Annotated in this window: 49 protein-coding genes and 2 tRNA genes (2 of these 51 only partly in view); 27 read left to right on the top strand and 24 right to left on the bottom strand. The window is 73.4% G+C overall.

Annotated features, from left to right (window positions below):
• From NFS20_RS10775 to NFS20_RS10765, 3 genes are all read left to right on the top strand, one after another.
• Positions 1–1081, top strand: the 3' end of a protein-coding gene (locus NFS20_RS10775; RefSeq protein ID WP_251151760.1) for a GH92 family glycosyl hydrolase. The gene continues 2555 nt to the left of window position 1, outside the view; 1081 of the gene's 3636 nt are visible here — the last part of the coding sequence; its start codon lies beyond the left edge, outside the window; its stop codon occupies positions 1079–1081.
• Between the two features lie 123 nt (positions 1082–1204).
• Positions 1205–6346 (top strand): glycoside hydrolase domain-containing protein, encoded by a 5142-nt coding sequence (locus tag NFS20_RS10770; RefSeq protein WP_251151759.1) that lies wholly within the window; start codon positions 1205–1207, stop codon positions 6344–6346.
• A 118-nt stretch (positions 6347–6464) separates the two neighbouring features.
• Positions 6465–7055, top strand: coding sequence for a YdeI/OmpD-associated family protein (locus NFS20_RS10765; RefSeq protein WP_251151758.1), 591 nt, complete (start codon positions 6465–6467; stop codon positions 7053–7055).
• On the opposite strand, the gene NFS20_RS10760 is transcribed toward NFS20_RS10765, so the two are convergent.
• On the bottom strand, positions 7052–7870 hold the full coding sequence (locus NFS20_RS10760; protein WP_251151757.1) for a helix-turn-helix domain-containing protein: 819 nt from the start codon (positions 7868–7870) through the stop codon (positions 7052–7054). The two genes, NFS20_RS10765 and NFS20_RS10760, sit on opposite strands and share 4 nt — an antisense overlap.
• Positions 7871–8008: 138 nt before the next feature.
• Between NFS20_RS10760 and NFS20_RS10755 the strand changes: the two genes are divergently transcribed.
• Positions 8009–8419 carry a nuclear transport factor 2 family protein gene (locus NFS20_RS10755; protein WP_251151756.1) on the top strand — a complete coding sequence of 137 codons (411 nt, stop codon included), beginning with the start codon at positions 8009–8011 and terminating at the stop codon, positions 8417–8419.
• A gap of 46 nt (positions 8420–8465) precedes the next feature.
• Here NFS20_RS10755 and NFS20_RS10750 read toward each other — a convergent pair whose 3' ends face one another.
• The gene (locus NFS20_RS10750) at positions 8466–9284 is read right to left on the bottom strand and encodes an aminoglycoside 3'-phosphotransferase (RefSeq protein WP_251151755.1); all 819 of its coding nucleotides are present in this window, start codon (positions 9282–9284) and stop codon (positions 8466–8468) included.
• Between the two features lie 128 nt (positions 9285–9412).
• Here NFS20_RS10750 and NFS20_RS10745 point away from each other — a divergent pair, with 128 nt between their 5' ends.
• Positions 9413–9883, top strand: coding sequence for a peptidoglycan-binding domain-containing protein (locus NFS20_RS10745; protein WP_251151754.1), 471 nt, complete (start codon positions 9413–9415; stop codon positions 9881–9883).
• Here NFS20_RS10745 and NFS20_RS10740 read toward each other — a convergent pair.
• Positions 9861–10847, bottom strand: a complete 987-nt coding sequence (locus tag NFS20_RS10740; RefSeq protein ID WP_502800806.1) for a 3-methyladenine DNA glycosylase — start codon at positions 10845–10847, stop codon at positions 9861–9863. The genes NFS20_RS10745 and NFS20_RS10740 overlap by 23 nt on opposite strands.
• A 141-nt stretch (positions 10848–10988) precedes the next feature.
• Between NFS20_RS10740 and NFS20_RS10735 the strand changes: the two genes are divergently transcribed.
• Entirely contained in the window at positions 10989–12026 is a 1038-nt protein-coding gene (locus NFS20_RS10735) for a DUF4190 domain-containing protein (protein ID WP_251151895.1), read from the top strand.
• Between the two features lie 87 nt (positions 12027–12113).
• On the opposite strand, the gene NFS20_RS10730 is transcribed toward NFS20_RS10735, so the two are convergent.
• From NFS20_RS10730 to NFS20_RS10720, 3 genes are all read right to left on the bottom strand, one after another.
• Positions 12114–12494, bottom strand: coding sequence for an MmcQ/YjbR family DNA-binding protein (locus tag NFS20_RS10730; RefSeq protein WP_251151753.1), 381 nt, complete (start codon positions 12492–12494; stop codon positions 12114–12116).
• A 63-nt stretch (positions 12495–12557) separates the two neighbouring features.
• Positions 12558–13610 (bottom strand): aldo/keto reductase, encoded by a 1053-nt coding sequence (locus NFS20_RS10725; protein WP_251151752.1) that lies wholly within the window; start codon positions 13608–13610, stop codon positions 12558–12560.
• Positions 13611–13619: 9 nt separating this feature from the next.
• A complete protein-coding gene (locus tag NFS20_RS10720; protein WP_251151751.1) occupies positions 13620–14813 on the bottom strand; it encodes a heparan-alpha-glucosaminide N-acetyltransferase domain-containing protein in 1194 nt (397 codons plus the stop codon).
• Positions 14814–14935: 122 nt separating this feature from the next.
• Here NFS20_RS10720 and NFS20_RS10715 point away from each other — a divergent pair, with 122 nt between their 5' ends.
• From NFS20_RS10715 to NFS20_RS10700, 4 genes are all read left to right on the top strand, one after another.
• A complete protein-coding gene (locus NFS20_RS10715; protein WP_251151750.1) occupies positions 14936–15829 on the top strand; it encodes a methyltransferase domain-containing protein in 894 nt (297 codons plus the stop codon).
• A gap of 44 nt (positions 15830–15873) precedes the next feature.
• Positions 15874–16656, top strand: a complete 783-nt coding sequence (locus tag NFS20_RS10710) for a fumarylacetoacetate hydrolase family protein (RefSeq protein ID WP_251151749.1) — start codon at positions 15874–15876, stop codon at positions 16654–16656.
• Positions 16657–16733: 77 nt separating this feature from the next.
• On the top strand, positions 16734–18230 hold the full coding sequence (gltX, locus tag NFS20_RS10705; protein WP_251151748.1) for a glutamate--tRNA ligase: 1497 nt from the start codon (positions 16734–16736) through the stop codon (positions 18228–18230).
• Between the two features lie 17 nt (positions 18231–18247).
• Entirely contained in the window at positions 18248–19021 is a 774-nt protein-coding gene (locus NFS20_RS10700) for an HAD family hydrolase (protein ID WP_251151747.1), read from the top strand.
• Here NFS20_RS10700 and NFS20_RS10695 read toward each other — a convergent pair.
• Both NFS20_RS10695 and NFS20_RS10690 read right to left on the bottom strand, forming a co-directional pair.
• Positions 19011–22034: a glycoside hydrolase family 9 protein gene (locus NFS20_RS10695; RefSeq protein ID WP_251151746.1), complete on the bottom strand. Its 3024-nt coding sequence runs from the start codon at positions 22032–22034 to the stop codon at positions 19011–19013. The two genes, NFS20_RS10700 and NFS20_RS10695, sit on opposite strands and share 11 nt — an antisense overlap.
• A gap of 174 nt (positions 22035–22208) precedes the next feature.
• Entirely contained in the window at positions 22209–23312 is a 1104-nt protein-coding gene (locus tag NFS20_RS10690) for a YeiH family protein (RefSeq protein ID WP_251151745.1), read from the bottom strand.
• 69 nt (positions 23313–23381) lie between these two features.
• Here NFS20_RS10690 and NFS20_RS10685 point away from each other — a divergent pair, with 69 nt between their 5' ends.
• Both NFS20_RS10685 and NFS20_RS10680 read left to right on the top strand, forming a co-directional pair.
• Positions 23382–24317 carry a LysR family transcriptional regulator gene (locus NFS20_RS10685; protein WP_251151744.1) on the top strand — a complete coding sequence of 312 codons (936 nt, stop codon included), beginning with the start codon at positions 23382–23384 and terminating at the stop codon, positions 24315–24317.
• Positions 24318–24384: 67 nt separating this feature from the next.
• A complete protein-coding gene (locus NFS20_RS10680; RefSeq protein ID WP_251151743.1) occupies positions 24385–25362 on the top strand; it encodes an aldo/keto reductase in 978 nt (325 codons plus the stop codon).
• 40 nt (positions 25363–25402) lie between these two features.
• Here NFS20_RS10680 and NFS20_RS10675 read toward each other — a convergent pair whose 3' ends face one another.
• The gene (locus NFS20_RS10675) at positions 25403–26065 is read right to left on the bottom strand and encodes a hypothetical protein (RefSeq protein WP_251151742.1); all 663 of its coding nucleotides are present in this window, start codon (positions 26063–26065) and stop codon (positions 25403–25405) included.
• Positions 26062–26853 (bottom strand): class I SAM-dependent methyltransferase, encoded by a 792-nt coding sequence (locus NFS20_RS10670; protein WP_251151741.1) that lies wholly within the window; start codon positions 26851–26853, stop codon positions 26062–26064. The genes NFS20_RS10675 and NFS20_RS10670 overlap by 4 nt, the downstream gene beginning before the upstream one ends.
• A gap of 225 nt (positions 26854–27078) precedes the next feature.
• Between NFS20_RS10670 and NFS20_RS10665 the strand changes: the two genes are divergently transcribed.
• From NFS20_RS10665 to NFS20_RS10655, 3 genes are all read left to right on the top strand, one after another.
• A tRNA-Gln gene (locus tag NFS20_RS10665) sits at positions 27079–27150 on the top strand.
• A 99-nt stretch (positions 27151–27249) separates the two neighbouring features.
• Positions 27250–27322 (top strand) — tRNA-Glu (locus NFS20_RS10660).
• Between the two features lie 125 nt (positions 27323–27447).
• Entirely contained in the window at positions 27448–27876 is a 429-nt protein-coding gene (locus tag NFS20_RS10655) for a phage holin family protein (protein WP_251151740.1), read from the top strand.
• Between the two features lie 72 nt (positions 27877–27948).
• Here NFS20_RS10655 and NFS20_RS10650 read toward each other — a convergent pair whose 3' ends face one another.
• From NFS20_RS10650 to NFS20_RS10640, 3 genes are all read right to left on the bottom strand, one after another.
• On the bottom strand, positions 27949–28923 hold the full coding sequence (locus tag NFS20_RS10650) for a PH domain-containing protein (RefSeq protein WP_251151739.1): 975 nt from the start codon (positions 28921–28923) through the stop codon (positions 27949–27951).
• A gap of 3 nt (positions 28924–28926) precedes the next feature.
• Complete coding sequence (locus NFS20_RS10645; RefSeq protein ID WP_251151738.1) at positions 28927–29094, bottom strand: hypothetical protein; 168 nt, start codon at positions 29092–29094, stop codon at positions 28927–28929.
• A 219-nt stretch (positions 29095–29313) separates the two neighbouring features.
• Entirely contained in the window at positions 29314–30033 is a 720-nt protein-coding gene (locus tag NFS20_RS10640) for an IclR family transcriptional regulator (RefSeq protein ID WP_251151737.1), read from the bottom strand.
• A gap of 162 nt (positions 30034–30195) precedes the next feature.
• On the opposite strand from NFS20_RS10640, the gene leuC reads away from it, so the two are divergent.
• The 3 genes from leuC (at position 30196) to NFS20_RS10625 (ending at position 34294) form a co-directional block, all read left to right on the top strand.
• Complete coding sequence (leuC, locus tag NFS20_RS10635) at positions 30196–31677, top strand: 3-isopropylmalate dehydratase large subunit (RefSeq protein WP_251151889.1); 1482 nt, start codon at positions 30196–30198, stop codon at positions 31675–31677.
• A 75-nt stretch (positions 31678–31752) separates the two neighbouring features.
• Positions 31753–32391 (top strand): 3-isopropylmalate dehydratase small subunit, encoded by a 639-nt coding sequence (leuD, locus tag NFS20_RS10630; RefSeq protein ID WP_251151736.1) that lies wholly within the window; start codon positions 31753–31755, stop codon positions 32389–32391.
• A gap of 532 nt (positions 32392–32923) precedes the next feature.
• On the top strand, positions 32924–34294 hold the full coding sequence (locus NFS20_RS10625; RefSeq protein WP_251151735.1) for an MFS transporter: 1371 nt from the start codon (positions 32924–32926) through the stop codon (positions 34292–34294).
• 381 nt (positions 34295–34675) lie between these two features.
• On the opposite strand, the gene NFS20_RS10620 is transcribed toward NFS20_RS10625, so the two are convergent.
• The 4 genes from NFS20_RS10620 to NFS20_RS10605 form a co-directional block, all read right to left on the bottom strand.
• Positions 34676–35563, bottom strand: coding sequence for an LLM class flavin-dependent oxidoreductase (locus NFS20_RS10620; protein ID WP_251151734.1), 888 nt, complete (start codon positions 35561–35563; stop codon positions 34676–34678).
• 37 nt (positions 35564–35600) lie between these two features.
• Positions 35601–36908, bottom strand: coding sequence for a hemolysin family protein (locus NFS20_RS10615; RefSeq protein WP_251151733.1), 1308 nt, complete (start codon positions 36906–36908; stop codon positions 35601–35603).
• Between the two features lie 38 nt (positions 36909–36946).
• Positions 36947–37939 (bottom strand): DUF808 domain-containing protein, encoded by a 993-nt coding sequence (locus NFS20_RS10610; protein ID WP_251151732.1) that lies wholly within the window; start codon positions 37937–37939, stop codon positions 36947–36949.
• A gap of 106 nt (positions 37940–38045) precedes the next feature.
• A complete protein-coding gene (locus NFS20_RS10605) occupies positions 38046–40673 on the bottom strand; it encodes a leucine--tRNA ligase (RefSeq protein WP_251151731.1) in 2628 nt (875 codons plus the stop codon).
• A 281-nt stretch (positions 40674–40954) separates the two neighbouring features.
• Here NFS20_RS10605 and lpdA point away from each other — a divergent pair, with 281 nt between their 5' ends.
• On the top strand, positions 40955–42361 hold the full coding sequence (gene lpdA / locus NFS20_RS10600) for a dihydrolipoyl dehydrogenase (RefSeq protein WP_251151730.1): 1407 nt from the start codon (positions 40955–40957) through the stop codon (positions 42359–42361).
• A gap of 144 nt (positions 42362–42505) precedes the next feature.
• Here the strand turns inward: lpdA and NFS20_RS10595 are convergent, their stop codons facing one another.
• The 3 genes from NFS20_RS10595 to NFS20_RS10585 form a co-directional block, all read right to left on the bottom strand.
• Entirely contained in the window at positions 42506–43546 is a 1041-nt protein-coding gene (locus NFS20_RS10595) for an NAD(P)-dependent alcohol dehydrogenase (protein WP_251151729.1), read from the bottom strand.
• A 100-nt stretch (positions 43547–43646) separates the two neighbouring features.
• Complete coding sequence (locus NFS20_RS10590) at positions 43647–44297, bottom strand: NUDIX domain-containing protein (RefSeq protein ID WP_251151728.1); 651 nt, start codon at positions 44295–44297, stop codon at positions 43647–43649.
• Positions 44294–44671: a DUF4406 domain-containing protein gene (locus NFS20_RS10585; protein WP_251151727.1), complete on the bottom strand. Its 378-nt coding sequence runs from the start codon at positions 44669–44671 to the stop codon at positions 44294–44296. Before NFS20_RS10585 ends, NFS20_RS10590 begins: the two co-directional genes overlap by 4 nt.
• A 51-nt stretch (positions 44672–44722) precedes the next feature.
• On the opposite strand from NFS20_RS10585, the gene NFS20_RS10580 reads away from it, so the two are divergent.
• Positions 44723–45481, top strand: a complete 759-nt coding sequence (locus NFS20_RS10580) for a DeoR/GlpR family DNA-binding transcription regulator (protein ID WP_251151726.1) — start codon at positions 44723–44725, stop codon at positions 45479–45481.
• A 119-nt stretch (positions 45482–45600) separates the two neighbouring features.
• Here the strand turns inward: NFS20_RS10580 and NFS20_RS10575 are convergent, their stop codons facing one another.
• The gene (locus NFS20_RS10575; protein ID WP_251151725.1) at positions 45601–46962 is read right to left on the bottom strand and encodes a lytic polysaccharide monooxygenase; all 1362 of its coding nucleotides are present in this window, start codon (positions 46960–46962) and stop codon (positions 45601–45603) included.
• Between the two features lie 233 nt (positions 46963–47195).
• On the opposite strand from NFS20_RS10575, the gene NFS20_RS10570 reads away from it, so the two are divergent.
• Positions 47196–48236 carry an adenosine deaminase gene (locus tag NFS20_RS10570; protein ID WP_251151724.1) on the top strand — a complete coding sequence of 347 codons (1041 nt, stop codon included), beginning with the start codon at positions 47196–47198 and terminating at the stop codon, positions 48234–48236.
• A gap of 112 nt (positions 48237–48348) precedes the next feature.
• Here NFS20_RS10570 and NFS20_RS10565 read toward each other — a convergent pair whose 3' ends face one another.
• Positions 48349–49698 carry an MFS transporter gene (locus NFS20_RS10565; protein ID WP_251151723.1) on the bottom strand — a complete coding sequence of 450 codons (1350 nt, stop codon included), beginning with the start codon at positions 49696–49698 and terminating at the stop codon, positions 48349–48351.
• Between the two features lie 346 nt (positions 49699–50044).
• Between NFS20_RS10565 and murA the strand changes: the two genes are divergently transcribed.
• From murA to NFS20_RS10540, 5 genes are all read left to right on the top strand, one after another.
• Positions 50045–51361 carry a UDP-N-acetylglucosamine 1-carboxyvinyltransferase gene (murA, locus tag NFS20_RS10560; protein ID WP_251151722.1) on the top strand — a complete coding sequence of 439 codons (1317 nt, stop codon included), beginning with the start codon at positions 50045–50047 and terminating at the stop codon, positions 51359–51361.
• Positions 51362–51466: 105 nt separating this feature from the next.
• The gene (locus NFS20_RS10555; protein WP_251151721.1) at positions 51467–52762 is read left to right on the top strand and encodes a sensor histidine kinase; all 1296 of its coding nucleotides are present in this window, start codon (positions 51467–51469) and stop codon (positions 52760–52762) included.
• Positions 52759–53364, top strand: coding sequence for a response regulator transcription factor (locus NFS20_RS10550; RefSeq protein WP_251151720.1), 606 nt, complete (start codon positions 52759–52761; stop codon positions 53362–53364). Before NFS20_RS10555 ends, NFS20_RS10550 begins: the two co-directional genes overlap by 4 nt.
• An 89-nt stretch (positions 53365–53453) precedes the next feature.
• Positions 53454–54179 (top strand): lysophospholipid acyltransferase family protein, encoded by a 726-nt coding sequence (locus NFS20_RS10545; protein ID WP_251151719.1) that lies wholly within the window; start codon positions 53454–53456, stop codon positions 54177–54179.
• Positions 54176–55225 carry an NAD(P)H-dependent glycerol-3-phosphate dehydrogenase gene (locus tag NFS20_RS10540; protein ID WP_251151718.1) on the top strand — a complete coding sequence of 350 codons (1050 nt, stop codon included), beginning with the start codon at positions 54176–54178 and terminating at the stop codon, positions 55223–55225. The genes NFS20_RS10545 and NFS20_RS10540 overlap by 4 nt, the downstream gene beginning before the upstream one ends.
• Before the next feature lie 11 nt (positions 55226–55236).
• Here NFS20_RS10540 and NFS20_RS10535 read toward each other — a convergent pair whose 3' ends face one another.
• Positions 55237–55926 carry an AMIN-like domain-containing (lipo)protein gene (locus NFS20_RS10535; protein ID WP_251151717.1) on the bottom strand — a complete coding sequence of 230 codons (690 nt, stop codon included), beginning with the start codon at positions 55924–55926 and terminating at the stop codon, positions 55237–55239.
• A 96-nt stretch (positions 55927–56022) separates the two neighbouring features.
• Here NFS20_RS10535 and NFS20_RS10530 point away from each other — a divergent pair, with 96 nt between their 5' ends.
• Positions 56023–56388: a DUF6191 domain-containing protein gene (locus tag NFS20_RS10530; RefSeq protein WP_251151716.1), complete on the top strand. Its 366-nt coding sequence runs from the start codon at positions 56023–56025 to the stop codon at positions 56386–56388.
• Here the strand turns inward: NFS20_RS10530 and NFS20_RS10525 are convergent.
• Positions 56374–57201 carry the 3' portion of a trans-sulfuration enzyme family protein gene (locus tag NFS20_RS10525; RefSeq protein ID WP_251151715.1) on the bottom strand. Its footprint extends 351 nt past the window's final position, so the window shows 828 of its 1179 coding nt (coding positions 352–1179); its start codon lies off the right edge, out of view; the stop codon is at positions 56374–56376. The genes NFS20_RS10530 and NFS20_RS10525 overlap by 15 nt on opposite strands.

Here is a 57201-nt window from a genome sequence, read left to right as displayed (position 1 = left end):
CACGTCGAGCGGCACGCTCGAGGTGACCTCCGACGGCGCGGTCACGGCGACGACGGACCTCGCCGAGTGGTCGGCGATGTCCGACGGGCTCCCGGCGACGGTCGAGGGGACGGTCACGCTGTCGGCCCCCGCCGACGCCGAGCCGGGCAGCCACGTCGTGCGGCTCGTCGTGCGCGACGCGGCGGGCACCGAGGCCGTGCGCGAGATCCAGGTCGTCGTGTCCGGCGAGTCGTGGATCGCCGGGGCGTTCGACAACGTCGGCATCGGTGACGCCGGTGCCGCGAACGCCGACCTCGACGGGACGGGCGCCTACCTGCTGCGCGACCTGCTCGCCGACCTCGGCGTGGTGCAGGGGCTCGACCTGACCGTGCCGGGCACGGACCTGACGTACCTGCTGGGCGCACCGCCCGCCGGTGAGCCGGACAACGTCGCGGCGAACGGCCAGGTGCTCGAGGTGCCCGAGGCGCAGCGGGGGACGAGCACGCTCTCGCTCGTCGGGACCGCGACCCACGGCACGCAGCGCGGCGACCTCGTCCTCGGGTTCGCCGACGGCACGAGCGAGACCGTCCAGGTCGCGCTGAGCGACTGGTGCACCGGCTCGCCCGAGCCGGACAACATCCTCGTCGCGAAGCCGGGCGCGCGCGGCAACGGGACGGGCACGGACCGCTTCGGCTGCGGCCTGTACGCCACGGCACCGGTCTCCGTCCCGGACGGCAAGGTGCTCACGAGCCTCACGCTGCCCGTCAACACGCGCCTCCACGTCTTCGCGGTGGCGACTGACGCGACCGGTGTCGCGCCCGCGCCGCAGGTCGAGGTGACCGCACAGGCTCGCTGCCTGGGCGGGCGGGCGTTCGTGGCGGTCCGTGCGGTCAACACGGGCGAGCAGCCCGCGGCGATCGAGCTCGCGACGGACTTCGGGGCGAAGGCGTTCCCGCAGGTCGCCCCCGGCGCGAGCGCGTACCAGTCGTTCGCCGTCCGGGCGGCGCAGGTGGAGGAGGGCGAGGTGACCGTGACGGTGACCACGCCGGACGGCGAGCCGCAGCAGGTCACGGCCGTCCACCCGGCGATCACCTGCTCGTAACCCCTCCCTGACAGGGTGGCGCGGGCCGCGCTCCGGCGGCCCGCGCCACCGCTGTCATCCCGCATCGCCCCGGCGGCCGTCCGGACCGCCGACCCTCACGACGACCCCGACCACGAGGACCCCATGAGCTCCAGGCCTTCGCGCCACCGAGGCGCCGCACCCTCCGTGCCCGCCGCCGCACCGCCGTCCCTCCCCGGACCGAGGAGGCACGCCGTCCGCCGACGCAGCTCCGGACTTCTCGCCGGGGCCGTCGCCGCCGCCCTCGTCGTGGTGGGTCTCGCCCCTGTGGCGTCCGCGACGGAGGCCCCCTCGGCGGCCGCCGACGACCGTGACGTCGCGTCCCTCGTCGACGTCTTCGTCGGCACCGAGGGCGACTACGGCAACGACATGCCGGCCGCCCAGGCGCCGAACGGGCTCGCGAAGGTCAACCCGCGCACGACGCCGGGCCGCAACAACACGGGCTACGACTACGCGCAGTCGCAGATCTCCGGCTTCACGCACACGAACCTCGACGGCGTGGGCGGCTCGGGCGGCGGCGGCGACATCCTCGTGGTGCCGACGTCGGGCAGCTACACCGCGCGCCCCGGGACGGGCACCTACGCCCACCCGTTCTCGAAGGACACCGAGACGGGCAGCCCCGGCTACTACGGGGTGACGCTCGGCAACGTCGCCGGGACGGACGGGGGGATCGGAGCCGCCGAGGGCAGCATCGAGGCCGAGGTGACGGCGACGACACGATCGGGCGTGCACCGGTACGCGTTCCCCGACGGCGCGACGCCGACCCTCGTCGTCGACCTCGAGACGAACAACACGAGCCGGACGTCGTCGTCGGTCGACGTGGAGACGCTCGCCGACGGGCGCGCGGCGCTCCGCGGCCAGGTCACCGGCTACTTCTACAACGCGGCGTACACGCTCTACTACTACGCGCAGACGACGCAGCCGGTCGCGAAGGTCACCACGTGGGGCGACGACGACGAGCTCGTCGACGCGACGTCGCAGGACGGCCGTGACACCGGGGCGGTCCTCACGTTCGACCCGGCGCACGCGGACGAGGTCGGCCTGCAGGTCACGCTGTCGCCGGTGAGCGTCGAGCAGGCGCGACTCGACCAGCAGGTCGAGCTCGGCGACCTCACGTTCGACGAGGTCCGCGACCGCACGCGCGCCGAGTGGAACGCGACGCTCGGGCGGGTCGACGTCGAGGCGTCGACCGCGACCGACCCCACGGGCGACCTGCAGAAGCTCTTCTACACGCACCTCTACCGCATGTTCGCCATGCCGATGAACGCGACGAGCACCTCGGGCACGTACCGCGGGGTCGACGGTGCGGTTCACAGCGCCCAGGGCTTCACCTACTACGACTCGTGGGCGACCTGGGACGACTTCCGGAAGTTCTCCGTCATCGCCTACATCGACCCCGCGCTGTACCGCGACATGGTGCAGTCGCTCGTCTACCTGTTCGCCGACGCGGAGTCGACGGGCACGGGCGGCGGGCTCGGCGGGTTCGTGCACTCCGTCCCGACGGTGCGCTGGGAGCGGTCGTCCGTCGTCGTGGCCGACGCGCTCGCCAAGGGCTTCGAGGGCTTCGACCGGCTCGACGAGGCGTACCCGGCGCTGAAGCGCCTCGTCGGTGAGTACAGCGCCGCGGAGCTCGAGCGCGGCTACGTGGCGGGCAACCCCGGTGCGTCCGTGCAGCGCGGGTACGACCAGTACGGCCTGTCCGTGATCGCCGACGCGATCGGCCTCACCGACGAGGCGCAGACCCTGCGCGAGCAGGCGGCGTGGCCGATCGACAAGCTCACCAAGCCGGGCGCGTGGACCGCTGCCGACGGTACGCCGGTCGGGCTGCTCACCCCGCGGGCCGCCGACAGCTCCTGGCAGAGCGCCGACCACGAGCGGTTCGAGGCGGCGAGCCTCTACCAGGGCACGCTCTGGCAGTACCACTGGTACGACGCGTACGACATGGACGCGCTGATCGAGGCGATGGGCGGCACCGAGGCCGCACGGCTCGCGCTGCGCCACATGTTCGGCGAGCACGCACCCGACGACGGCACGGCGATGCTCCACTCGAACGCCAACGAGATCGACCTCCAGGCGCCCTACCTCTTCAACTACACGGGGGAGCCGAGCCTCACCCAGAAGTGGACGCGCGCGATCTACACGAAGGAGACCTGGAACCGGTACATCGCGACCGGGTCCTCCAGCGCGGTGCCGAGCGGCGGCGGCGAGTTCACCCCGCCGGTGAGGACGAAGGTCTACCAGCTCGACCCGCGCGGCATGCTCCCGACGATGGACAACGACGCCGGCACCATGTCGACGATGTTCGTCGCCGCGGCCGTCGGGCTGTTCCCCGTGACGGCCGGGTCGTCCCAGTTCCAGATCGGGTCGCCGTTCTTCGACTCCACGACCATCACCTACGACGACGGCGCCACGTTCGCGGTGACGGCCGAGGGCGTGTCCGAGGACGCGTTCTACGTGCAGTCCGCGACGCTCGACGGCGCGGACCTCGCCAACACGTGGCTCGACTACCCGACGGTCGTCGGGGGCGCGGACCTCGCGTTCCGGATGGGCGAGGAGCCGAGCGACTGGGGCACGGACACCGAGCCGGCGTTCTCGATGAGCACCAGCACCGACGAACCCGTCGAGGGCCCGCGCGCGAGCGCCGACCCGACGACGGTGCAGACCGGTGACGGCGGCGCGGTCGACGCCACCGTGACGCTGACGCTCGACGGCGCGCGGTTCGCCGCGACGCCCGGCACGGACCTCGTCGCGAGCGGGGACGCGAGCGTCGTGGGCCTGCCGGACGGCGTCACGTCCACCGTGACGGTGGCCTCGGAGACCGCAGCGACCCTGACCCTCGCGGGGACGGCGTCCGCCGACGCGCGGTTCTACGTCCACCTGCGCGACGCGGCCCTCGCCGACGGCGTCGCCGCGTCGGCGCTGCAGGGACAGGGCGTCTCGGTGCGCTCCCCGCTGCGGCTGTCCGTCGCGTCCGCGGAGCGCGAGGTGCTCCGGCAGCTGGTCGACGACGCCGTCATCGTGCGGCACGGCAACTACTCCTCGGCCACGTTCGACCGCTTCACCGCGGCGCTCGGCCGGGCCCAGGAGGTGCTCGCCGACGAGTCGGCGACGAGCGTCGCCCTGCGGTTCGCCGCGGACGGGCTCGGTGCCGCGGCCGACGCCCTCGACCTCACCGGCGGTGGCTACCGCACGCTCGAGGCCGAGCGGTCCGAGGCGTGGTCCGGCGGTGAGCTGAAGAACGAGGCGAACAGCTCCGCCGGGAACCTCGGCGGCGTGCGCTCCGGGTCGTGGGTCCAGTACCGCGACATGACGTTCGACGGCCCTGCCGGTCCCGTCGCGCCGCGCTACCTCACCGTCCGCTACGACACCAGCTTCGCCCCGTCGGAGGCGCCGAGCACGGTCGTCGTGCACGCCGGAGACGTCACGGGGCCGACGGTCGCGACCGTCCCGCTCACCGGGACGAGCGGCTGGGGCAAGTACACCGAGGTGACGGCGGAGCTCGGCGACGTGCAGGCGCTCGTCGACGCGGAGGTCGTGACGTTCGAGCTCCTCGCGCCGTCTGGCCGCAGCTGGGTCGGCAACTTCGACTGGTTCCGTTTCGACGCCGAGGACCCCGCGGGCCCGGGCCAGCCGGGCGACTTCCCGACGGTGACGGTCGAGGCCGAGGACTGGACCGAGAGCTCGGGCCGGGGGCTCAAGAAGGAGTCCTCGACCTGGACGAGCGGGCCGGTGACGAACGTCGGGGGCACCGCGGACGGCGACTGGCTGGCGTACGGCGAGGTCGACCTCGGCGACCTGCCGCTCGGCGAGCTGTCCGTCCACTACGTGCACAACGCGAACCGCTCCGGGAAGAGCTCGGCGCTGTCGGTGTACCTCGACGAGTTCGACCCGGCGAACCCGGGTGAGCCCTTCGTCACCGTGCCGCTGCCCACCACCGGGTCGAGCTGGACCACGGACGGTACGGCGACGGTCGTGCTCCCCGAGACGGTCCAGGGGACGCACGAGGTGTTCGTGCGCCTGACGACCGAGGCGTACGCCGACCACCCGTACGTCGCGAACCTCGACAGCCTCACGTTCGCCCCGGGCGGCCCGACGGAGGTCGTCGTCGAGTCCGAGGCCTGGACGCAGAACTCCGGTCGCGGGCTGAAGAACGAGAGCTCGACGTGGGCGAGCGGGCCGGTGACGAACGTCGGGGGCACCGCGGACGGCGACTGGCTCGCCTACGGCGAGGTCGACCTCGGGTCGGGCGCGCTCGACCAGCTCGCGGTCCACTACGTGCACAACGCGAACCGCTCCGGGAAGAACTCGGCGCTGTCGGTGTACCTCGACGCGTTCGACCCGGCGAACCCGGGGGAGCCCTTCGTCACCGTGCCGCTGCCCACCACCGGGTCGAGCTGGACCGTGGACGGCACGGCGACGGTCGACCTGCCGCGCGCCGTGCGCGGCACGCACGAGGTGTTCGTGCGACTGACGACCGAGGCGTACGCCGACCACCCGTACGTCGCGAACCTCGACAGCATGACGTTCTTCACCGACGTCGACGACGTCGAGATCCCGCCGACCGACACGGCGGCTCTCGCCGCGTCGGTCGAGGACGCCGAGGCGTTCGAGGCGGAGATCGACCGGTACGGGCGGATCGACGCGGGCGTCTTCTCGCGCGAGCTCGACGCCGCGCGACAGCTCCTCGGCACGGCGGGCGCCACCCAGGCGCAGGTCGACGAGCGGGCGCGGCGCCTCGGCCTGGCGAGCGACCAGCTCGTGCCGGCCGAGCGCCGTCGGCTGGAGAACCTCGTGACGAGCGCGGAGGCCGTGACGGACGAGGGGTACGGCCCCGAGTCGTGGGCGGCGTTCCGCGCGGCACTCGCCTCCGCCTCCGGGGTCCTGGAGGACGCCTCGGCGACCGACGCAGCGCTGCGCGACGCGCGGACCGCGCTCCAGGCGGCCATCGACGCGCTCGAGGAGCCCGGCGACGTCGAGCTCGTCACCGTCGAGGTCAGCCCGCGCTGCCTCGCCGGCAAGCCGTACGTCGCGGTCCGAGCGACGAGCACGGCCGACCGTCCGGTCGACGTCGTGCTCGCCAGCGCGCTGGGGTCGAAGACGTTCGCCGCGGTCGCACCGGGTGCGAGTGCCTACCAGTCGTTCGCCGCGCGGTCCGCGACGGGCGACCTGGACGTCACGGTGACCGCCACCGGGGAGGAGGGCGAGCAGACGGTCGAGCAGACCGTCACGATCCCGTCCTGCTCCTGACCGACGGACCGACCCGGGAGGCGCCGAGGGAACGCCTCCCGGGTCTGGTCGTCCGTCCCCTTGGCGCCCGCTGCGCGGAGCGGGCACGCTGGTGCCCCACCGACGAGAGGCACCACGGATGGACGAGTACCAGGGGCGCCCCGCGTTCCACGCCGGCACGCCCCAGGAGTGGCGCGCGTGGCTCGCCGAGCACCACGACGAGCCCGAACCTGGCGTGTGGCTCGTGACGTGGCGCCGGGGGAGCGGGCACCCCGTGCCCGGGTACGAGCCGTGGATCGAGGAGGCACTGTCGTTCGGCTGGATCGACGGGCAGGCCGCGACCGTCGACGACGAGCGGCACGCGCTGTGGTTCACGCGCCGGCGTCCGGGCAGCCGCTGGACGCGCCTCAGCAAGGAACGGGTCGCGCGCATCGAGGCCGACGGCCGCCTGACCGCCGCCGGGCGCGCCGTCGTCGACGCGGCGAAGGCCGACGGGTCCTGGACCCGGCACGACGACGCCGAGGCGCTCGTCGTCCCGGACGACCTCGCGTCGGCGCTCGCGGCCCGGCCCGGGGCTCGCGAGCGGTTCGACGCCTTCACGCCGGGCGTGCGGCGGTCGATCCTCGGGTGGGTCGTCGAGGCGCGCCGCCCGGAGACGCGCGAGCGCCGCATCGCCGAGACTGCCGACCAGGCCGCACGAGGCGTCCCGGCGCACCAACCACGCCGCTAGCGACCGGCGGTGCCCGGGCGACGGGTCACCCCGAGGGCGGCCGCGGTCGCGTCGTCGGCGGGGAAGAACGACTCGACGGCGAGCTCGTCGAGCGTCACGTCCTGCGGTGAGCCGAAGACGGTCGTCGTGTAGCAGAACGCGAGGTCGCCGTGCTCGCCGGCGAGCCGCAGCGGCACGACGGCGTCGCGAACCGGTGTGCCGAGGTCGCCCGCGGCGGCGCGTGGGTCCGTGGCGTGGACGTAGCCGGCGAGCTCCGTCAGCAGCTCGCCGAGCACCGGGTCGCCGGTGCGATCGAGGGTGCGACGCACGCGGCGCAGGGTGTGCCGGCCCCACTCCGGGAGGTTGCGGATCCGGCCGGCCATGCCGTCGGGATGGAGGGTGAGCCGCAGCACGTTCACCGGGGGTTCGAGCAGCGCCGGCGCGGCCCCGTCGAGGAAGCCCTGCGCCGCCGAGTTCGCCGCGACGAGGTCCCAGCGGCCGTCGACGGCGAGCGCGGGGAACGGCTCGTGGCCGGCGAGCACGAGGTCGACCGCCCGGGACGCCGCCGCGAGGTCCTGCGACACGAGCGACGACTCGCGGTGGACCGGCGCGAACCCTGCGGCGAGGTAGAGGTCGTTGCGGGCGCGCAGCGGGACGTCGAGCTCGTCGCAGAGCCGCTCGAGCATCGCCCTGCTCGGTCGTGCACGTCCCGTCTCGAGGAAGCTGATGTGCCGCGCGGAGACCTCGGCGCCGACGGCCAGGTCGAGCTGGGACCGCCGGCGACGGACGCGCCACTCGCGCAGGAGGGCGCCGGCGGGAGCGTCGGTGACGGTCATGGCACCACCCTGCCCCGGGCACGGGACGCGTGCCAACTACCTCCGACGTCATCGACGTCACGACGTCGGGCGCCGACGGTGGAGGTCCGGCACGGTGCCGGGACGGCCGCCCTGCGGCCGCGGACCCGAGGAGGGCGCATGACCACCACGACCACCACGACCACGACGAGCGCCGCTGCGGCGGTCGAGCGCTACCTGGACTTCTGGAACACGCCGGACGCGACGGGGCGCGACCGGCGCGCGTCCGTCACGTTCGCGCGCGACGTCGAGTACGACGCCCCGCTCCGGCGGCTGAAGGGGTACGACGCGGTGCTCGGCTTCGCGACGGAGCTGCTCACGCACGTGGCGAGGCACCGGTTCGAGCCCCGGGTCGAGCCGGACCTCCGTGAGGACCGTGCTCGGCTGCGCTGGCGAGCGCTCGCGCCGGACGGGTCGGAGTTCGCCACCGGGACGGACGTGCTCCTCGTCCGGCCCGACGGGCTCGTCTCGTCGGTGACGACGTTCCTCGACCGGCCGCCGGCCGGGTTCGCCGCGCACGACCAGGGCTGAGCCGATCGGTGGAGGGAGCGCCTGGCGGTGCCGGGCACGTGACGGCTCAGCTCAGGTCCCACAGGAGCCGGTAGAAGGCGATGCGCTCCGGGTCGGGCTCGACGCCGTAGCCCGCGTAGACCTCGCCGTCGTACCCGGGGCCGTAGTTCCACTCGGTGCTCCAGGCCGCGACGGCGAGGTCCGCCCACCGGTCGGCGACCCCGAGCGAGCCGAGGTCGACGTGCGCGGCGAACGTGCCGTCGTCGTGCAGGAGCGTGTTGGGCGCGCACGCGTCGCCGTGGCACACCACGAGGCGGTCGACGACGGGCGGGTCGTCCAGCCGGGACCGTGCCTCGACGGCACTGAGGCCCCGGTGCTCGGGGAACCACTCATGCGGGCCCCCGCCGCCGGCGAGCCGGGCGTCGGCCTGCGCGACCCGCACCGGGACCCCCCAGTCGAACGGGCACTCGTCGACGGGCAGCGCGTCGTGCAGGACGCGCAGCCCGCGACCGATCGCGCGGGCCGCGGTCGCAGGCTCGGCGACCCAGCGGGCGTCGACCGCCGACGTGCCCGCGAGCGCCTCGGTGACGAGCCAGCCGCCGTCCGCGCCCGAGCCGCGGTCGACGACGCGGGGGACCGCAGCACGACCGCCCGCCCAGGCGAGGCGGGTGGCTTCGGCGGCGAGGTCGAGCTCGGGCGTCCCGGCGGCGACCCACTTGGCGAAGCGCGTCGGTCCGGTCGCGCCAGCGGGGTCGAGGCGGAACGTCAGCCCGCCGAGCTGGTTGCGCCACACGGGGGTCACGACGTCGTCGCCCGCGAGCGCGCGCACCGCGTCCGGGACGACGACGGCATCGGTCGGCACGGCGGCAGCCGGGAGGTGGTTCACGCGAGCGATCCTCGCACGGGCGTCGCAGAGCGCATCATGCCGACGGGCGACCCCTCTCTCCGGACGGGGGCGCGGACGCCTCACGGCGGGATCGACCGCCGCGTCCGCGACCGCGGAAGGGAAGGATCATGACCACCGTCATCACGGCACTGCCGCCGTGGCCGCGCGTGCGGCGCGGAGCGAACGGGCACCCCGTCCAGTCGGTCCAGCACCTCCTGCGGCACCGGGGGCACGACCTCGTCGTCGACGGCGTGCTCGGGCCGCTGACCGAACGAGCGGTCCGTGCGTTCCAGGAGTCCAGGGGCCTCGACGTCGACGGGGTCGTGGGTCCCGCGACCTGGGCGGCGCTCGTCGTGGTCGTGCGCCGGGGGAGCGTCGGCGAGGCGGTGCGCGCGGTCCAGCGCGAGGCCGTCGCGCGCGACCTGTCGGGCCGGCCGGATCCGGTACTCGTCGTCGACGGGCAGCTCGGTCCCCGCACCGAGGCGTGGGTGCGCGCGTTCCAGGACGCGCTGCACGCGGGATTCCCCGAGGTGCTCGTCGACGGCGTCGTCGGGCCCGTCACGTGGCGCTGCCTCGTCAGCGGGATGCTGTCCCACTGACGCCCGGCCGCTGAGAGGGCACGCTCGTCGGGCCCGGATCGGCGTCGGACCCCACGAGCGGTGTGCACACCGCGAGCAGACGTTCCCGCAGCGCTCCACCGCGCTCCGCGAACGCGCGCTGGTGGCGCACGTACTCGGCCTTGCCCTCGGGCGTCTCGATCGCGACCGGGGCGAGCCCGTAGGACGACACGTCGTACGGCGACGCCTGCATGTCGACGGCCCGCACGTCGCGCGCGAGCTCGAACGTGTCGAGCAGGAGGTCGCCCGGCACGGCCGGGCCGAGCTTCAGGGCCCACTTGTACAGGTCCATCGTCGCGTGCAGGCAGGCCGGCTGCTCGAGCGCGGTCTGGGTCTCGCGCGTCGGGGTCTGCCGGTTGAGCGGCACGGCGTCGGGCGTGAAGAAGCGGAACGCGTCGAAGTGCGAGCACTGCACGGGGTGCGAGGCGACGACAGCGTCCGTGCCCTCGTGGCCGAGCCGCAGGGGCAGCGCGTGGCGGTGGTCCCGACCGGACGCCTGGTCGCGGTAGACCATGGCCCACTCGTGCAGGCCGAAGCAGCCGAAGCGTCCGGGGCGCGACGCCGTCGCCTCGAGCAGCTCGACGACGTACCGGACGGTGTCGCCGCGCTCGGCGAGGTAGGCCGGGACGTCGAGGGTCACGCCGTCCGACGTCGGGCGGTACCAGCGCCAGGTCGCGCGCTCGCCCGGGTCCGCGAGGACGAGGCCGGCGCCCGGGTGCCAGCGGCGGAGCTGGGCCGGTCGCGTCGGGTAGTACGTGAAGAGGAAGTCCTCGATCGCGTGCTTCTCGCCGAGCGGCTTGCGGCGGCGCCAGCCCGCGGTGAAGTCGTCGGCGCGCTCGGCGTGCCGGCGCTCGGCCTCCTGCCACTCCTCCGCGGGCACCACGACCTCGTGCCCGACGGCGCGGCGAGGCGCGGTCGGTCCCGGGGCGAGGTCGGTGGTGGGCACCACCCCAGGGTACGAGAACGGCCAAGATCACCCGGTGGACAATTGGGTCGCGCGGCACCGATGACGACAGAATGGGTGTGAACGTGCTGTGAAGTCCCGGCACGCCACCCGACGACGCGGTACAGACCGCGAAGGAGCATCATGACGCAGCCGCCCGCCGGCTCCCCCGACCCGTACCAGCACGACCCGTACCAGCCCGGCGGCTCGCCCTCACCGGACGCGTACGCGCCGCCCTCACCGGACGCGTACGCCCCGCCCGCGCCGTCGGGCGCGCCCGAGCAGTCCGCGGCCTGGGGTGCGCCCGCCGGTCAGCCCGAGCAGGCGCCGTACGGTGCCGCACCGGGCTACGGTGCACAGCCCTACGGCACCGACGCCCCGGCCCAGCAGCCCTACGCCGCGCCGTACGGTGGCGCGCCGGACCCGGCGCAGCAGGGCTACGGCGCGCAGCCCTACGGTGCGCCGGACCCGACGCAGCAGCCGCCCTACGGCGCCCCCTACGGCGGGTACCCGGGCTACGGGCCGCCCGCGCCGTCATCGACGAACACGCTCGCGATCACGGGCTTCGTCCTCGCGATCGTCGGCCTGCTCGGCTGCTGGATCCCGGGCCTGAACATCTTCGCCGCGATCCTGGGGCTCGCCGGCCTCGTGCTCGGCATCGTCGGTCTGCTCCAGGTGAAGAACGGCAAGACCGGCAAGGGCTTCGCGCTCTCCGCGATCGTCGTCGGCGCGCTCGCGATCGTCGGGACGGTCCTCACCTACGTGCTCCTCGTCGCGTGGGCCGACTCCGTCTCGACGGAGTACGAGCAGACGCTCTCGGAGCTCGAGACGGAGACGCAGCAGGACCTCGACCGCATGTCGGGCGACGCGACGGACGACATCCTCGCGAACGACCTCGGGGTGGAGTTCGGCACGTTCGAGGGCACGGCCGACGAGTACGGCTGGGTCGACTCGTCGCTCACCGTCACGCTCACGAACAACGCCGACGAGGCGATGATGTACGACCTCGACGTCGACGCGGTCGCGGCCGACGGCACGGTCATCGAGTCGGACTTCGCCTTCACCGAGACGCTCGAGCCGGGCGCGACCGAGACCGTCGAGATCTTCGACTTCATCGACGCGGAGAACCTCGAGGCGATGAAGACCGCGACGTTCGAGGTGACGTCGGTCAGCCAGTACTGACCCGCTGCACGTCACGACGGCCTGCCCGGCTCCTCCGGGCGGGCCGTCGTCCGCGTCGCCCGGCGGAGGGCCACCCCGACCGGACGGTCACTCCGACTCGGCGAGGTACTCCGCCGCGAGTCGCTTCGGGGCGCGCGCGAGCCACGCGTCCTGCACGACCTCCTCGAGCTCCGGGACGGGGATCCGGTCGAGCCGCGCGAGCACGATGGCGTAGCCGTCGAAGTGCGAGGTCGTGAGGAACGTCGCCGGGTCGTCGCCGAGCAGCGCCTGCTTCTCGCCCTCGTCGCCCACCCAGAACGCCAGCGGAGCGGCCTCGGGTGCGGCGTCGCCCAGCTCGGTGCGGTCCTTCGGTCGTAGGGGTCGCTCCCAGACGAACGCCTTGCCGTGGACGCGCCACTGGTGCGGGTCACCCTGCGCGGTGTCGGGCAGGACCGCGGCGATGCGGTCGAGGTCGTCCCACGTGGCCATGCGTCCACGGTAGGCCCGCACCGGTCCGGGCGGTACCCGGAGCGCCCGGTGAGCGCGGTGGCGTCAGAACGGGGCGATCGTCGCGGCCGGCGGGAAGATGTCGTCGATCTCCGCCAGGTCCTCGGCCGTCGGCGCCCACGCGCCGGCGGCGGCGTTCTGCCGCACCTGCTCGGGCCGCGTCGCGCCGGCGATGACGCTCGACACCTGCGGGCGCGACAGCAGCCAGCCGAACGCCACCTGGACCTCGGTGAGGTCGCGGACCTCGCAGAACGCGCGCAGGCCTGCCAGCGCCTCCCACGGCGCGGACTCGAGCAGGTGCGGCTTCGAGCGCACGAGCCGGCCGTCGTCGGGCCGGGCGCCGTGCGCGTACTTGCCCGTGAGCAGCCCGTTGGCGAGCGGAAAGTAGGGCAGGACGCCCAGCCCGTACGCCTGCGCGGCGGGCAGCACCTCGAGCTCCGCGGCGCGGTCGACGAGGTTGTACTGGTTCTGCGCGGAGACGAAGCGCACGCTCCCGGCGGCGCGCGCCGTGAGCTCGGCCTCCGCGATCTGCCAGCCGGCCCGGTTGGAGTGGCCGACGTACAGCACCTTCCCCGCGCGCACGAGGTCGTCGAGCGCCGAGAGCGTCTCGTCGACCGGCGTGAGCGGGTCGGGCGTGTGGAACTGGTAGAGGTCGATGCGGTCGGTGCGGAGACGGCGCAGCGATCCCTCGACGGCGCGCACGACGTAGCGTCGCGACCCGCGCGCGCCGAAGTCCTCGCCGGCCGCACCGCGCATCGACATGCCGAACTTCGTCGCGACGACGACGTCGTCGCGACGCCCGTCGAGCGTCTGGCCGAGGAGCTCCTCGCTCAGGCCCGGGCGAGCGCCGTAGGTGTCCGCGGTGTCGAAGAACGTCACGCCCGACTCGAGGGCCGCGTCGACGACGGCGCGCGTCCCGTCGAGCGTCTCCGTCGCCGTCTGCGCACGGCCGAAGTTGTTGCAGCCGAGCCCGACGGCCGACACGGCGAGGCCGGACCGGCCGAGCCGGCGCAGCGCGGGACCGCCCGGCGCGGGCACGGTCGGACCGGTGGAGCCCGGGGTCGAGACGGGCTGGTCGGTGGGTCCCTGGGTCGTCATGCGCGGACCCTACGACGCGTCGTCCGGCCTCGCGGGAGGGGTGACGGCCGACGTGCGGGCGGCCACCGACGCGAACAGGCGCTCCAGCGGCCCGCGCCCGAACGCCCAGCGCCACGCCGTCGCCGCGGCCAGCGTCACGAGCACGAGGACGAGCAGCGGCCCGTTCGTGGTCTGCTCGTAGGCGGCGTCGCCCCAGATCCACAGGACGACGATCTGGGCCGAGTACACGCTGAGGGCCATCGCCCCGACGGCGGCGACGGGCGCGAGGACCCACCGCCCGACGCGCCCCACGAACAGGCACAGGCCGAGCACCGCGACGGCGAACCCGCCGGACCCGACGACCTCGGGCAGGGTGTCGGTGTGCGGGCCGGCCAGCCACAGGTAGGCCGACGTGGGCCACGGGTCGGACCAGGTGAGGGGTTCGGGCCGCAGGCCGCTCGACCAGGCCGCCGCGGCGTCCTCCACCGCCTGCGGGCCCCCGAGCGGGCCGACGACCGCCGAGGACACCCCGTACCCGATCGCCGTCGCGAGCAGGCCGCCCGTCACGAGCAGCAGCCGCACGAGGGTCGAGGTGAGGTCGAGCCGGCCGATCGCCACGCCGGCGAGCACGTACGCCATCCACACGATCGCGGGGTAGTGGCCGGAGAGGAGGAAGTCGGTGAAGGCGCCCGACCCGTCGTCGGGCAGGTGCAGCCCGGCCCGCGCGAGGGCCTCCGGGCCGTAGTACGCGAGCACCGGCCCGACGAGCGCGATCGTGCCCGCGAGCACCGCGAGCCGCCCGGGCGGCCAGCGCAGGAACGGCAGCGCGAGGACGAAGTACGCGGCGTAGAAGCCGAGGATCAGCAGCACCCGCGTGCCGAGCAGGTCCAGCAGTCCCACGAGCGCGAGGAGCAGGACCGCCCGCACGAGGATGCGCGTGCGCGCCTGGAGCATGGGCAGGCCGGTGAGCGGCGTCCGCCCGCCCGAGACGATCGCGAGGGAGACCCCCGCGACGAGCGCGAAGAGGATCGACGACCGGCCGTGCGAGATCTCGAGGAACGCGGCGACGCCACCGGCGTCGGTGGACGTGAACCCGACGTGCGCCGTGAACATCCCCAGCACGGCGAGCCCGCGCGCCACGTCGACACCGGTGACCCGACCCGGGCCGCCGAGGAGCAGGTCGGCGTGCCGGCGGGCGAGGCCGGGGGCGGCGACGGCAGTCATGGGGGTGATTGTCCGACGCCGGGGCCTCGCGCGCGACGCCCGCCGCGCCCTTCTCGCGAAGTCGGCGCCCAGAGTGTGAGAACGGGGTCGAGAAGGCCCGACGTCCGGCCTACCGTGCGGGTATGACGGAAACCCCTCTCAGCGGAGCCGACGCCGCCGACCCCCGCGGCGACGCCCCCACCGGGGCTGCCGGCTCCAACCCCTCCAAGGAGTCCGAGTCCTACACGCACGGCCACCACGAGTCCGTGCTGCGCTCCCACCGTTGGCGCACCGCGGAGAACTCCGCAGGCTTCCTCCTGCCGCACCTGCGCGAGGGCATGAGCGTCCTCGACGTCGGCTGCGGCCCGGCGACGGTCACCGTGGACCTCGCCGAGCGCGTCGCCGGCGGTCGCGTCGTCGGCGTGGACGCCTCGGCCGCCGTGCTCGACAGCGCGCGCGACCTCGCCGCCCAGCGCGGCACCGCGAACATCACGTTCCAGCAAGCGAACGCCTACGAGCTGCCCTTCGCCGACGGCACGTTCGACGTCGTCTACGCCCACCAGCTCCTGCAGCACCTGTCCGACCCGATCGGCGCCCTGCGCGAGATGAAGCGGGTCGCGAAGCCCGGCGGCCTCGTCGCGGTGCGCGACGCCGACTACGCCGCCATGACCTGGTACCCCGAGTCCCCGGGGCTCACGGAGTGGAACACGCTCTACCACGAGGTCACGCACGCCTACGGGTTCGAGGCCGACGCCGGGCGCCGCCTCTTCGCGTGGGTCCAGGACGCCGGGTTCGACCTCGCGGGGATCGTCCCGTCGGCGAGCACGTGGTGCTACGCGACGCCCGAGGACCGCACGTGGTGGGGCGGCCTGTGGGCCGAGCGCTGCGTCGCGTCCAACTTCGCCGTGCAGGCGCAGGAGTCGGCGCTCGCGGACGACGTCGCGCTCGAGCTGCTCGCGCAGGACTGGCTGCGGTGGGCCGAGGAGCCGGCGGGCTGGTTCGCGGTGCTCAACGGCGAGGTCCTCGCCCGGGTGTGAGCGCCGACGCGGTGGCGCCGGCGCCCGGCCGATAGCCTGGGCCCGTGCGCATCGCGAGATTCACCACCGGAGACGATCCCCGCTACGCCCTCGTCCAGCAGGAGGGGGACCGCACGTACCTCGCGGTCCTCACGGGCGACCCGCTCTACATGCCCGTCACGCCGACGGGGGAGCGGGTCGAGCTGGGCGACGGCGTGCGCCTCCTCGCGCCGGTGATCCCGCGCTCGAAGATCGTCGCGGTGGGCCGCAACTACGCGGACCACGCGAAGGAGATGGGCAACGACGTCCCGTCGAGCCCGCTGCTGTTCCTCAAGCCGAACACGTCGGTCGTCGGCCCGGACGACCCGATCGTCCTGCCCGACTTCTCGCAGGAGGTCTCGTACGAGGCCGAGCTCGCCGTCGTCATCGGCCGGCTCGCCAAGGACGTCACGCCGGAGGCCGCCTCGGCCTACGTGCTCGGCTACACCGTCGCCAACGACGTCACCGCGCGCGACGCCCAGCGCACCGACGGCCAGTGGGCCCGCGCCAAGGGCTTCGACTCCTCGTGCCCGCTCGGCCCGTGGATCGACACCGACCTCGACCCCGAGGACGTCGGCGTCCGCAGCCGCGTGAACGGCGAGACGAAGCAGGACGGCCGCACGAGCGACATGGTGTTCGACATCCCGTTCCTCGTGTCGTACGTCTCCGAGGCCATGACGCTCCTGCCGGGCGACGTCATCCTCACGGGCACGCCCGCGGGCGTCGGGCTCGTCGACGTCGGGGACCGTGTCGAGTGCGAGGTCGAGGGCATCGGCGTGCTGAGCAACCCCGTGGTCCGCCGGGCCTGAGCGCCCGCCGCCCGGGTCCGGTCGTCCGGGCCGGGCGCCCGAGGTGGGCGTCCGGCCCGGACACTAGGCTGGGGCCCGTGATCCCCGCACCTGGTTCCTCGCCCGTCCGTGTCCGCTTCTGCCCGTCCCCGACCGGGACGCCGCACGTCGGGCTCATCCGCACCGCGCTGTTCAACTGGGCGTACGCGCGGCACGTGGGCGGCACGTTCGTGTTCCGCATCGAGGACACCGACGCCGCGCGCGACAGCGAGGAGAGCTACCAGCAGCTCCTCGACGCGCTGCGCTGGCTCGGCCTCGACTGGGACGAGGGCGTCGAGGTCGGTGGCCCGCACACGCCGTACCGGCAGTCGCAGCGTGCGGACCTCTACCAGGACGTCATCCGGCGGCTCGTCGAGGGCGGGTACGTCTACGAGTCGTTCTCGACCCCGGAGGAGTCCGACGCGCGCAACGCGGCCGCGGGGATCAAGACCAAGGGGTACGACAACTTCGACCGCGACCTCACGGACGAGCAGAAGGCGGCGTTCCGCGCCGAGGGCCGCGAGCCCGTCCTGCGCCTGCGGATGCCCGACGAGGACATCACGTTCACCGACCTCGTCCGCGGCGAGATCACCTTCAAGGCCGGCTCGGTGCCGGACTACGCGCTCGTGCGCGCCAACGGCCAGCCGCTCTACACGCTCGTGAACCCCGTCGACGACGCGCTCATGGGCATCACCCACGTGCTGCGCGGCGAGGACCTGCTGTCCTCGACCCCGCGCCAGATCGCCCTGTACCGGGCGCTGCTCGAGATCGGCGTCGCGGGCGTGATGCCGGAGTTCGGCCACCTGCCGTACGTCATGGGCGAGGGCAACAAGAAGCTCTCCAAGCGCGACCCGGAGTCGAACCTCTTCCTGCACCGCGAGCGCGGCTTCACGCCCGAGGGCCTGCTCAACTACCTCGCGCTGCTCGGCTGGTCCATCTCGCCGGACAACGACATCTTCTCGGTCGACGAGATGGTCGCCGCGTTCGACGTGCAGGACGTGCTGCCCAACCCGGCGCGCTTCGACCTCAAGAAGGCCGAGGCGATCAACGCCACGCACGTGCGGATGCTCGCGCCGGAGGACTTCCGCGACCGCCTCGTGCCGTACCTGCACGCCGGTGGCCTCGTCCCCGCCGACTCGTTCGCCGACCTCGAGCAGCGCCACCAGGACCTCCTCACCGCGTCGGCGCCCCTCGTCCAGGAGCGCATGGTGCTCCTCGGCGAGTCCGTCGGGATGCTCGGGTTCCTCTTCACCGCCGACGACGCGCTCGTCATCGAGGACGACGCCCGGTCCGCCCTCAAGGACACCGCGGCCCCGGTGCTCGACGCCGCCGTCGCCGCGCTCGGGGACGTCGACGACTTCACGGCCGAGCCGATCCAGGCCGCGCTGAACGCCGCGATCGTCGAGGGTCTCGGCATCAAGCCGCGCCTCGCGTTCACGCCGCTGCGCGTCGCCGTCAGCGGCCGTCGCGTCTCCCCGCCGCTGTTCGAGTCGATGGAGCTGCTCGGCAAGGAGTCGACGCTCGCGCGCCTCGTGAGCCTGCGGGCCGCGCTGTGAGCGGTCTCCCTGCACCGGTGGGTGGCGGCACTGCCGTGGAGTCGCCGGGCCGGGCGCTGGACGGCGTGCTGTTCGACGTCGACGACACGCTCGTCGACACGATGGCCGCGTTCGCGGCGGCGATCACCGCGGCGTCCCGGGTCTGGCTGCCGCACCTGCCCGAGGACCGCTACGACGAGGTCCTCGCGCTGTGGCGCGCCGACCCGAACCAGCACTACCGGGCCTACACGCGCGGTGAGATCGACTTCGACGCGCAGCGCATGGCGCGCGCCAACGAGCTGCAGGCGACCTTCGGCGGCCGCCTGCTCGACGACGCGGCGTACGTGGACTGGAAGGACCTCTTCTGGGGCACGTTCGAGGCCTCGTGGACCGGTTTCGACGACGCGCGCCCGGTCGTCGACGCGCTGACCGCCGCCGGGATCCGCGTCGGCTCGCTGTCGAACGCGCGCGTCGAGCTCCAGACCCGCAAGCTCGCCGCCGCGGGCCTGCCCGACGTCCCCCTGCTCGTCGGCGTCGACACCCTCGGCTTCGGCAAGCCCGACCCGGGCGTGTTCGCCGAGGCGTGCCGCCGCCTCGGCACCGACCCGGCGCGCACGGCGTACGTGGGCGACGAGCTCGATGTCGACGCGCGCGCGGCGCTCGCGGCCGGGCTCCTCGGCGTCTGGCTCGACCGGCCCGGGACCCGCCGCGGCGGGCCGCACCCGGAGGACCCGGAGGCGGCCCGCGCGTCGGGCGTCCTTGTGGTGCACGGGCTCGACGAGCTGCCCGCGGTGCTCGCTCCTACCGGCTGACCGTCCGGCCGACCGTCCGGCACGGCGCGCCGTCCAGCCAGAACTGCTCGGGCTGGGGCGACGCGAACGAGCCCGGGTCGCCGATGAACCCGACCGTCACCTTCTTCGCGGCGCGGGCGTTCCAGGGCAGCGAGGTCGCGGTGACCGTCTCGCCGTCCTGCGACCACCCGGCGCTCCACGCCTGGCGCGTGACGCGCTGGTCACCGACCCACGACCACGTGAGCTCCGACCAGTCGAGCGGACCGCTGGTCGAGCGCAGCCAGAGCTGGGCGTTGAACCCGCCGGGCCACGACCCGTGCTCGGTGTACGACACCTCGCACGTCGGCGCGACGACCTCGCCCTGGCCCTGGTCGGCGAGGAACGAGGCGACCCACGTGAGCGCGGAGTTCCAGTTGATCGTGATCTCGTTGCTGGCCCACGACGTGATGTCGTCCACGTAGCAGGTCTGCGGCGCGCAGCCGTCGGGGAAGAGCCCCTGCATCGTGGGGTCCCACGTGGGCGCGTCGGAGTTCGGCCCGCCCGCCACCGACCCGGCGGGCGGGTGCGGGAGCTCCGGGTTGAGCTGCGCTGCGAACCAGCGCGAGTGCTGGTTCTCCGCGAAGACCTCGCCGTACCCCGTCACGTACGACAGGTTGAGCGCGTTCCGCCCGAGCAGGTAGTCCGTGGACTCGATCACGGCGTCGCGGTACGCGACGTCGCCCGTGAGGTCGAACGCCGTGCCGAGCACCACCTGCGCGTTGAGCACCGAGCTGTTCGACCCCCAGACGTACGTGCCGTCCTCCTCGCCGGCGTAGGCGGCGCCCCACGGCCCGTCCTGCTGGACCGCGAGGATCGCGTCCGCGCCGTCGAGCACGACGTCCCGCGCGGCGTCCCGGTCGGGGTGCCCGTTCGGCACCGTCGCGAGGTCGATGAGCCCGAGCGGGCCCACCTGTCCCCAGCTGAACCCGCCGCGCCCGATCGTGTCGGTGACGTCGTCCAGATGGGCGTGGACGTAGTCGGCGAACGTCCGCTCGCCGGTCGTGAGGTACAGCTCGACGGCCGCCCAGAAGAACTCGTCGGAGACGTCCGCGTCGTCGTACGGACCGCCGCCGTCGGCACCGTCGGCCGCGGGCGCGTAGAGGTCCGGGGTGGCGAGCGCCGCGGCCCACGCCGTGCGCGCGTCGGCGAGCAGCGCCTCCGCGTAGTCCGCGTCGTGGGCCGCGAAGAGGCGGGCGCCCTGGGCGGCGGTCGCGGCGAGGTTGAGCGTCGCCGCGGTGGACGGGCGGTGCAGGTATCGCGTCTGCGGGTCCTCGTGCGGCAGCAGGGGCAGTCCGGTCCAGCCCTTGTCGTGCACCTTGTGGTGGACCATGCCGGCCAGCGGCTCGCCGGCGGGCACCGTCATCGACCGCAGGAACTCGAGCTCCCACCGCGCCTCGTCGAGCACGTCGGGGACCCCGTTCGCGGCCTCGGGGATCGCGAGCGTCCCGTCGGCGAGCGCGCCGGCGTCGCGGGTGGCGGCGTGCAGGGACCGCTCGTAGGTCGCGAGGAGCTGCGCGGTCGCGATGCCGCCGTTGACGACGTACTTGCCGTGGTCGCCGGCGTCGTACCAGCCGCCGACGACGTCGAGCGTGTAGTCGCACGTCCACGGTTCCTCGTACGGCTGCACCGGGTCGTCCGCGGGCTGGCACGGGACGTCGAGGTCGCCCTGGTTGGTCGCGCCGTCGGCGGGGGAGGAGACGTGCCCGGCGGGCCGCGCGTACTCCTCGCCGACGAGGTCGGCGTCGATCTCGGTGCCCGAGCGGGCGAGGTAGAAGTAGTCGAGCGCGTCGTACCGCAGCGCGTCGTAGGCGGTGGTCCCGACGTCGAACGGGTGGGACGTCTCGCCGTCGGCGACGAGCGTGTACGTGCCCGCGGGCAGCGTCCCGAGGTCGATCGTGTGCACGGTCTCGCCCGACGACGGGTCGGCGCCCGACGGCGTCGTCTCGCCCGAGGCGACGACCTCCTCGCCGGCCCGGACCTCCCAGGCGACGGCGTCGACGGCGTCGGTCACGAGCGTCGCGCGCTGCGGCCCGTCGGCGAGGTAGCCGACCTGGTTGACGCGTACGCGCGGGCCGGTGTCCGGCTCGTAGGGCGGCAGCGTGGCTCCCGAGACCAGCGACACCGTCTCGAGGCAGAACGTCCACGCCTCGCTCGCGCCGCCGAGCTGGAACGCCATCTGCGTCTGCGGGTAGGTCTCCGCGCCTCCGTCGTCGGGACCGGGGAGGGTGAAGGCGAGCTCGCCGGTCGTCCCCGACGCCTCGCCGTACGCGGTGTACGGGTCGACCTGGAGCCCGACGACGGCCCGCACCGGCCCGTCGCCCGTACCCGTGTACCGCGCGACGTAGTCGCCCGCGGGCAGCTCGAGGTCGTTGACGCCGAGGATCGCGTCGTAGGTGCCGACGCCGCCGGGGACGTCCACGCACGCCGCGCCCGAGGAGGTGTCGATCCCCGTCGGGCGCGAGTACCACCACGGGTCGCTGCCGTCCGCGAAGTCGGTCCGGGGCAGGTGCTCCGTCCCGGCCGGGACCAGCGAGACGTCGTCGAGGCAGAACGTCCAGGCCGTGTCGTGGCCACCGAGCTGGAACGCGACCTGGGCCTGCGACTCGTCCTGCGCGACGTCGAACGTCAGGGTGTGCGTGCCGGTCGCGGCACCCGGAGCGAGCGCGAGCGTCCCATACGCGTCATACGGGGCGTAGTCCCGCGCGACGTTCGCGCGGACCGGGCCGTCGCCGGTGGTGGTGAACGTCAGCGACCACTTGCCGGCGGGCAGGTCGACACCGCCCTGGCCGACGATGTGGGCCCACGGGTCGCCGCCTGCCGGCACGTCGGCGCACAGCGCGCCGTCGGTGACGGCGGTGGTGACGTCCGGTGTGGACCACCAGGCGCCGCCGCCGTCGTCGAAGTCACCGTCGACGACGTCGGCCGCGGCCGGCGCGGCGAGCGGGAGCAGCAGCGCGGCAGCCGCGGCGAGAGCGAGGGATCGGGTGCGGTGCACGAGGGAGTCCTTTCGTCGACACTGACGAGACTCGCGGGGGTGAGAGGCGCCATGGAAGCGCTCCCACCGCATCGCGTTCCTCGAACCTAGCACGCCCCGCATCCGCCGAGAAGTGATCCTCCGCCCCCTATCCGCACGGGACCGGACGGGATCTCACGTCTCGGCGGGCTCCGGTCAGGTGAGGAGCAGGACGGCGGCGAGGGACGTCGTCGTGACGACGGCCGCCGAGAGGGCCCCGAGGACGAGCGCGCGCCGGCCGGTGCGCACGAGGCGCGGCACGTCGACGCCGAGGCCGAGCGCGAACATCGCCGCGACGAACGCCACCGTCATGAGCGCAGAGCCCGCGTCGAGCACCGGCTGCGGCACGACGCCCGCGCTGCGCAACCCCACCGCCACGAGGAACCCGACGACGAACCACGGCACGGGCGCGACGCGCGTCCGTCCGCCCGGCGCCCCGGTGCGGGCCGCGACGAGCCCGGCGCCGGTCACGATCGGCGCGAGGAGCGCGACGCGCGCGAGCTTCGCGACGGTCGCGGTCGCGAGCGCGGCGGCCGATACCGTGCCCGCCGCGGTGACGACCTGTGCGACCTCCTGCACGCTCGCGCCGATCCACAGCCCGGCCTGCGCGTCGTCGAGGTGCAGGAGTCGGGCGAGCCAGGGCAGCGCGACGATCGCGAGGGTGCCGTAGACGGTGACGAGCGCGAGCGCGGTGGCGACGGCGTCGTCGTCCTCGCGGACCTGGGCGGGGGTGCGCCCCGGCCGCGCGACGACCCCCTGCATCGCCGAGATCGCCGCCGCGCCGCAGATCGAGAACCCCGTGGCGACGAGCAGCGACGTGGCGCGGGGGACGCGCAGCAGCCGACCGAGCGCGAGCGTGCCCGCGAACGTCACGACGAGCGTCGTCGTCACGACGAGGAGCCCGCGCCAGCCGAGGGCCAGGACCTCCGGGACCGACAGCTGCAGCCCGAGCAGGACCACGCCCGTCCGCAGGACCGTCGTCGTCGTCCACGCGATCCCCGGACGCAGCCCGGCGAGCCGGGCCGCGGTCCGCGGACGGCGGGCCCGCCCGACCACGACGGAGCCCACCACGGCGCCCAGCACCAGGGCCACGACGAGCGGCGAGACCGTCGGGACGATCCGGGAGCCGGCCAGCACGACCACGGTGGCGACGGCCACGACGGCGAGTCCGGGCGCGAGGCGCGTGGCGCGACCCGAGCCGGTCGGCGCCGGGCGCGCGTCGTGCCGGGTGGGCTCGGTCGACGGCCGGGTGGTGGTCATGCTCCCAGGCTGCCGCTCGCCGGCCTGCGCCGGAAGGCCGAGCTGGCTCGGCACCCATAGGGTGGACCTATGGCCTCGACGTCGCGCGACCACCGCACACCGCTCGGCGCGCTCGAGCTGCTCGTCGCGACGGACTCGCACGGGTCGATCAGTGCCGCCGCCCGTGCGCTGGGCGTCGCGCAGCCGACGGCGTCGGCCGGGCTGCGGGCGCTCGAGCGGAGGCTCGGGCTGGAGCTCCTCGAGCGCACGACGCGCGGTGCCCGTCTCACCGAGACCGGCCGCGCCACCGCGGCGTGGGCGCGCGAGGTGATCGACGCCTCCGACCGGTTCGAGACCTCCGTCGCGTCGCTGCGCGAGCAGCCCGCCGAACGGGTGCGGGTCGCGGCGAGCCTCACGGTCGCGGAGTACCTCGCGCCGCGGTGGCTCGCGCGTCTCGCCCTGACGGACGCGTCGGCGCGGTCGCCGCGGGACGCCCCGGACGTCGAGCTCGTCGTGCGCAACTCGACGGAGGTCACGAGCCTCGTGCTCGCGGGCGACGTCGAGCTCGGGTTCGTCGAGAGCGCGACCCTGCGCCGCGGTCTCCGCAGCCGCACCGTCGCGCACGACGAGCTCGTGGTCGTCGTCGGTCCCGGGCACCGCTGGGCGCGCCGGAGCGCGCTGCGCGTCGACGAGCTGCTCTCCGGCGGGCTCGTGGTGCGCGAGGGCGGTTCCGGGACCCGCGAGACCCTCGAGCGGGGTCTCGCCACCCTCGGCGAGCGCCTGCCCGACCACCTGCCGTACCTCGGGTCGACCGCAGCCCTCAAGACCGCGGTGCAGCACGGCGGCGCGGTCGCCGTGCTCTCGAGCCTCGCCGTGGCCGACGACGTCGCCCGGGGTGCGCTCGTCCGCCTCGCCGTCCCGGGGCTCGAGCTGGGACGGCGCCTGCGGATGGTCTGGAAGGACGGCACGGCGCTGTCGTCCGGCGCCCGGCGCATCGCCGCCGCGGCGAACGCCACGGCCGGCTGACGTCCCGGGCCGTGCACGGGTGACCCGTCCGCTTGCCGCGGGGACGGCGTCGTCGGAGAGTGTCCCGATGCGCACCCTGGACCTCGGTACCCACGTCCCCGCCTCCGTGATCGGCCTCGGCACGTGGCAGTTCGGCTCGCGCGAGTGGGGCTACGGCGACGACTTCGCCGACCGGCAGGCCGGGGAGATCGTCCGGCGTGCGCTCGACCTCGGCGTGACGTTCTTCGACAGTGCGGAGCTCTACGGGTTCGGGCGCAGCGAGCGGATACTCGGCGAGGCGCTCGGCGACCGTCGGGACGAGGTCGTCGTGGCCACCAAGATCTTCCCGCTGCTGCCGCTCGCGCCGGTCGTCGAGCAGCGTGCCGTCGCGTCCGCGGACCGGTTGGGCGTCCGCCGGATCGACCTGTACCAGGTGCACCAGGCGAACCCGGTGGTGCGCGACGGGACCACGATGCGCGGGATGGGCGCGCTGCAGCGCACGGGGCTCGTCGACCAGGTGGGTGTCTCGAACTACTCCCTCGACCGGTGGCAGGCCGCGGAGCGCGCCCTCGGGGGCGCGGTCGTCAGTAACCAGGTCGAGTACTCGCTCGTCCACCGGGCACCCGAGGAGGACCTCCTGCCGTGGGCGCGGGCCGAGGGTCGTGTCGTCGTGGCCTACAGCCCGCTCGGCCAGGGCGTGCTCTCGGGCCGGTACACCTCCGGCCACCGTCCGCAGGACGCCGTGCGTCGTGCCAACCCGGTGTTCGCGCCGGAGAACCTCGAACGCCTCGCGCCCTTGCTCGACACGCTGCGGCAGGTCGGCGAGGCGCACGACCTGTCCGCCTCGCAGGCCGCGCTGGCCTGGGTCGTGGCGCGGCCGAACGTGCTCGCGATCCCGGGTGCGTCGAGCGTCGAGCAGCTCGAGAAGAACGTCGAGGCCGCGTCGGTCCACCTCGCGGACGACGAGGTCGCGGCACTCGACGAGCGGTCCGCGACGTTCCGGCGGGTGTCGACCCTGGAGCGGGCGCGCGGTGCCGTGCGGCGTCGCGTCCGGCGCACCGCCTGAGCGCGACGGCCCGCCACCGCTCGTCGTTCCCCGGGGGTCGTCACCGCACCGTCGAGTCCCAGCGCCACCGCGTGCGTCGCGCACGCCCGGCCAGCTCGCCGCGACCCGTGGCCCACAGCAGGACCAGGTCCGGGTCCTCGCCGGCCTGCACGGTCACGTCCGGGAAGAGGCGCGCCAGGACGCGGGGCGCCACGCCCGCAGGAAAGGGGACGTCCTCGCCCGTGAGGCCGAGGAGGAGGTCGTGCCCGTGCACGAGGACCTCGACGACGCCCATCGCGGCGAAGCCCTCCGGGTCCGAGAGGCCGTACGGGTGGTAGGCGCGCGCGTCGCCGGGCCGGGTCTCGACGAGCGTCGCGAGCAGCTCGGCGCCACCGAGCAGCGCCTCGACGAGGCCAGCGGTGCCCGTCTCCCGGTCGACGTGCACGATCTCGTCCTCGCCGCGGGGCCCGACGAGGGGCACGTACGCCAGGCGGGGGAGCGCGGCGAGCTGCAGCGCGTACGCCACCAGGTCGTCGACCACGTGCTCCGCCGTCGTCCAGCACGACCAGCGCACCGGTCCGGCCTGCGCGTCGAACGCGGCGCCCTCGTGGCGCTCGAGTCGTCCCGTGAGCCAGGTCGCCGCCGTGCGGACGTCGTCGCCCGTGACCCGGGTGCCGGCCGGTCGGGGCGCCGCCTCGCCCGAACCGAAGGGTGCCGGCGTCACGCCGACCCCGGCAGCACGTCGGCGCGCCAGCACTCCGCGCGGTACGGGAGGTCGACCTCGGGTCGGCCGGCCAGGTCGGGGTGCGTCGCCACGAGGTCGTCGATCTCGGCGAGCAGCTCCTCACGGCGCGCGGTGGGCAGCGTGAGCAGGTAGCTGCGGGACGCCGCGAGGGCGCGGAGCGTCGTCGGGCGGATCGGGTCCGCCCACGCGAACGTCCGGTGCTCAGGAGGGGTGAACCGGGGACCGGGGACCGGCTCGGCGTAGCTGGGCTCGAGCGCGTCTCCGCGGTGGATGATCTCGGTGAAGCGCGCGACCCAGTCCGTGCCGCTGTCGCGCACGTTCCACACGATGCCCAGCCTGCCCCCGGGTCGCAGCACGCGGGCGATCTCGGGAGGGGCCGCGGGGGAGAACCAGTGCCAGGCCTGGGCCACGAGCACCGCGTCGACGCTCGCGTCGGGGAGCGGGATCGACTCGGCGGTCCCGCCGAGAGCACGGGCGCCCGGCGTGGTCCGGGCGAGCTCGGCCCGCATCGCCTCCGACGGCTCGACCGCGACGACGTCCAGTCCTCGCGCCACGAGCCTCTGCGTGAGCTTGCCGGTCCCGGCGGCCAGATCGAGGACCGTGCGGGCGCCGTCGGGCAGGAGCCAGTCGACGGCGGCGTCGGGGTAGGACGGTCGCGTCGACGCGTACTGCGCCGCGCCCTGCTCGAACGACGCGGCACGGTCGTGGCGCGAGGCGGGGTCCGGTGGCACGTCCCGCGCGCTCGTCCGGTGCGGTGGTCCGGTCATCCTCCGACGGTGCCAGACCTGCGGCGTCGGGGCGACCTGCGGGGGGCCCGCGCGGCGCCGGAGGTGCGCGGGTCTGGCGCGGGAACGCGCCGCGGGTGTCGCATTTGGTCCCCGTCCCCGAGTCCGGTAATGTTCTCGGCCGGTGAGACCTCCACGTGAGGGGCCGAGGGGACAGGTGTCAACCCGTCCGATCGGCCCGCTGATCACGCGGGGTGGATACCACCATGGGGTATGGTGTAATTGGCAGCACGAGTGGTTCTGGTCCACTTAGTCTAGGTTCGAGTCCTGGTACCCCAGCGATGAGCTCCGGCTCCTGGATCGGCGGTCAGAACCGCCCGAGACATGAGGTAGAGTTCTCTCCGGTGAAACGGTCCGGCAACGGATCGGGAACCACAGGCCCCCATCGTCTAGCGGCCTAGGACGTCGCCCTCTCACGGCGGTAACACGGGTTCAAATCCCGTTGGGGGTACATCGCGAAGGCCCGGTCACCACACGGTGACCGGGCCTTCGGCGTCTCCAGGAACGTCGGTCCGGCAGGCCGTCGGTCGCGCTGTCCGGCGCGCCGAGTGTGACGTGCGTCGCTATGCTCGCCGCATGGTCCGATTCCTCATCCGCGTGCTGATCCTCCTGGCCTCCGTCGCCCTCGGTCTGCTCGTGGCGAGCTGGGTCATCGACGGCGTCGTGCTCACCGCGACCGGGTTCATCGTGGCCGTGGCCGTGTTCACGATCGCCCAGGCCGTCCTCTCCCCGTTCATCGCCAAGATGACCGCGCGGTACGCGCCGGCCTTCCTCGGGGGGATCGGCCTCGTGTCGACCTTCGTCGCGCTGCTCATCGCCTCGGTCATCGGTGACGGGCTGCGCATCGAGGGAGGCGCGGTCCCGTGGATCCTGGCGACCCTCGTCGTGTGGCTCGTCACGGCGCTCGCCACGTTCCTCCTCCCGATGTTCTTCCTCAAGGAGAAGCTCGGCGACAAGGACCGCGGCGACGGCGCGGGCCCCGCAGCGCGCGCGGTCACCGGCTGACCGCCACCGGCGCCGCCCGACCCCTCGGCAGGACGTCCCGCCGCAGGCGGCCGTGGCGCACCGCAGGTGTGGTTACGGCGCCTCGGCGCGGCCCGGGCCCGGCTCGTAGGGCTTCGGCACGGGGGGCGACGTCGGCCGCGGGTGGATCACCGGGACGTACGTCGCCCGGTGCTCGCCCGACACGGCCCAGCCCGGCTCGTCCTCGTGGTCGTCACGGGGCCCGACGACGGGCAGCGGCTGGGTCGGTCCGCTCGACTTCCCGTGGATCTCGGTGACAGGGCGGGCGCTGCGGCCCGGCACGACCACGGCGTCGCCGACGTGAGGCGCCGGGGGCGTCGGCTGCGCCGGGGGCGGTGGGACAGGGCTCCGGCCGTCCCAGGCCGGTGCGGGGGGCACCGGGGGCGGCTCGGCGCCGCCCGGACGTGCCGTCCGCGAGGGATGGGCCGGGGGGACGGCGCCGCCGTCGACGGTGCGGGACGCCGAGGACCTGGGGGCCACGGTGACCGGCGCGGGGGCGCCCCCACCCGGCCGTCCGGCCATGCCGCCCGGGCCGAAGAGGGTGTCGCAGATCCGGCGGTACGTCGCCTCCGGCCGGGCGACCCAGTCGATCTGGCGCAACGCCTGGTCCTGACCGGCGGACTCCAGGAGGAACTGCCCGTACCCGAGCACCCGGCCGGTGAGCGAGCGGCCGTAGTTGAGGTCGGTCACCTTCGTGAGGGGCATCATCGCGACCTTGTGCGTGATCAGGCCGTAGAGGAGCAGGAGGCGCTTGTCGGTGGCGACGAACCACTCGTTGCGCCACTCGAGGAGCTTCCACGCGAGCCGCGCCACCAGCACGAGCCAGAGCAGCCAGAGGACCATCAGCCCGTCGCCCGCGGACGGTCCCGCCTGGACGAGGAGCCAGACGACCACGAGCAGGCCCGCCGCCGTCGTGGCGACGGGCTCGAGGAGCATGGCCCAGTGGTGACGTGTCGCGACCACGACCCGCTCGCCGGTCAGGACGTAGCGGTCGAGGATCCGGTTGCGAGGTCCGCCACGCCCGGCCACGGCTCAGTCCAGGAGCGAGCTGAAGAACTGGCCGATGCTGCGGAACGCGCCGACGATGACGTCCCAGATCCCCTCGAGGATGTCGGCGGCTCGTTCCGGGCTCGTGACGATCGCGTACAGCGCGAAGATCACCAGCGCCCAGATCAGGATCGCCTTCACCTTCGGATGCATCGGGGCTCCTCCGTGTCGAGGTCGGTCGGACTGCCAGACGGTGCGCCCCTGGTCGGGCCGCGTCGGACGGCCCGCACAGCATGACAGCAGACGGTGCCATTTTGACAGGGGGCGTCCCGTTTGCGTCCCGCGGCGCGCCGAGGCCCGTGCACTCCGGGTGCGGCTCGCCCGGGCCGTCGGGCGATCGGCATCCCGGGTGCACGGGCCTCCGGTGTGCGACTATTCGCCCGCGCGGCGGAGCACCTCGGTGAGCCGGTTGGCCGCCGCCGCGACCGAGCCCGAGTGGAGCCGGCCTGGCTGGCGGGTGAGCCGCTCGACCGGCCCGGAGATCGACACGGCCGCGACGACGCGGCCCGACGGCCCGCGCACGGGCGCCGAGACCGAGGCGACCCCGAGCTCGCGCTCGGAGACGGACTGGGCCCAGCCGCGGCGTCGGACACCGGAGAGGATCGTGGCGGTGAAGACGGCCTCGCGCAGACCGCGGTGGAGCCGGTCGGGCTCCTCCCACGCGAGGAGGATCTGGGCGGCGGAACCGGCGTTCATCGTGAGCGTCGCGCCCACGGGGATCGAGTCGCGCAGGCCGACCGGCCGCTCCGCGGCGGCGACGCAGATGCGGTGGTCGCCCTGGCGGCGGTAGAGCTGCGCGCTCTCGCCGGTGTGGTCGCGCAGGGCCGTGAGCACGGGGTTCGCAGCGGCGAGGAGGCGGTCCTCGCCGGCGGCCGTCGCGAGCTCGTTGAGTCGCGGCCCGAGGACGAACCGCCCCTGCATGTCGCGCGCGACCATGCGGTGGTGCTCGAGCGCGACGGCGAGGCGGTGCGCCGTTGGGCGGGCCAGGCCCGTGGCCGTGACGAGCTGCGCGAGGGTGGCCGGCCCGGACTCCAGGGCGCCCAGGACGGAGGCCGCCTTGTCCAGCACGCCGACTCCGCTAGTATTGTCCATAGGTCGATATTGACGTCTCATGGACTGAGATGCAAGTCCGCCGAGGATGTTCCAGCCGCTGGACGTTCTCCCCGGCCTGTCGCCGGACGACGGACCATCGACCCAGACGGTCCTCCGTGCCCCCGCGGAGACGCCGTGACAGACGACGAGGAGATGAGCAACATGGCCGGCACGCTGGCAGAGAAGGTCTGGGACGCGCACCTGGTGCGCCGCGGCACCGACGGGTCGCCCGACCTCCTCTACATCGACCTCCACCTCGTGCACGAGGTCACGAGCCCGCAGGCGTTCGAGGGTCTCCGTCTCGCCGGCCGCCCCGTCCGGCGCCCGGACCTCACCATCGCGACCGAGGACCACAACACCCCGACGCTCGACATCGACCTGCCGATCGCCGACCTCACGAGCCGCACGCAGATCGACACCCTGCGCGACAACGCGCGCGAGTTCGGCGTCCGCATCCACTCGCTCGGCGACGCGGACCAGGGCATCGTCCACCAGGTCGGGCCGCAGCTCGGCCTGACGATGCCGGGCCTGACGGTCGTGTGCGGCGACTCCCACACGTCCACGCACGGCGCGTTCGGCGCGCTCGCGTTCGGCATCGGCACGTCCGAGGTCGAGCACGTGCTCGCGACGCAGACGCTGCCGCTCGCACCGTTCAAGACGATGGCGATCAACGTCGACGGTGAGCTGCCGCCCGGCGCGACGAGCAAGGACATCATCCTCGCGATCATCGCGAAGATCGGGACCGGCGGCGGGCAGGGCTACGTGCTCGAGTACCGCGGCGAGGCCATCCGCACGCTCTCGATGGAGGCGCGGATGACGATCTGCAACATGTCCATCGAAGCCGGCGCCCGCGCCGGCATGATCGCACCCGACGACACGACGTTCGAGTACCTCAAGGGCCGTCCCCATGCGCCCGAGGGCGCCGACTGGGACGCGGCCGTCGAGTACTGGCGCACGCTGCGCTCCGACGACGACGCCGAGTTCGACACCGAGGTCTACCTCGAGGCCGCCGACCTCGAGCCGTTCGTCACGTGGGGGACTAACCCCGGCCAGGGCCTGCCGATCTCCGCGACGGTGCCCGTCCCCGAGCAGATCGCCGACGAGAACGAGCGCGTCGCCGCCGAGCGCGCCATCGAGTACATGGGCCTGACGCCCGGGCAGCCGCTGCGCGAGATCCCCGTCGACACCGTTTTCATCGGGTCGTGCACCAACGGCCGCATCGAGGACCTGCGCTCCGTCGCCAAGGTCGTGCAGGGCAAGCAGAAGGCCGACAGCGTGCGCGTGCTCGTCGTCCCGGCGTCTGCGCGGGTGCGCCTCCAGGCGGAGGCCGAGGGGCTCGACAAGATCTTCCTCGACTTCGGCGCCGAGTGGCGCAACGCCGGCTGCTCGATGTGCCTCGGCATGAACCCCGACCAGCTCACGCCGGGGGAGCGCGCCGCGTCCACGTCCAACCGCAACTTCGAGGGCCGTCAGGGCAAGGGCGGGCGCACGCACCTCGTCTCGCCGCTCGTCGCCGCCGCGACCGCGCTGCGCGGCACGCTGTCGTCGCTGTCCGACCTCGACCTCCCGGCCGACGTCGACATCACGTCCTTCGACGGCACGCCGCTCGCGCCGCTCGACCCGCGCGTCCTCGTGCAGGTCTGACGCCAGGTCCGAGTCGCCGACCCCGTCGGCCTCCGCCGCTCGCCGTTCCCCCGAAGCCCCGAAGAAGGTCCCGTCATGGAGAAGTTCACGACCCACACCGGCGTCGGCGTCCCGCTGCGCCGCAGCAACGTCGACACCGACCAGATCATCCCCGCCGTCTACCTCAAGCGCGTCACCCGCACGGGCTTCGAGGACGCGCTGTTCGCGGCGTGGCGCGGCGACCCCGCGTTCATCCTCAACCAGGACGCCTACAGGACCGGCTCGGTGCTCGTCGCCGGCCCCGACTTCGGCACCGGCTCGTCCCGTGAGCACGCCGTGTGGGCGCTCAAGGACTACGGCTTCCGCGTCGTCCTCGCGTCCCGCTTCGCCGACATCTTCCGCGGCAACTCCGGCAAGCAGGGCCTCGTCGCCGGGATCGTCGCGCAGGAGGACATCGAGCTCCTCTGGAAGATCCTCGAGACCAACCCCGGCACCGAGGTGACCGTCGACCTCGTCGCACGCACCGCGTCCGCGCAGGACGTCACCGTGCGGTTCCAGATCGACGACTACACGCGCTGGCGCCTCATGGAGGGTCTCGACGACATCGGTCTGACGCTCCAGCACGAGGGGGAGATCTCCGCGTTCGAGGCGACGCGTGCGTCGTGGCGGCCGAAGACGCTGCCGGCGAAGACGCTGCCGAAGGTCGAGATCGAGGCGGCTCGGCCCGTCGGCTGAGGTTCTCACGCACTGGGGGCGGGTCCTGCGGAGGTGACGACGGGGTCGACCATCCGCGGGGCTCGTCCCTCGCCCCGCTCCCGCTAGGCCCACCACGACCCGTCCTCACCTCCGCAGGACCCGCGCGTCGGGCGTCGCCGACACCGTGCTCGCCGCGGCGTCGGGTCCGACGGCGTTCCGGAGGGCGGTCGTCCGTCTGGCCGAGGGCTCTGCCCGGTGCGGCAGGGGACGACGACCGCGTTCCGTGGCTCGGAGGTTGCGCGGACAGGGGACCCGCCCCCCGGAGGCACCCGTGCCCGATGCTAGTGTTCGCTGCATGTCAGCCGCTTCGTGCTCGGCCGCTTGCGCGGCAGTGACCAGGACGTCCCGCTAGCGGCGGGACGTCCAGCTCGACAGCACCATCCACCTGGAACGTCCGGCCGCTTCGTGGTCCATCCGAAGCGGCTCTTCTCGTGCTGCTCGGAAACTCTGAGCGACGGAGCAATCGATGTTTCCAGGCACTTCTCCTTACCGGCGGCAACAGTCCCGCCCCGTGCGCGCACGGCTGGTGCTGTGCGCGATGTCCATGCTGCAGTTCTTCATCGCGGTCGACGTGACCGTGGTCAACATCGCCCTTCCCTCGATCGGCGCAGAGTTCGGCGTCGACGGCCACTCGCTGACGTGGGTCGTGGTCGGCTACACCGTCACGGGCGGCGGACTGCTGATGCTCGGCGGCCGGCTCGGTGACCTGTTCGGTCGCCGCCGCACGCTGCTGGCTGGCACGGCCCTGTTCGGCACAGCGTCCCTGCTGGCGGGCCTGGCTCCCTCGTTCCCGGTCCTGGTCGCCGCGCGTCTGCTCCAGGGTGCGGGCGAGGCTGTCGCGCTGCCCGCGGCGATGGCCACCATCGTGCTGCTCTTCCCCGAAGGTCCTCGCCGATCGCAAGCCCTGAGCGTGTGGGCCGCGGTAGCCAGCTGCGGTCTGGTGCTCGGGTTCGCCCTCTCGGGGATCATCACTGCTCACCTGGGCTGGCGATGGATCTTCCTGATCTCCGTGCCGTTCATCCTGGTCGTGATCGTGGCCGTGCTCCTCCTGGTCCCGAACGACCGGTCGGCTCCCCGTGAGCCGGTCCGCCTGGACCTGCCGGGCGCGCTCCTGCTGACCATGTGCCCGCTGCTGCTCGTCTACGGCGTCGTCGAGGCGGGCGAGCCAGGGACGAGCCCGTGGGTGAGTCTGGTGGCACTGGTCGGGGCAGCGGTGACCGCGGTCGGGTTCGTGCGTGTCGAGGCGAGGTCGCCGAACCCGCTGGTCCCGCTGACCTTCTTCGCAGACCGGACCCGGATACGGGCGAACCTGACCACGATGCTGCTCAGCGGCGCGCTGTCGACCTCGTTCCTGCTGTTCACCTTCTACCTGCAGGACAGGCTCGAGATGGGTCCGCTGGGAGCCGGTCTCACGATGCTGCCCCTGGCCGCGGCGCTGATCGCCGCCTCGGTGCTCGTGCCCCGGCTGCTGGGACGCTGGGGCGCACGCGCATGCGTGCTGGTAGGCCTCGCGGCTGCTGCAGGCGCGACGGCGGTGGTCGCGCTCGTGGCCGTCGTGGGTGGCGGAGCAGCGTGGCTGCTCCCGGCGATGCTGCTGATCGCAGCAGGCATGGGCTTCGGACTCGTGGGTCTGCAGTACATCGCGGTCAGCGGGACCACCGACGAGGACGCCGGGATCGCCTCCGGCGTCCAGCGAGCAGCCGACCAGCTCGGAGGAGCGGCCGGCGTGGCGGTCTACGTCGGCCTCGGGTTCGCCTCGGCCCTGCACTCCGGCGACCCGTTCCTAGTCGCCGCGGCCCTTGCCGTCGCTGGCCTGGTCGTCGGTGCCGTAGTCATCAGTCGATCTCCGGCCACCACGGTGGCGCAGCACCAGGCCGCATGACAGTCCGCGCCGCCACGCCGCTGGGTGTTCGACGGCGGCGTGGCGGCCCCGCTGCCCGGTCGCACTCCTGATCGGGTCCACGGGCCGCCTCGTCCTGGGAGGCACCTCTCAGCGGCACGACCGCGAGTCCAGGTCGGCCCCCCGATGCGCGCCCGGCGCGACGAGTGGATCCGCGCAGGCTCTCCGCGCAGATCCACTGCTCGGCGCTGGAGACTGAGGGCCAGGCCGTCGGCCTCGCCCTGCACGATCTCGTGGTCGCCGATGCGTCGTCAAGCACCGTGCTGAGGGGGACAGCACGGGCCGCAGCCCGGTCGACCGCGAAGGCCCGGACTCGGAGGTCGCCGCTCGTGCACAACGGCGGCGTTCCGCAGGATGACCGGGTCAGGGTCGCGGCGGGCCCTGGTCGATCGCGTCGAGGAGGGACCGCGGGGTCGCGGTCTCCGGGTTCCAGCGCGACTCGACCCACCAGGTCGCGCCGGCGTCGGCGAGGCCGGCGAGCTGGTCCTGCGCCGCGGAGCGGTCTGCGGGGAGCTCGCCCTGGAGGACGACGTCGAACGGGCGATCGGCGAGGCCCAGCTCGGTCCGGCGCGCGGTGAGCCACGTGACGAGGGCGGCGACGTCGTCGGGCGTCGGGACGTCGAAGCCGCGATCGCCGCTGAGCTGGACGACGATGCCGTCGTGGCGCAGGGTGCGGTCGAGCGAGCGTAGCGGCGGGCGCTCGGCGTCCCACACTCCGACGGGCCAGACGGGGACGTGATGCCCGACGACCGGACGCTCGACCGGGCGCGGGAGGAAGTGCATCTCGCTCGTCTCGAGTCGCGTGCCGGAGAACGCGAACGGCTCGCCGGTCCAGGCGCGGTCGAGGAAGGCGAGGGCGTCGTCGAGCTGTGCGGCCCGGTCGCGCAGCGCTCGCGGCTCGCCGGGGACGGCCGAGAAGCCGCCGTCGTCGAGCACTCCTACGCCCACGGGCAGGACGAGGCGCCCGCCCGACAGGTGGTCGACGGTGACGGACTGCCGCACGACCTCCCACGGCTTGCGGCGGGGGAGCGCGAAGACCATCGCGCCCAGCGTGATCCGGTCCGTCCGGACGGCGGCCGCGGCGAGCACGGCCCACGGGTCGTAGGTGTCGACCTCCATGATGCTCATGCCGTCCCACGAGAAGAAGCCGTCCCAGCCGTGCTCCTCGGCCGCGACCGCCATGTCGACCACCTCGGTCACGGAGCCGAAGCTCCCGACGATCCCGACCTTGATCTCCGTCGATGCGCCCATGGGCTGGACGCTACGACCCACCACCGACACCCAGCACTCACGTGAGGTCGGAGACGTCGAGGCGGACGATCCGCCGGCGCGACACGTCCGTCACGGTGAGCCGGTGCCCCGCGACGTCGACGTGGTCGCCCACCACCGCCAGGCGGCCGAGCTCGGCCACCACGAACCCGGCGACGGTCTCGTACGGCCCGTCGGGCAGCGCGATACCGGTGCGACGCGCGAGCTCCTCGATGGTCTGGCCGCCGTCGACGCTCGTCGCTGCGCCGTCCTCGCGCGCCGGCGGGGTGTCATCCGGGTCGTACTCGTCGCGGATGTCGCCGACGAGCTCCTCGACGAGGTCCTCGAGGGTGACGATGCCGTCGGTGCCGCCGTACTCGTCCACGACGACGGCGATGTGCACGCCCTCGCTCCGCATGCGCGACATCGCAGGCAGCACGGTGTTCGTCGCGGGCAGCTCGAGGATCGGCCGCACGACGTCGCGCACGAGCACGGGGCGACCGGTCGCCGGGTCCGTCTCCGGGTGGTCGGGGCAGTCGCGCCCGAGCAGGTCGCGCACGTGGAGGAACCCGACGACGTCGTCGAAGTCCTCGCCCGTCACGGGGTACCGCGAGAACGGCCCGGCCGCGACGGTGCGGGCGGCGTCGGCGAGCGTCTCGTCGCCGGACAGGAACGCGACGTCGCCGCGGGGCGTCATCGCCTCGGCGAGCGACCGGTCCCCGGCGGCGAACACGTCGTCGAGGATGCGGCGCTCGTCCTCCGGCAGCGCCTCGTGCGCGAGGACGAGCTCGCGGAGCTCCTCCTCGCTCATCTCCTCGCCGCGCGCCGACGGGTTGCCACCGAGGAGCCGCACGACGGCGTCCGTCGACCGCGACAGGAGCCAGATCACGGGACGCATGAGCGTCGCGAACCGGTCGAGCGGGGGCGCGACGGCGAGCGCGACCGATGCCGAGCGCTGCAGCGCGATGCGCTTGGGCACGAGCTCGCCGAGCACGAGCGAGAGGTAGGCGACGAGCAGCGTGAGCAGGACGAGCGAGAGGGTCGACGCGAGCGACTCGGGCAGCCCGAGCCCTTCGAGGACCGGCGCGAGGTCCGGGGCGAGCGTCGACGCGCCGTAGGCGGCCGAGAAGAACCCCGCGACGGTCACGCCGATCTGGACGGCGGCGAGGAAGCGGTTGGGGTCGCGCGCGACCTCCGCGACGCGTGCCCCGCGGGCCGACTGCTTCTCGAGCTGCGCGACCTGGCTCTCGCGCAGCGACACGAGCGCGATCTCGGTGCCGGCGAACACGCCGCCGACGAGGACGAAGAGCAGCACGAGAGCGATGTTGGTCCAGGTGCCGGAGTCCATCGCCCCATCCAATCAGGAGGGGCGGCGTCGACGCCGGGTCAGGCGTCCGACGGCTCGGTGGGCGCAGGGGAGGAGGGCGTCTGCCCGTGGTCCGCCGGCTCGCCGTGCTTGCGGCGGGGGATCAGGTGCACGACCAGGACGACGAGCCCCCCGACGAGAACGCCCACCACGGCGGAGCACGCCGTGTTGACGAGCCAGGCGAGGAAGCCACCGATGCCTGCCACGTCCTCGACGGCGTGCTCGAGGTGGTGCACCACGTCGTAGGGGCCGTGCCAGCCGAGGTCGTACGTGCCCTGGAGGAGGATGTGCCCGCCGACCCAGAGCATCGCGATGATCCCGACGAACGAGATGACGGCCATGACCTTGGGCATCGCCCCCACGAGGCCACGGCCGAACGACTGCACCCAGCCCGTCCTGCGGCCCACGAGGTGGAGCCCGATGTCGTCCATCTTCACGATGAGCGCGACGATGCCGTACACCACGGCGGTGATGAGGAGCGCCACGATGACGAGGATGATCAGGCGCGACCAGAAGCCCTCGGACGCGATCTCGTTGAGCGCGATCACCATGATCTCGGCGCTGAGGATGAAGTCCGTGCGGACGGCGCTGGACACGACGGTGTCCTCGTCGACGGCCTTCTTCTCCGCCGCGCTCTCGACCTCCGCGTGGTGCTTCCCGGAGACCAGCTCCCACACCTTCTCGGCGCCCTCGAACGCGAGGTACAGGCCACCGACCATGAGCAGGGGGGTGAGCAGGAACTCGAGGAACTCGCTCAGCAGAAGGATCGCCGGGAGGATGAACAACAGCTTGTTGCGCAGCGAGCCGGTGGCGATGCGCTTGATGACCGGCAGCTCGCGCTTCGCGGCGAGTCCCTCGACATAGCGCGGTGTCACGGCGGTGTCGTCGATGACGACGCCCGTCGCCTTCGCGCTCGCGCGTCCCGCGGCCGCGGCGACGTCGTCCACCGACGCCGCGGCGAGCTTGGCGAACGCCGCGATGTCGTCGAGGAGGGCAGCGAGTCCGACAGCCATGAGGTCTCCGTACGCGGGCCCGAGGTGCCGCGGGCGGGTCCGCTGAGTCGTGTCGGGACGCGGCCGCAGCATCGTATCCGTCGCACACGACCTCGCGCGTCGGCGGTCACCCGCGCGCGGGGCGGGTCACGACGTTGACGAGGTGCGGCGGGCGCACGACGACGCGCACCACCTCGCGACCGTCGGTCGCCCGGGAGACGCCCGGCGTCGCGAGCGCGCGGTCGCGCAGCGTCGCCTCGTCGACGTCGGCCGCTACCGTCAGCCGTCCGCGCACCTTCCCGTCGACCTGCACGACGGCCTCCACGGTGTCGTCGACGAGCAGGGCGGGGTCGACGTCCGGCCACGCGGCCTCCGCGACCGACGGCGCGTGCCCGAGCCGTTCCCACGCCTCCTCGGCGGTGTACGGGGCGAACAGGCCGAGCAGCACGGCGACGACCTCGGCGCCCTCGCGGACGGCGGCGTGGTGCGCACCGGCGTCCTCGTCCGACGCCGGGCCGTCCGTCACCGCCCGGCGCGCCGCCGAGACGAGCTCCATGACCCGGGCCACGACCACGTTGAACCGCGACCGCTCGAGGAGGTCCTCGGCGTCGTGCACCGTCCGGTGCGTGACGCGCCGCAGGGCGTGCGCACGCGTACCGCGCAGCGCCACGGGCGGGTCGGCGCGGCCCGTGCCGCCCGGCGCGTCCGTGACCGCCCCGCCCGCGACCGTCCCCGTCGCGTTCCCGGAGGCGACCGCGTCGACGAGCCGCAGCACCCGCTCGCAGAACCGGCGCATCGCGGCCGGGTCGACGTCCGCCCAGTCCACGTCGTCCTCGGGCGGACCCGCGAAGACCATCGCGAGCCGCACCGCGTCGACGCCCCACCGGTCGACCTGTGCGCCGAGCTCGACGCCGTTGCCCAACGACTTGCTCATCGCGCGGCCGCCGTTGAGCACCTGCCCCTGGTTGAGCAGCGTCGCGAACGGCTCGACGACGTCGACCCAGCCCAGGTCGTGCAGCACCTTCGTGACGAACCGGCTGTACAGCAGGTGCAGGATCGCGTGCTCGACGCCGCCCACGTACCGCGCGGCGGGCATCCACCGGCGGGCGTCCTCGGGTCGGAACGGCAGGTCGTCGGGAGCGCCCGAGCCGTCGGCCGCCGTGCCGAGCGAGCAGTACCGCAGGAAGTACCAGGACGAGTCGACGAACGTGTCGAGCGTGTCGGGGTCGCGCTCGGCGTCCGCCCCGCAGCGCGGGCACGGGACGCGGCGCCACGCGTCGGCGGCGGGGGAGGCGAGCGGCGAGCGGCCGCGGGGGAGCAGGTCGTCGCCGGCGAGGTCGGGCAGGCGCACGGGCAGTTCGTCGTCGGGCACAGGGACGACTCCGCACGCCCCGCAGTGCACGACGGGCACCGGCGCACCCCAGTAGCGCTGCCGGGACACCAGCCAGTCGCGCAGCCGGTACGACGTCGCGCGCTCGCCCGCGCCGACCGCCTCCAGTCGGGAGACGGCGTCGTCGACCGTCGGCCACGTCTCGCCCGAGCCCGTCGGCAGGCCGTGGGCGGCCGCGAACCGCGCGTCGCGCTCGTCGTGCGCGGGCACGCCCATGACGGCGCCCGTGCCATAGCCGGGGAGGACGTGGTCGGCCGCCCAGACCGGCAGGTCGGCGCCCGTGACGGGGTGGCGGACGTGCGCGCCGAGGAACACGCCGGAGGCGGCGCGGTCGGCGCGAGTCCGGGCGATCTCGCCCGCGGCGAGCGCGGCGGCGCGGTACGACGCCAGCTCGTCGGCGCGGTCCGGGCTGCACAGCGCGGTCGCGAGCGGGCTCTCGGGCGCCACCGCGAGGAACGTGACGCCAGGCAGCGTGTCGGGCCGCGTCGTGAACGCCTCGACCACGGCAGGGCGCTCACCCGTCGCGTCCCGCGCGGCCGCGCCCGACTCGGTCGCTGCCTCGCCCGCTCGGTCGGATGGCGGCCGGGTCCGGGTGGGGCGAGCGCCGCCGTCGGGCACGACGGCGAACCGGATGCGCGCGCCCTCGCTGCGCCCGATCCAGTGGCGCTGCATCGCCAGCACACGCTCGGGCCAGGCGCCCTCGAGCGCCGACATGTCGTCGAGCAGCCGGTCCGCGTGGGCCGTGACGCGGACGAACCACTGCGTGAGCTCGCGCTGCACGACGTCCGCGCCGCACCGCTCGCACCGGCCGCCGACGACCTGCTCGTTGGCGAGCACGGTCCGGTCCGTCGGGCACCAGTTGACGGGCGCCGTCGCGCGGTACGCGAGGTCGTTCTCCAGCAGGCGCAGGAACAGCCACTGCGTCCAGCGGGAGTACTCCGGCCGGTGCGTCTCGAGGCGTCGCGACCAGTCGAACGAGACGCCGTACCGGCGCGCGGTCGCGGCCTGCGTCGCGATGTTGGCCTCGGTGAACACGGCAGGGTTCTCGCCGCGGCGGATCGCCGCGTTCTCTGCGGGAAGGCCGAAGGAGTCCCAGCCGATGGGGTTGAGCACATCGAACCCGCGCAGGCGCCAGTACCGCGCGACGACGTCCTCCAGCGCGAACACCTCCGCGTGACCCATGTGCAGGTCGCCGGAGGGGTAGGGGAACATCGTCAGCAGGTAGCGGCGGGGTCGGCTGCCGTCGTCGCGGGCACGGAACGTGCCGTGCTCGTCCCAGAACCGCTGCCAGCGGTCCTCGGTCGCGGCGGTCGACGAGCGCGTGGTGGGAGGCGAGTCAGGGGGTGAAGGGTGTGCGGCGTCCACGGTGAGGCTCCTCGAGAAGGTGGGCTTCGTCGTCGGGCACTCGCCGTGCTCACCCGGGGACCGTCACCGGGACGCGCAGGCACCGCCGCGCTGAGCGTGCCCGCCCGGCGGGCTCAGCGCGGCCCGGGAAGGAGGAGCCGCAGGTGTCGCATCCCGGACATCGTCGCCCCGACGGAACGGCGGGGTCAACCCTGTGACGCGCCGTGCAGGGCCGCGAGGTGTGGCGGACGTCGCCCGCGACGGCGGTCCGCGGCCCGCCGAGCGCCAGTAGGCTTGGCGCCATGGCATCCCACTACGACGTCGTCGTCCTCGGTGCAGGTCCCGGTGGTTACGTGGCCGCGATCCGTGCAGCCCAGCTGGGTCTGCAGGTCGCGGTCGTGGAGGAGAAGTACTGGGGAGGGGTGTGCCTCAACGTGGGCTGCATCCCCTCCAAGGCGCTCCTGCGCAACGCCGAGCTCGCGCACCTCTTCACGCACGACGCGAAGACCTTCGGCATGTCCGGTGACGTGACCTTCGACTTCGGCGCGGCGTTCGACCGCTCGCGCCAGGTGGCCGAGGGACGCGTCAAGGGCGTGCACTTCCTCATGAAGAAGAACAAGATCACCGAGTACGACGGCCGCGGCACGTTCCGCGACGCGCACACGCTCGACGTGAAGCTCGCCGACGGCTCGACCGACCAGGTGACGTTCGACAACGTGATCATCGCGACGGGCTCGAAGGTCCGCCTGCTGCCGGGCGTCGAGCTGTCCGAGAACGTCGTCACGTACGAGAAGCAGATCCTCACGCGCGACCTGCCGAAGTCGATCGCCATCGTCGGCGCCGGCGCCATCGGCATGGAGTTCGGCTACGTCCTCAAGAACTACGGCGTGGACGTCACGATCATCGAGTTCCTCGACCGCGCGCTGCCGAACGAGGACGCGGACGTCTCCAAGGAGATCGCCAAGCAGTACAAGAAGCTCGGCGTGAAGCTGCTGACGTCGACGGCGGTCCAGACGGTCACCGACAACGGGACCGACGGCGTCAAGGTCACGTTCAAGGGCGTCAAGGACGACAAGCCGGGCGAGCTCGTCGTCGACAAGGTGCTCATGGCCGTCGGGTTCGCCCCGAACGTCGAGGGCTTCGGCCTCGAGAACACCGGCGTGCAGCTCACCGAGCGCGGCGCCATCGCGATCGACGACGTCATGCGCACGAACGTCGAGAACATCTACGCGATCGGCGACGTCACCGCGAAGCTCATGCTCGCGCACGTCGCGGAGGCGCAGGGCGTCGTCGCGTCTGAGACCATCGCCGGCGCGGAGACCCTCACGCTCGGCGACTACCGCATGATGCCGCGCGCGACGTTCTGCCAGCCGCAGGTCGCGAGCTTCGGCCTCACCGAGCAGCAGGCGCGCGACGAGGGGTACAAGGTCAAGGTCGCGACGTTCCCCTTCATGGCGAACGGCAAGGCCCACGGCCTCGGTGACCCGGTCGGCTTCGTCAAGCTCATCTCCGACGAGACCTACGGCGAGCTGCTCGGCGGGCACCTCATCGGCCCGGACGTCTCCGAGATGCTGCCCGAGCTCACGCTCGCGCAGAAGTGGGACCTCACGGTCAACGAGCTGTCGCGCAACGTGCACACGCACCCGACGCTGTCCGAGGCCGTCCAGGAGTCGATCCACGGCCTCGCGGGGCACATGATCAACTTCTGACCGAGGGGACACGTCGGTCGGGCGACATCGCCCGCGGAGGCCCGGAGCGCGGAACGCCGCGCCCCGGGCCTCGTCCGTGTCCTCCCGCCCTGCCCGCCGCGGGATCAGCCGCGACCGGCGGGGTGGGGACGGCGGGATCGACCGCTACAGCGTCGCGGTGTCGATGACGAACCGGTAGCGCACGTCGCTGGAGAGCACGCGCTCGTAGGCGTCGTTGATCTGCTCGGCAGCGATGAGCTCGGTCTCCGGGGCGATGCCGTGCTCGGCGCAGAAGTCGAGCATCTCCTGGGTCTCGGCGATGGAGCCGATCCCGGACCCGGCGAACGACCGGCGGTTGCCGAACAGCGTGAACACGGTGACGGGCAGCGGCTCGGGGGGAGCGCCGACGTTGACCATCGTGCCGTCGAGCCGGAGCAGCCGCAGGTAGCGGTCGAGCTCGAGAGGCGCGCTGACGGTGTTGAGGACGAGGTCGAACCGGTTGGCGAGGGCCTCGAACGTGGCGTCGTCCTCGGTCGCGAAGTAGTCGGTCGCGCCGAAGGCCAGGCCGTCGTCCTTCTTCGCCAGCGTGCGCGAGAGCACGGTGACCTCGGCGCCCATCGCCGCGGCGATCTTCACGGCCACGTGGCCGAGGCCGCCCATGCCGACGACGGCGACCCGCTTGCCGGGGCCCGCGTTCCAGTGCGCGAGCGGCGAGTAGGTGGTGATGCCCGCGCACAGCAGCGGGGCGGCGGCCTCGTAGGGGATGGCGTCGGGGACGCGGAGGACGAAGTCCTCGTCGACGACGACGTGGGTCGAGTAGCCGCCCTGGGTGATGGTGCCGTCGACGTCGCGGCCGGCGTAGGTCTGGATGTTGCCCTCGAGGCAGTAGTTCTCCATGCCGGCGCGGCAGTTCTCGCACTCGCGGCACGAGTTGACCATGCAGCCGACGCCTACCCGGTCGCCCACGGCGTGCCGGGTCACGTCGGGGCCGACCTCGACGACCTCGCCGACGATCTCGTGGCCGACGACCTGCGGGTAGGCGATCCGGCCCCAGTCGCCCCGCACGGTGTGGATGTCGCTGTGGCAGATGCCGGCGTAGCGGATGGCGATGAGGACGTCCTTCGGGCCGACGTCGCGACGTTCGATGGTCGTGGGGACCAGGGGCTCGGTCGCGGACGGGGCGGCGTAGGCGTTGACGGTGCGCAAAGAGTTCTCCTTCGTCGGTGGTGCGGCCTCCACGGTATGCGCCACCGGGCGCGCCGGGGAGGCTCTCTCAGGGCACCCCACACCGGGAATGCCGCGGGAGTCAGCGGTGGAGCGCCCACCACTGGAGCAGCATGATCGCCTTGCCGTCGACGATGCGACCGTCCTGGACCATCGCCAGGGCCTCGTCGAGGAGGAGCTCGACGACCTCGATGTCCTCGCCCTCGTCGGCCACCCCGCCACCCGGCCCGGTGCGGTCGAGCGGTGTGTACGGCGCCGCGTAGAAGTACACCTTCTCCGTGACGGACCCGGGGCTCATGTACGCGGTGAAGACGTGCGCGACCGGCCCGACCGTGACGCCCAGCTCCTCCGCGACCTCTCGCCGGATCGCCGTCTCCGGGTCGTCGTCGTCCAGCAGGCCCGCGGCCGTCTCGAGGAGCATCCCGTCCGGGTGGTCGTTGACGTAGGCGGGGAAGCGGAACTGGCGCGTGAGCAGCACGGTGGACCGCGCGTCGTCGTGGAGCAGGATGGTCGCGCCGTCCCCGCGGTCGTAGGTCTCGCGCTGCACGGTGTGCCAGGTCCCGTCCCGTCGCCGGTGGTCGAGCGTCGTGCGGCGCAGCACGTGCCACCCCTCGGAGGTGAGCTCGACGTCACGGACGACGACGTCGGGGTTGCGGCGCAAGGTGCGCCCGGCCTGGTCGAGGCCGGTCCGACCCCGGTGGTCGGGGACGTCCACCCCGGGCTGCCCGGTCATCGGGCGATCTCCGCGAGTCGTGGCACGTCGGCGACGTCGTGGTAGACGGGAAGGCCGCGTTCCGTGGCGATCGCGACGTCCAGGTCGGCACCGGTCGACTCGCCGGGCAGCCGGAGCACGGCGTCGCAGTGCTCCAGGAGCCGCCGCGCGGTCGGGTAGAGGACGTCGGTCGCCAGGTCGTCGTCCACGGTGGCGCCGGCGGAGCGCAGGACCGGCAGCGCCACCCACTCGCCGATCACGGGGACGTGTCCCGCGGCGAAGAGGGGCCACGCGGCCTCCTCCAGGCGGCGCAGGTTGGCCTCCATCGCGGCCGGGTCGCCGCCGGTGCCGGAACGGTACGGGCCGGCGATGAGGATGAGCAGAGGTCGAGTCATGGAGGTAGAGTACGCATAAACGTGCAGAACTACGAAGAAACGAGAAACGTGATGCTTGCTTCGGAGCGACGCGAACACCTCCTCGAGACCCTTCGGCGCGACGGCAAGATCGTGGCGAAGGCCGCCGCCGCCGAGCTCGGGCTCTCCGAGGACAGCATCCGGCGCGACCTGCGCGACCTGGCCGCGGAGGGACTGTGCCAGCGGGTCTACGGAGGGGCGTTGCCGGTCTCGCCGGCGGTGGTCGACTACGCAAGCCGCCACCAGGTCGGGACGGTCGGCAAGCGGCTCGTCGCTGCGGCCGCGGTGCAGCTGATCAGCCCGGGCGCCACCGTCATCCTGGACGGCGGGACCACCGCGCTCGCTGTCGCGTCCGCGTTGCCGCCGACCCTGCGGTGCACCGTGATCACGCACAGCCCGACCGTCGCGGCGGCGCTCGTCGAGCACCCTGGCGTCGAGGTGTTCATCCTCGGCGGCAGGCTCTTCAAGCACTCCGCCGTGGCGAGCGGGGCTGCGACGGTCGAGGCGGCACAGAGGATCTCGGCGGACGTGTTCCTCCTGGGCGTCACCGGCATCCATCCGGAGACCGGCCTGACCACGGGGGACGGTGACGAGGCGGCCATGAAGCGGGTCCTGGCCGGGCGCGCCGCCGAGACCTACGTCCTGGGTTCGTCGGAGAAGATCGGCGCCGCGTCCCCGTACCGCGTGATCGGGTTCGGGGACGTCGCCGGCATCGTCACGGACGCGGACCCGGGCTCCGACGTCGTGCGCCGGCTCGGTGAGCAGGTCCGCATCGTCGAGGCCCACGCCTGACCGCCCGCCGCTGCGCGGCCCGACGCCCTCACGGCACGCGGACCACCCCGTTCCCGGAGCTCGGCACGACGGTGCGCCGGCGGAGACGTCCCGTCGGCGCACCGTCGTGCCGGAGCACGTCAGCCGCAGGCCGCCCCGTTGAGCGCGAACCCTGCCGGTTCGGGGTGCGTCCCGGCTGCGGCGGTCGCGCCGTTGAAGCCGAACGTGACGGACTCACCGGGAGCGATGCCGGTCTTCCACGCCGGGCGTGTCGCCGTGACCGTCGTCCCCATCTGGTCGAGCGTCGCGCTCCACCCGGGCTCGTCGACCTTCTGCCCGCCCGGGTAGGTGAACGACACCACCCAGTCGGAGACGGCCACGATGGACGTGTTCTTCACGGTGACCGAGGCCGTGAACCCGGTGCTGCTGCCGCCCCAGGAGGACGCGGTGTAGTCGACCTCGCAGGCACCGGTGGGTGTCGGCGTCTCGTCGTCGTCCAGCGTGGTGAACGTGACGGTCCGGGTGCTCGAGACCGCGCCCGTGTGGTCGTTCCGCGACCGGACCGCCACCGTGTGCTCGGTGCCGGGTTCCAGCCCGGTCAGGTCGACCATCGGTGAGCCGTCGGTGCTGGCGAGCACCGCGCCGGTCCCGGGGTCGAGCACGTCGTACCCGGTGACGCACCCGGTCTGCGCGGCACCCCACATCACGTGCGCGCTGTTCGTCGTGATGCTCATGGCCATCGGCGCGCCCGGGGAACCGGGTGCCTCGTCCGGGCAGACGGGGTCCGTCGGCTCGCCGCCGTCGTCCCCGATGCCCGTGACCTCGCCGTCGCCGCCGTCGAACGCGACGTCCGAACAGCTGTAGAAGTTCTCGTTGCTGTCCGACCGAACCCAGTGGGTGAAGATCATGTGGTCGCCGCTGCGGTCCGCAGGGAGGGTGACGTCCCAGTAGTAGTAGTTCAGGGCGCCGGGCCCGCCGGTGTCGGGCGGGTTGGTCACCGAGTCGATGAGCTCGAGGTCGCTCCACGCGAGCGGGCCCGACGCGTCCCAGCCCTCCTCGGTGACGTACACGTCGAAGCGCCCGGGGTGCTCGGCCCAGTTGTTGTGCTGGAACTGGTACGTCTCGCCGGCGGTCAGGTGCGTCGTCGGCCAGTCGTCGCGCACGGCGTTGAACCCGGAGAAGTCGTACGGGCCGCGGCCTCCGCCGTCGCAGATCTGGCCGTCGGGGATGTAGCCCGACGTCCGGCCCGCGCCGTTCGAGTCGAGGTTGCCGAACCAGTTGTAGAACGCCGAGCTCCCGCTGACGGCGTACGCGTTCGCGCACGCCGGGTTCGACGGGTCGACCTGGCCGTTCTGCGTCTGGCCGTCGACCCAGCACAGGTACTGGCGGCTGCCGGGGAACACCTCGGCGCCGTGCGCCTCGGCGGGCGCGGGTGGAGCGACCGCCACGAGGCCGGCCGCTCCGAGGACCGCCGCGGCGGCCCACGCTGCTATGCGTCGCATCTCAAGCTCCTTCGCTCACGGATGTCGGACACTGGGACGATCCTGGACGGCGAGCCGCCGTGCTACCGCCTAATCGGTTCAGCGGCGCGCGCCACGGCGCGCGCGTCGCCGGTCGTGCGGCGACCCCGCGTCCCTGCCCGACGGCGATCCGCACCCGACGGACCCGGGTGACCTGCGCCGTCGGGCAGGAGAGGATGAGAGGCGGGGGACGACCCGACCCGAGAAGGAGACCCATGGCCCTGCCTGCCACGCCCACGCGCGAGTTCATCACCGGCCTGCCGAAGGCCGAGCTGCACCTGCACCTCGAGGGGACGCTCGAGCCCGACCTCAAGCTGCGCCTCGCGCAGCGCAACGGCGTCGACATCGGCCAGTCGACGGTCGAGGAGGTCCGCGCGACGTACGCGTTCGACTCCCTGACGAGCTTCCTCGCCGTGTACTACCCGGCGATGGAGGTGCTGCAGACCGCGGACGACTTCTTCGAGCTCGCCGATGCGTACCTCGCGCGCGCCGCGGCCGACGGCGTGAAGCACGTCGAGATGTTCTTCGACCCGCAGGCGCACACGTCGCGCGGCGTGCCGTTCGAGACTGTCGTGACCGGCTACCACCGGGCGGCCGCCGGGGCGTCGGAGAAGCACGGCGTCGACGCGCACCTCATCCTGTGCTTCCTGCGCGACATGTCGGCCGAGAGCGCCGCCGAGACGCTCGAGGCGTCGGTGCCGTTCCGGGACCGGATCCTCGGCGTCGGGCTCGACTCCGACGACCGCGGCAACCCGCCGGAGAAGTTCGCCGACGTCTTCGCGCGGGCCCGCGAGCTCGGCTACCGCCTGACGATGCACTGCGACATCGACCAGCCGGGGAGCATCGACAACATCCGCACGGTCCTCGACGAGATCGGCGTGGACCGCGTCGACCACGGGACGAACGTCGTGGAGGACCCGGCGCTCGTCGCCGTCGTGCGCGAGCGCGGCCTCGGGCTGACGTGCTGCCCGGTGTCGAACTCGTTCGTCACGGACGACATGAAGGCGGCGGAGATCGCCGGGCTCCTGCGCGACGGCGTCCGGGTCACCGTGAACTCCGACGACCCCGCGTACTTCGGCGGCTACGTCGCGGACAACTACGTGGCGCTCGCGGAGTCTGCCGGCCTCACGACGGCGGAGGTCGTCACGCTCGCGAGGAACTCGTTCGAGGCGTCGTGGCTGGGCGACTCCCAGCGCGCCGCGTACCTCGCTCAGGTCGACGGCTACGTCGCGGCGTACGCCGCGTCGTCGGACTGACCACCGCCGACGAGGGCGATCGCCGCGAGATAGAACGCCAGGTCGCGAGGTCGAACCCACCGGGTTCTACCTCGCGACCTGCACCGCTACCTGGCGGCGGTGGGCCGCAGCGTCAGGAGACGTTGTCCGTGTACGCGACGTCCCTCGTCTCCTTCGACAGGAGCAGCGCCACGAGGGTGATGACACCCATGACCGACAGGTAGACGCCCACGAGGACCGTCGATCCGCCGGCCAGGGTCCAGAGCCAGACCGCGATGAACGGTGCGACGGCAGCACCGAGGATCGACGACACGTTGTACGCCACCGCCGACCCGGTGTAGCGGACGTTCGCCGGGAAGAGCTCGGGCAGGACCGCGGCCATCGGGCCGAACGTGAGCCCCATGAGCGAGAACCCGAGGACGAGCAGCGCCATGACGCCGACGGTCCCGCCGGAGAACAGCGGCACGAAGAGGAGGCCGAACACGATGATGCCGGTCGTCGTCCACAGCAGGTGCTTGCGGCGCCCGAACCGCTCCGCCATCGGCCCCGACGCGAGCGTGAGCACCCCGAAGAACACGACGCCGACGATGAGCATGATGAGGAAGTCGGTGCGCTCGTACCCGAGGCCCGCGGGCGACGCGTCGTCGTCGGCGGTCCCGTAGGTCAGCGTGAACGTCGTCATGAGGTAGAACAGCACGTACGTCGCGAGCATGATGAACGTGCCGGAGACGATCTGGCGCCACGACGTGCGGAACACGCGCGCGACCGGGACCTTGGCGACGGCCTCCGCCTCGACGACCTTCTGGAACGCGGGCGTCTCGATGAGCCGCAGCCGGACCCACAGCCCGACGATCACGAGCACCGCGCTCGCGAGGAACGGCACGCGCCAGCCCCACGCGAGGAACTGCGCCTCCGAGAGCGTCTCGGCGAGGACGAGGAAGACCGTGTTGGCGAGGATGAACCCGATGGGCGCGCCGAGCTGCGGGAACGTGCCCCACACCGCACGGCGGCCCTCGGGGGCGTTCTCGGTCGCGAGGAGCGCCGCACCGCTCCACTCGCCACCGAGGCCGAGTCCCTGGCAGAAACGCATGAGCACGAGCAGGGCGGGGGAGAGGATCGCCCAGCCGGGCGTGCTCGACGGCGGCAGCGCGCCGATGAGGAACGTCGCCACGCCCATGGTGAGCAGGGACGCCACGAGCGTCCCCTTGCGCCCGACCCGGTCGCCGAAGTGCCCGAACAGGACCGACCCTACGGGGCGCGCCACGAACGCGACGCCGAACACGGCGAAGGACTGGAGCAGCGCGTACGTCGGGTCCTCGCTCGCGAAGAAGACCGAGGGGAACACGAGCACCGCGGCCGTCGCGTAGACGTAGAAGTCGTAGAACTCGATCGACGTGCCGATGAGGCTCGCGAAGATGACGCGTCCCTTCGAATTGCCTGAGGCAACTGGTGTGGGCCGGGTATCGGTCGTCGTGGGGTGCACGGGGTTCTCCTGCGAAGGGTGGGGCTGGTGGTCCGGGCGTACTCGTGGGTAACCTGCTCCGACGGTAGGCAGCGTTCTCGCATGCCGGTCAGCTTGTCTCAGCATGCGGGCGCGCGACTCGCTCTCCCGCCGCGTCGAGACCTCGCCGACCTGCCGACCGGGAGCGCGTGGCCTGCGGGGACAGCCGGCCGACGAACTCGTGGGCGCAACCTCCACGGGAACTCCACCGCGGTGGCGGTCTCGCGGGCGCGCGGGGTGAATAATCTCCGGGTGCCCTGCGTTGGCGCACCTGGGTCCGTCCTCGGGCCCACGGAACACCCGGCTGTCGAGAGGGCGAACTGAGCTGATGAACGACGTGCTGTACGTGAACGGTGGCACCCCCCTGGACGGGACCATCACCGTCCGCGGCGCGAAGAACTTCGTGTCGAAGGCGATGGTGGCGTCGCTCCTGGGCGAGTCGCCGAGCGTGCTGCGCAACGTGCCGCAGATCCGCGACGTCGGCGTCGTCACGGGGCTGCTCGAGCTGCACGGCGTCGCCGTCAAGGCCGACCCGGACGGCGGGATCCTCGATCTCGACCCCTCGAACGTCGAGTCGGCGCACGTCGCGGACATCGACGCCCACGCCGGGTCGAGCCGTATCCCGATCCTGTTCTGCGGCCCGCTGCTGCACCGTCTCGGGGAGGCCTTCATCCCCGACCTCGGCGGCTGCCGGATCGGCGACCGGCCGATCAACTACCACCTCGACATCCTGCGCCAGTTCGGCGCGGTCGTGGACAAGCGCGAGAACGGCATCCACATCCGCGCGCCGCGCCGTCTCCAGGGCACGAAGATCGCGCTGCCCTACCCGTCGGTCGGCGCGACCGAGCAGACCCTCCTCACGGCCGTGCGCGCCGAGGGCATCACCGAGCTCGCCAACGCCGCGATCGAGCCCGAGATCATGGACCTCATCGCCGTCCTGCAGAAGATGGGCGCGATCATCTCGGTCGACACCGACCGCGTGATCCGCATCGAGGGCGTCGACCGCCTCGAGGGCTACACGCACACCGCGCTCGGCGACCGGATCGAGGCGGCCTCGTGGGCGTCCGCGGCCCTCGCGACGGGCGGCGACATCACCGTCAAGGGTGCGACGCAGCCCGAGATGATGACGTTCCTCAACACGTTCCGGAAGGTCGGCGGGCGCTTCGACGTCCAGGACGACGGCATCCGCTTCTGGCACCCCGGCGGCGACCTCAGCCCCATCGTGCTCGAGACCGACGTCCACCCCGGCTTCATGACCGACTGGCAGCAGCCGCTCGTCGTCGCGCTCACGCAGGCCAAGGGCCTGTCGATCGTGCACGAGACGGTCTACGAGAACCGGTTCGGGTTCACCGACGCGCTGCGCGGCATGGGCGCGACGATCCAGGTGTACAAGGAGTGCCTCGGCGGCCGCGACTGCCGGTTCGGGCAGCGCAACTTCCACCACTCGGCCGTCGTCTCCGGCCCGACGCCGCTCGCGGCCGCCGACATCGAGGTCCCCGACCTGCGTGGCGGCTTCTCGCACCTCATCGCGGCGCTCGCCGCGAAGGGGACGTCGACCGTCCGCGGCATCAGCCTCATCGACCGCGGGTACGAGAACTTCCAGGACAAGCTCACCGCCCTGGGCGCGGACGTGGCGCGCGGCTGACCGCCCGCGGGTCCCGCGCTGCCCGCTTGCCTCACGTCGGGGCGTCCCGCACCTCATGACGCCTGTCACGGCGTGCGCGCCGCGCGCCGTGACAGGCTGGTCACCGTGAGAACCCGACCCCGGACCTTCCTCGAGGTGTGGTCCCGGAGGACCGCGCCCGAGCGGTTCGACACGTACACGCGCTGGACCCTGTACCTGCTCTCGGCGTCCGAGCCTCTCGTCGCCCTCGCCCTCGTCGGCATCGACCCGACGTTCACCGTCGACGGCATGCGCGTCTGGCTGCTCCTCGTCCTGCTGCACACGGTCGTGTGCATCGTGACCCTGCGCGCCGGTCTGACCCACTTCCTCGGCGGCGCTCCTGTCCGGCCTGCGCTCCTCGGCGCCCTCGGCGTGCTCTCGATCGCGGTCAGCGTCGTCGCGATCTGGACGTTCCCGGTCGACGGGCCCGACGACGTCGCGGGCAGCGCGCGGTACTACGCGATGCTCGTCGGCATCGCGTTCGGTGTCCTCGCACTGGTCCCGTCCCTCACGTTCCGCCGGCTCGTCGTGCTCGCGCTCGGTCTCGCCGCGGTCACCGGCTGCTCGGTCTGGATCGGCACGGGGCCGATCACCCCGACGACCGTGGGGATGGCGGTGGGGCTGGCCCTGTCCGCGGCCATCATGCTCGTCGCGATGTTCGGCTCGTACCGCGCGTCGGTGTGGATGCTCGGCGTCGTGTGGGAGCAGGAGCGCAACCGGGTCCTGCACGCGCGACTCGCCGTCGCGGAGGAGCGCCTCCGCTTCTCGCGCGACCTGCACGACGTCTTCGGCCGCACGCTCTCGGTCGTCGCGGTGAAGAGCGAGCTCGCCGCCGAGCTCGCCGCGCGCGGCCGACCGGGCGCCGAGGAGCAGATGCTCGAGGTGCGCCGCATCGCCCAGGACGCGCTCCGCGAGGTGCGCGCCGTCGTCGCCGGCTACCGGTCCGCGGACCTCGCGGCCGAGATGGCCGGGGCGCGGTCCGTCCTGCGGTCCGCCGGGGTGGAGACCGTCGTCCACGGCGAGGAGACCGTGATCGGCGAGCGCGCGCAGGAGGCGCTGGCCTGGGCCGTGCGGGAAGGGGTGACGAACGTCGTGCGGCACTCGTCCGCGGGGACCTGCACGATCACGCTGCACCGCACGGACCGCCACGGCGTCGTCGAGATCGTCAACGACGGCGTCCCGCCCGGCGCCGTGCGGCGCAGCGGTTCGGGGCTCGCCGGTCTGGGTGAGCGGCTCGCAGCCGCGGGCGGAGAGCTCCAGACGTGGAGCGAGGAAGGCCGGTTCGGCCTCGTGGCCCGCGTGCCTGACGACGGCGGCCCAGCCCCGGGCGCCACTTCCGCACCCCGCACGCTCCCCGCTACCGAGAGGGCTCCACGCTCGTGATCCGCATCCTGCTCGCCGACGACGAGAACCTCATCCGCGACGCCGTCGCGTCGCTGCTCGCTCTCGAGGACGACCTCGAGGTCGTGGCCCTGGCGGCGTCGGGACCCGAGGCGGTCGCGACCGCGCTCAAGCACGCGCCCGACGTCGCCGTGCTCGACCTGCAGATGCCCGGCCTCGACGGCGTCGAGGTCGCCGAGCGGCTCGCCACCGAGCTGCCGGGGTGCGGCGTCGTGATCGTCACCAGCCACGGGCGGCCCGGCTACCTCAAGCGCGCGCTCGAGGCGGGCGCGCGCGGGTTCCTGCCCAAGACGGTCTCCTCGCGAGTCCTGGCGGACGTCGTGCGCCAGGTGCACGACGGCGGCCGGTACGTCGACCCCGAGCTCGCCGCCGAGGCCATCGCCGCGGGCGAGAGCCCGCTGACCCCGCGCGAGGCGGACGTCCTCGAGCTCGCGGCGGACGGCGCGCCCGTCGAGGAGATCGCGACGCGCGCCCACCTCGCACCGGGCACCGTGCGGAACTACCTCTCGTCCGCCGCCGCCAAGCTCGGTGCCGCGAACCGCCACGAGGCCGTCCACGTCGCGCGCCGGCACGGGTGGATCTGAGCCGGGGCGCGCGCCCGCACGGCGGATCTGAGGAGGGTCGCACCCGGTCGGGGCGGGCGGCGTCGCCCGCCCCGGTAGGCTCGGTGCTCGTGCCGAGCCTGCCACCCACCCCGCGCGCGTACCGCGTCGTCGCGTTCTTCCTGCGCCCGCTGCTCATCGCGATCACCCGACGCGACTGGCAGGGGACCCAGAACCTGCCCGACCGCGGCTTCATCGCCGTCGCGAACCACGTCACCGAGATCGACCCGGTGACCCTCGCGCACTTCCTCTACGACCAGGGGAGGGCGCCCAAGATCACGGCGAAGGCGTCGCTGTGGAAGGTGCCCGTGCTCGGCGGCGTCCTCACCCGGACCGGGATGATCCCCGTCCACCGCGGCACCGCCGGCGCCGCGCAGTCGCTCGTCGACTCGACCACGCAGCTCGAGCGCGGCGAGTGCGTCGTCTTCTTCCCCGAGGGCACGCTCACGCGCGACCCCGACGGCTGGCCGATGGTCGGCAAGACCGGCGTCGCCCGCCTCGCCCTGACCAGCCGCGCGCCCGTCGTCCCGATCGGCCAGTGGGGCGCGGAGCAGCTCCTCGCCCCGTACGGCAAGGTCTTCAAGCCGATCCCGCGCAAGCGGGTCTCCGTGCACGCGGGGACGCCCGTCGACCTCTCCGACCTGTACGACCGCCCGCACGACACCGCGACCCTGCGCGAGGCCACGGAGCGCATCATGGCCGCGATCACCGCGCAGGTCGAGCAGATCCGCGGCGAGAAGGCACCCGCGGAACGGTTCGACATGCGCAAGAACCCCGGGTCGGAGAAGCGCCCGTGAGCGCCGTCGAGCCCGTCGAGCCCTCCGCGGGGCCTGTGGTCGCCGCCGTCCTCGGGTCGGGCAGCTGGGGCACCACGTTCGCCGCGGTCCTCGCCGACGCCGGGTGCGAGGTCCGCCTGTGGGGTCGCGACCCCGACGTCGTCGAGCAGGTGAACACCGCACGGCGCAACGAGAAGCGGCTGCCCGGGATCGACCTGCCCGCGGGCATCGCCGCGACCACGGACGCCGCGCAGGCGCTCGCGGGCGCGGGGCTCGTCGTCGTCGCAATCCCGTCGCAGGTCGCGCGCGCCACGCTCCAGGAGCTGGCTCCCCACGTCGCTCCCGGCGCCGTCGCGGTGTCGCTCATGAAGGGCGTCGAGCTGAGCACCGACCAGCGCATGAGCGAGGTCGTCGCGCAGTCGCTCGGCCTCCCGGCGGAGCGCGTCGCGGTCGTCTCCGGGCCGAACCTCGCCCGGGAGATCGCGCACCGGCAGCCGACGGCGACGGTCGTCTCGTGCGTCGACGAGGACGTCGCCCGGTTCGTGGCGCGCGCGTGCTCGTCGTCGTACTTCCGCCCGTACACCAACCGCGACGTCGTCGGCGTCGAGCTGTGCGGCGCGGTGAAGAACGTCATCGCGCTCGCGGTCGGCATCGCCCAGGGCCGCGGTTTCGGGTACAACACGACGGCGACCGTCATCACGCGCGGCCTCGTCGAGATCACGCGTCTCGGCCTCGCGCTCGGCGCGGACGCCGCGACCTTCCCCGGGCTCGCCGGCCTCGGCGACCTCGTGGCGACCTGCTCGTCGCCGTTGTCGCGCAACCACACCCTCGGCAAGCACATCGGCCAGGGCATGTCGCTGGACGAGGCGGTCGCCGCGACCGGGGGCACCGCCGAGGGCGTCAAGTCGTGCCGTTCCGTGCTCGAGCTCGCGCAGAAGGTCGGCGTCGACATGCCGATCACGGCGGGCGTCGTCGCCGTGCTGCACGAGGGCATGCCGGTCGACGAGATGGCACGGGGGCTGCTGTCGCGTCCCCAGAAGGCCGAGGGGGTCTCCGCGGAGCGCTGAGCCGCGGGAGGTCAGCCGTCGTCGCGCACGTCGACGACGACGCGGGTCGGGTTCTCGAGCGCGAACACGCGGAACGGCCGCTGCTCGCCGTCGACCCCGACGAAGGCCTGCGTGTAGCCCTCGAAGACGCCCAGGAGCCGCACCTCCTCGATCACGCCGTCGTCGCCACCCTCGACCGGGTTCGGCTCGGAGTACTCCTCGACGCCGGTGTCCATGGGGTAGCCGGAGCCGGAGATCATGACCTGCAGGTAGGCGTCCCCGTCCACATCCACGACGTCGCCCTTCCCGTCGCCCACAGGCCGGTCGACGTACTCCACCCGCCAGCCGGGCGTGCCCGTGCCGCCGAGCTCGAGCACGGCGCGGTCGTACCCGTCGTGCTGCCCGACGCGGATGTCGGTCACGGTGAGCAGCGCCCCGTCGGACGGGTCGGCGAGGTCCGGCTCGGTGTTCGCGGGGAACGGCACCGGCGCGTCGGACGACTCGTCGGCGGGCGCGGTCGAGTCGTCGGTGGGGGTCTCCGCCGGGGGCTCGGAGGACTCCGTCGGACTCGGAGCGTCGCTCGTCGCGGTACCCGTCGGGGTGGGGTCCTCGTCCGTCCCGCCGTCGGTCGAGCACGCGGCGAGCGTGAGGGCGAGCATCGCGGCCGCCGCTGCCGCCACGGTCGGGGTGAACCTCGTCCTGCTCGCGGGTCTCGTCGTCATCCCTCGATCCTAGGAAGGGCCGGTCACGCCCGCGCGACGGTCCGGACACGCTTCGGCGACGTTCCGACGGCGATCCCGCCTCGCTAGGGTGACGGGATGATCGCGGAGCTCGGGACGCAGGCCGCGGGGGTCGTCGTGACGCTCGTCGTCCTCGTGCTGCTCGTCGTCGGGATCGAGCGCTTCGCCTCGGGCAAGGAATCCAGGGCTCGCCGCGAGGCCGAGCACGGGGAGAGCGCCGGGTCGGGGATGCTCGGCGAGATCGTCGAGATCTTCCAGCCGAGCCGCACGCACGTGACCGAGGAGAAGGAACGGCAGCGTCTGGACATCGTGCAGCGGCCCGCGGAGGGGCGACCGTTCGACGTCGACCTGGAGCACGGGGTGTTCTACGTCCCGGCGGTGGGTCGACCGGACGATGCGTCGGGTGGGTCGCCGGCCGAGGAAGGACCGTCAGCCGCGCGCTGAGCGCAGCGCGCCGTCCAGGTCGCGCCACAGGTCCTCGACGTCCTCGATGCCGACCGAGAGCCGCAGCAGGTCCTCGGGGACCGTGACCGACTCCGTGGCGAACCGCCGCCGCCGCTCGAGGCTCGACTCGACGCCGCCGAGGCTCGTCGCCGGGACCCAGAGGCGCACGCCCGCGACGACGGCGTCCGCCCCGTCGGCGCCGCCGACCGGCCGGACCCCGAGGATCGAGCCGAAGCCCGTCATGAGCCGCGCGGTGCGCTCGTGGCCCGGGTCGTCGGGCAGGCTCGGGTGCCGGACCTCCGCGACGTCGGGGTGGTGGGCGAGGCGGCGCGCGAGCTCGGCCGCGCTCGCCTGCGAGCGCTCGACGCGCAGGGCGAGGGTCCGCAGGCCGCGCAGCGCGAGCCACACCTCGAACGGACCGGGGATCGCGCCGTGCAGCGTGCGGTACGCGCGCACCCGGCTCGCGAGGTCGTCCGTGGCCGCGACCACGGCGCCGAGGACGACGTCGGAGTGACCGGCGAGGTACTTCGTCACGGAGTGCACGACGAGGTCCGCGCCGTGGTCGAGCGGTCGCTGGCCGAGCGGTGTCGCGAAGGTGTTGTCGACCGCGGTCAGCACGCCGCGCTCGCGGGAGGCGGCGAGGAGGACGGGCAGGTCGGCGACCTCGAGCATGGGGTTGGTCGGCGACTCGACCAGGAGGAGCGACGCCCCGTCCAGCGCCGCGACGACCTGGTCCGTGTCCGCGACGTCGACCCGGCGGATCTCGACCCCCGCGCGCTGCGCGAGGTCGTCGGCGAACCCGAGCGTCACCTG

Source organism: Cellulosimicrobium sp. Marseille-Q4280 (assembly GCF_943181405.1).
Classification (GTDB): domain Bacteria; phylum Actinomycetota; class Actinomycetes; order Actinomycetales; family Cellulomonadaceae; genus Cellulosimicrobium.
This window is presented reverse-complemented; position numbering and strand designations above follow the sequence as displayed.

Coding starts and splice junctions, on each gene's coding strand:
- NFS20_RS10770 (WP_251151759.1), top strand. CDS start 1,205: ATGAGCTCCAGGCCTTCGCGCCACCGAGGCGCCGCACCCTCCGTGCCC.
- NFS20_RS10765 (WP_251151758.1), top strand. CDS start 6,465: ATGGACGAGTACCAGGGGCGCCCCGCGTTCCACGCCGGCACGCCCCAG.
- NFS20_RS10760 (WP_251151757.1), bottom strand. CDS start 7,870: ATGACCGTCACCGACGCTCCCGCCGGCGCCCTCCTGCGCGAGTGGCGC.
- NFS20_RS10755 (WP_251151756.1), top strand. CDS start 8,009: ATGACCACCACGACCACCACGACCACGACGAGCGCCGCTGCGGCGGTC.
- NFS20_RS10745 (WP_251151754.1), top strand. CDS start 9,413: ATGACCACCGTCATCACGGCACTGCCGCCGTGGCCGCGCGTGCGGCGC.
- NFS20_RS10735 (WP_251151895.1), top strand. CDS start 10,989: ATGACGCAGCCGCCCGCCGGCTCCCCCGACCCGTACCAGCACGACCCG.
- NFS20_RS10730 (WP_251151753.1), bottom strand. CDS start 12,494: ATGGCCACGTGGGACGACCTCGACCGCATCGCCGCGGTCCTGCCCGAC.
- NFS20_RS10725 (WP_251151752.1), bottom strand. CDS start 13,610: ATGACGACCCAGGGACCCACCGACCAGCCCGTCTCGACCCCGGGCTCC.
- NFS20_RS10720 (WP_251151751.1), bottom strand. CDS start 14,813: ATGACTGCCGTCGCCGCCCCCGGCCTCGCCCGCCGGCACGCCGACCTG.
- NFS20_RS10715 (WP_251151750.1), top strand. CDS start 14,936: ATGACGGAAACCCCTCTCAGCGGAGCCGACGCCGCCGACCCCCGCGGC.
- NFS20_RS10690 (WP_251151745.1), bottom strand. CDS start 23,312: ATGACCACCACCCGGCCGTCGACCGAGCCCACCCGGCACGACGCGCGC.
- NFS20_RS10685 (WP_251151744.1), top strand. CDS start 23,382: ATGGCCTCGACGTCGCGCGACCACCGCACACCGCTCGGCGCGCTCGAG.
- NFS20_RS10680 (WP_251151743.1), top strand. CDS start 24,385: ATGCGCACCCTGGACCTCGGTACCCACGTCCCCGCCTCCGTGATCGGC.
- NFS20_RS10670 (WP_251151741.1), bottom strand. CDS start 26,853: ATGACCGGACCACCGCACCGGACGAGCGCGCGGGACGTGCCACCGGAC.
- NFS20_RS10655 (WP_251151740.1), top strand. CDS start 27,448: ATGGTCCGATTCCTCATCCGCGTGCTGATCCTCCTGGCCTCCGTCGCC.
- NFS20_RS10645 (WP_251151738.1), bottom strand. CDS start 29,094: ATGCATCCGAAGGTGAAGGCGATCCTGATCTGGGCGCTGGTGATCTTC.
- NFS20_RS10640 (WP_251151737.1), bottom strand. CDS start 30,033: ATGGACAATACTAGCGGAGTCGGCGTGCTGGACAAGGCGGCCTCCGTC.
- leuC (WP_251151889.1), top strand. CDS start 30,196: ATGGCCGGCACGCTGGCAGAGAAGGTCTGGGACGCGCACCTGGTGCGC.
- leuD (WP_251151736.1), top strand. CDS start 31,753: ATGGAGAAGTTCACGACCCACACCGGCGTCGGCGTCCCGCTGCGCCGC.
- NFS20_RS10620 (WP_251151734.1), bottom strand. CDS start 35,563: ATGGGCGCATCGACGGAGATCAAGGTCGGGATCGTCGGGAGCTTCGGC.
- NFS20_RS10615 (WP_251151733.1), bottom strand. CDS start 36,908: ATGGACTCCGGCACCTGGACCAACATCGCTCTCGTGCTGCTCTTCGTC.
- NFS20_RS10610 (WP_251151732.1), bottom strand. CDS start 37,939: ATGGCTGTCGGACTCGCTGCCCTCCTCGACGACATCGCGGCGTTCGCC.
- lpdA (WP_251151730.1), top strand. CDS start 40,955: ATGGCATCCCACTACGACGTCGTCGTCCTCGGTGCAGGTCCCGGTGGT.
- NFS20_RS10590 (WP_251151728.1), bottom strand. CDS start 44,297: ATGACCGGGCAGCCCGGGGTGGACGTCCCCGACCACCGGGGTCGGACC.
- NFS20_RS10585 (WP_251151727.1), bottom strand. CDS start 44,671: ATGACTCGACCTCTGCTCATCCTCATCGCCGGCCCGTACCGTTCCGGC.
- NFS20_RS10580 (WP_251151726.1), top strand. CDS start 44,723: ATGCTTGCTTCGGAGCGACGCGAACACCTCCTCGAGACCCTTCGGCGC.
- NFS20_RS10575 (WP_251151725.1), bottom strand. CDS start 46,962: ATGCGACGCATAGCAGCGTGGGCCGCCGCGGCGGTCCTCGGAGCGGCC.
- NFS20_RS10570 (WP_251151724.1), top strand. CDS start 47,196: ATGGCCCTGCCTGCCACGCCCACGCGCGAGTTCATCACCGGCCTGCCG.
- murA (WP_251151722.1), top strand. CDS start 50,045: ATGAACGACGTGCTGTACGTGAACGGTGGCACCCCCCTGGACGGGACC.
- NFS20_RS10535 (WP_251151717.1), bottom strand. CDS start 55,926: ATGACGACGAGACCCGCGAGCAGGACGAGGTTCACCCCGACCGTGGCG.
- NFS20_RS10530 (WP_251151716.1), top strand. CDS start 56,023: ATGATCGCGGAGCTCGGGACGCAGGCCGCGGGGGTCGTCGTGACGCTC.